The following is a 57,671-nucleotide window of genomic DNA, read 5'->3' on the forward strand; positions in this document are numbered from 1 at the left end:
CGGCCACCTCATCAACGTCGGGACCCACGTGGTCGACGCGATCCTCTGGACGACCGGCCTGACCCCGACCCACGTCACTGCATCCGTCGACTTCCACGACGAGGCACAGATCTTCGACAGACAGTCGTCGATCACCGTCGAGTTCGAGAACGGGGCACTGGCGAACATCTCGGACACCGCGAGGGCCGCACGGGCCCGAGAACACGTCCACATCTGGGACGAGCAGGGAGCGGTCTACCTGGAGGGGCGCGAATGGGACGAACGGACCGGCTACACTATCGACGCCGATGGGACGGAACATCGCCCCTATCAGGGGTACAGCCGCTGGTTGTCAAAGGGGACGGCCTTTCTGGATGCGATCGAAACGGGAGAGGAGCCGCCCTGTACCGTCGAAGATGGGCTGAAGGCCGCGGTGGTTACGATGGCGGCCTACGAGTCCGGGCGGCGGCGAGAGCGAGTCACGATAGCAGATCTCTACCCGTTCCTCGAGGACGTCTTCTGAAATTACCACTGGGTGCCAGACAAGACCCGTTCGCACGATGCTTCCCAATCGGGGACCCGTCGTCGCGATGCCGATTGTGGGCAAGGACCGTATCCGTCATGGTTAAATATATATGACAGTAGCGTGCAACGTTAGGCATGCCAGACCATACCAACTGGCGTAGCGTAGCGAGTACCAGACGAGACTTCATCAAGGCCGGTGCCGTCGGTGGGGCGGCGTTCGTCGCTGGCTGCAGCGGCGACACGGGCGCGACTGGCGACGGAGAGTCTGGAGGGGGTTCGACCGTCCAGTTCACCGTGTTCGATCCGCTGACCAGCGGGGCGAACCCCGCTGATCGGCACCTGAATCCCTGGAACCCGTCCCAGACGGGTGCGTGGCATCCCGGTGCCGCGATCATGGACCGGCCCGTCGTCTACAGTCCGACACGGAACGAAGGATATCCACTGATGGTCGAGGAGTGGGAGATGACCGGTGACACGACGCTGGAGGCGACCTTCAGTGACCAGTGGAGCTGGCACAACGGTGAGCCCTTCACCGCCGAGGATTACGTCATGGAACAGCAGATCGAGATCGAGATCGGGCGAGCCACGGCCGAGGAGGGCGCGCGTGCTCACGATACGATCAAGCGCATCGAGGCGGTCGACGACCAACTCGTCAGGATCGAACTCCACGACCCGCTCTCGGAGACGTTCGCGGTCCAGAACACCATCGGCGCGTACAACGGGAACCTCCCGCGGGGGATCTTCACCTACAGAAACGACGACACGTGGAGTGATTTCCACGAACGGCTCCGCAATACGTCCGGGAGTGAGAAAGAGGCGATCGCCGCCGAGGTCACGTCCTCGACCTACCCGAAGATCACCTCGGAGAACGCCATCGGCCACGGCCCCTTCCAGATCAAGAACGTCGGCGACAACCAGATCGTGATGGAGAAGTACGAGGAACATCCGCACGCGGACAACATCAACTTCGACGAGTTCGTGTTGCAGTTGTTCTCCACCGACAAGCCGACTCAGCCCTACTCCGCTGGCGAGGTCGACGCGGCCCACAAGGGATTCCCCGTCCAGGAGGACGTCCGGTCCCAGTTGCCCGAGGGTCATACCCTCTTTCGGGAGGGGCGTTCGTCCAACAAACTGTTCTCGTTCAACTGCGGCCATCAGGTCGACTACGAGTCTCCGGTCAACGACCGACGGGTCCGCAAAGCAATCTGTCACGTCTTCGACCGCCAGCAGGTCAGTGGCCTCCTGCAGGGCGTCAACCGCCTATTCGAGTGGCCGCCCTGTCGCGTCCCCGGGAAAGTGCTCCGGGAGGGCGAGCACGAGGCGACCCAGTGGGTGCAGGACTTCACCACGTACGGGCAAAACAACACGGAGCGGGCTGCCGAACTGATGCGGCAGGCCGGCTACGAACAAGACAGTTCAGGCGAGTGGATCAAGGGCGGCGAACAACTCGAGATCGGAATGATGAACGCTGCCGAGCGGCCGGACTTCAATATCCTCTCGAAGAACCTCCGGGACTTCGGTATCGCCGTCAACCAGGAGCAGGTCGACTCCGCAACCTTCGACGAGCGGCGAAACACAGGTGACTACGACATGATGCCGGACGGGTCCTCGGCGAACGGGATCACGGCCATGTGGTCGATCGGACTGGTACCAGAGTGGCTCGGGTCGATCCTCCACTTCGACCCCGACGCCGAGATTCCGATGCCCGTCGGCGACCCCGAGGGATCGAGCGGGACCAAGTCGATCAACGTCCGGGAATGGATCCGTCAGTGGCAATCGACGGGCGACAGCCAGTACCACAATGAGCTGATGTGGTGGTGGAACCAGTACGTCCCCGAAATGGAGGCCATGTACCAGCCGGACGCAGGTGCCTACAACGGCGACAACTGGGAGCTCGACGTCCGCTCCGGCATCAAAAACGGTGTCGACGACGCCCTCTACATCGCCCCGAAGATGCCCGACGGGGCGATCCGGTACACCGGAAACTGAGTCGCCGACCAGAGACACGTTCACACTCGCGCTGACCACGGGAACACTTAACACGCAGACGACAGTGTCGACATGTATGGGACTCCTCCAGTCGACGTCGAAAGTGGTCCTCAAGATCGACATTCTCTTTCTCGTCCTCCTGGTGTTCTCTCTGTACAACCTCGATCCCGGGACTGGGTCGTACGTGGCTGCCACGCTGTCGCTGCTCCCGGTCACGCTGACGCTCGCCGGGGTCCTCGCCGTCATCTACACCGGCTGGGAGCCGTTCGAGTAGCGGCCCAGATCGAAGACTATCGCGGCGGTGACTGACCAAGAGATCCTCGCGCCGATCTGTCAATGGGATACATTGATTACGGACCTGCCTCAACAATCGTGTACGCTAATCATGATAGACATAGACTGGCGTATCCGACGGATAGCGCAGACGGTGTTCACAGTGTGGGCTGTGATCACGCTGTCGTTCGTCCTGGTACGGCTGATGCCGGGTAATCCGATGGGGGCGATGCTGAGACAGCTCGAACAGCAGGGGGTCGCGCCCGCGAGAGCAAGACGGCTGGTTGAAGCGCGAATGTCGGTCGACCCGGACAAACCGATACCGGCGGCGTACGTCGACTACATGTCGAACACGCTGCAGGGAGACCTCGGCGTCTCGACGATACACTCCCAGCCGGTCGTCGAGGTCCTCGCACAGGGGTTGCCCTGGACGCTGTTCGTTCTCAGCTGGGCGACGTTCATCAGTTTCTTCCTCGGGGTTTCGATGGGCGCGTTGATGGCTTACTGGGAGGGCGGGAAACTGGACGTCGGACTCACGTCGTTCGCGATCCTGATGGGATCGGTGCCGTTCTACGTGCTGGCGATCCTGTTGATCATCCTGTTTTCCTTCCAGCTCGGATGGTTCCCCACGGGCGGCCGACAGCCGACCGGGGTCCCGCCCGGGATGAACTGGGAGTACATCTCGGGCGTGATCCACCACGCGACCCTTCCGGTGCTTTCCATGCTGGTCGCGTCCGGTATCGCGTCGCTGGGGATGCGCGGGAACAGTATTCGCGTCCTCGGATCTGACTATCTGCGCGTCGCGCGCCTCCGCGGCCTCTCCGACGTTACCATCTCGACGCAGTACGTCGCTCGGAACGCCGTCCTCCCGATGTATACGACCTTCCTGATCGGCATCGGTGAGATGTTCGGGGGGTCGGTCGTCCTCGAACACGTGTTCCAGTATCAGGGACTGGGGCTGTACCTGCTCGATGCGACGTACCAGCGTGACTACCCGCTGATGATGGGCGGATTCATGCTAATCACGCTCGCGATCGTGACGGCACTGCTGCTGGCCGACCTGACGTACGGGTGGGTCGACCCGCGTGCGGGAGGACAGAATGGCGAGAGCTACTGACGCTGCGGTCGTCCGCGGCCGAGATCGAACGGCGTCTCAGCCGGCCGACCACGCCCGGGCGCTTCAGATCACACGAGTGAACACGATGAGAACCGAAATCACGAGCCGACACGGAACGAGGAGTGGAGATCGATGACTGAGAACACCGACGCTCGCGAGGACGACGCCAAAGGGGGCGGAGCGATCGCACGGCCAGACGGCGGCAGCGTCAGTTCCCCGTTCGAGGCCGTCTCGCAGTACGAGGAGACCCGAGCCGATCGACTTCGGAAGGTCTACGACGCGTACGTCCACGCGCCGATCGCCATCGTCTGGCGCGACTGGCGTGCCAGGTTCGGCTTCGCCGTCGTGGTACTCTACCTGCTCGTTGGGATCGCGGGACCGATGGTCGTCGCGCCGACGGAGCCCGCTGAAGGCCCGGCCCTCGCTCAACCCTTCCAGACAATGCAGTACCCGCTGGGGACTGACGACATGGGTCGCGATCTGCTGTCTCAGACGGTCTACTCGACATCGACGATTCTGAAAATGGTACTCTCCGGCGCGGTTTCAGTGGTCGGGATCGGAACGTTCGTCGGAGCCATCGCCGGCTACAAGGGCGGCTGGGTCGACACCGTCCTCAGCTCGATCACCGACGTCTTCATCAACATCCCCGGCTTCCCGCTGGTGATGGTACTCGGGCTGTTGCTCCCCATCGGCGGGAACCCCTACGCCGTCGGCCTCCTCCTGTCGGTCGCCGCCTGGGGCGGTCTCGCCCGGGCGATCCGGTCACAGGTGCTGACGCTCCGGCAGGAGGAGTTCGTCGAGGCGGCCCGCGCGATGGACCTCCCAACGCGGAAGATCGTCTTCGACGAGATCGTTCCCCACCTGCTCCCGTACGTGGTGATCAACCTCACGAACGCCGGCCGGCGGGTCATCTTCGAGGCCGTCGCCCTGTACTACCTGGGCATCCTGCCGTTCGAAACCTCGAGCCTGAACTGGGGAGTCACTCTCAACTACGCGTACAACGCCAACGCGCACCTACGTGAGGCGGCACTGCACTGGTTCCTCGTGCCGATGATCGCAATCGTCGGCATCTCCGTCGGCCTCATCCTGCTCGGGCAGTCCCTCGACCGGGTGTTCAATCCCCGCGTCCGTGCGCGCCACGAGAAGACCGCCGCCGGCGGCGAGGCCGATCCAGAAGCAGACGAACCGGACACCAGCGACGTGATGGGAGGCATCTGATCATGTCCAGTCCACTCGACCAGCACGACCGTGACTCGCACGCTCACGACACCATCCTCGAGATGCGAAACACGTCGGTGACGTTCGACATGGATCACGGCCAGTCCCGTGTCCTCGACGACGTCGATATCGACATCCGGCGCAACGAGATCTTCGGCATCGTCGGCGAGAGCGGGAGCGGTAAATCCATGCTGGCGTCTGCCCTCCTCGACGCCGTCGTCGACCCTGGCGTGCTCTCGGGCGAGATCACGTACCACCCGGAGGATGGGGCGTCACAGAACATCCTCGAGTACGACAAGTCGGAACTCAAACAGTACCGCTGGGAGGAGGTGGCGATGGTCTTCCAGGGCGCGATGAGTTCGTTCAACCCAGTCCGCGAGATCCGAACACACTTCGTCGAGACACTCACGGCGCACGACTACGACGTCGACGAGGGGATGGAACGTGCCAGACAACTGCTCCGGGACCTCTATCTCGACCCGGATCGCGTCCTCGACGCGTATCCTCACGAACTGTCCGGCGGGATGAAACAGCGCGCGCTCATCGCGCTGAGTCTGATCCTCGAACCGGAGGTGCTCGTCATGGACGAGCCGACGGCCGCCCTGGACCTGCTGATGCAGCGCTCGATCATCTCGCTGATCGACCGCCTCAAGGAGCGCTACGACCTGACGATCGTCTTCATCACCCACGATCTCCCGCTGGTGGCCGATCTGGCCGACCGGATCGGCGTCCTGTACGCCTTCGAGTTCGCCGAGATCGGGCCGACCGACGAGATCCTCGAACACGCCTCCCACCCGTACACACGGCTACTGCTGAAGTCGACGCCGAACCTCGAATCGCCGATCGAGGCGATGCGCCCGGTCGAGGGGAGCGCTCCGGACCCCGTGAACGTCCCTTCGGGCTGTTCGTTCCACCCGCGCTGTCCTCTCGCAGACGAGCAGTGCGAGACGACCGACCCAGAGCCGTACACCGTCACGGACGCACATCACGTCGACTGTCACCACTGGGAGGAATCGAGCGACGCCATTCCGATGACGGACGAGTTCGTTGACGGAGACGGCGTCGACGCCGAGGCCGTCGCCGACGACCTCCCCGGACGGCCGGCACAGAGCGCTCCCGAGGAGCCGGTCGTCTCGTTATCGGACGTCGAGGTCCACTTCGAGCGCGAAACCGGCTTCTTCGATTTCTTCGGCGAGCCCGAGACAGTCAACGCGGTAGACGGCATCTCGCTCGATATTTACGAGAACGACGTGGTCGTCTTGGTCGGCGAGTCCGGTTGCGGAAAGACGACGCTGGGCAAGACCGCGGTCGGGCTTCAGCGGCCGACTGGGGGGAGTGTGGAGTACCGCGGCGAAGACATCTGGGACGTGCGAGACGGCGGAGGAAACGGCACCGCAACGTGGAGCGAGATCAGGCGCTCACTCCAGATCGTCCATCAAGACCCCGGGAGCGCGCTGAACTCGCACAAGCGGATTCGAAAGAGCCTGGACGCCCCGCTCAAGCGTTGGCACGACGACTTGGACGGAAACGACCGGAAACAGCGCATCCTGAGCATGCTCGAACACGTGGGGATGAGTCCGCCCGAGGACTACATCGAGCGCTACCCCCACCAGCTGTCGGGCGGAGAACAGCAGCGCGTCGCGCTCATCCGGGCGATGCTGATGAACCCGGAACTGATTCTCGCCGACGAGCCCGTCAGCGCGCTCGACGTGTCGCTCCGCGTCGAGATGATGGACCTGCTCATCGACCTGCAGGACATGTTCGACACGTCCTATCTGTTTATCTCACACGACCTCTCGAACGCCCGCTACATCGCCGAGAAGACCGGCGGGCGAATCGGCGTTCTCTATCTCGGCGAACTGGTCGAGATCGGTCCCCCGGAACAGATCATCCACGACCCCCAGCACCCCTACACGCAAGCGTTGCGGTGGGCGACCCCCGAACTCGACCCGGCGGAGAGTCGGGCTACCGAGGCGCCGATCCGAGACATCGACATCCCCGACCCGACGAATCCCCCGAGCGGCTGTCGGTATCACACGCGCTGTCCCGAAGCCCGGGCGGTCTGTACGCGCGAGAAACCGACGAACTGCAAGGCCACAGAACACGTCGAGACACACGAGGCCGCCTGCTTCCGCGTCCTCGAGGACCACGAGTACTGGGACAGTGAGCCGGTGGCGGATAAGAGCGGTGACGCGCTGGACCGAGGCCACCAACTGCCCGCAGAGGACGACTGAGCACGCCGACACGATCAGCGGTTCGGTGGTGGGTGAATCTTTATTTCGCGTGCGGGCGCAGTCGAGAGCGCAATGGAGACGTTCGAATCCAGCGACGGATACGTGATCGTCCGACTCGACCGAGGAGACATGGCGCTCGAAGGAATCCAGGCCGCCTGCGAGCAGCGGGACGTCGACACGGGCGTCGTCGTCTCCGGGGTCGGGACGTTCAGCACCCTGAATATCCACTACGTCGACCGAACTGACCTCCCCGAAGACCCGTCAGACCGTACCGTCGACTGCACGCTCCAGGGTGCCTGGGAGATAACCGACGTTGGCGGCGTCATCGCCGACGGCGAACCGCACCTTCACGTCACCGGCTTCGACGGCGACCGAACCGTCGGTGGTCACCTCGAAGAAGGCTGTGAGGTGAACGTCCTCAGCGAGTTCACGATCAGGCGACTCGACGATCTGGCGCTGACCAGATCGGCGGACGACCACGGCGTCTCGCGGCTGACGCGTCGGTAGGTGCTCGACGGGCACGTGACGGTCGAAGGTGACTATTCGGTACCCCGGTACTGCCGCCACATAACGAACAGGTAGGCACCGAGTCCAGCGACGATGAGACCGACGCCCCAGATAGGGAGGAGGGCGGTCCAGACCCCCACGAGCCCGGGATTGCTCGGGTCGACGACGAAGACCTGCAACAGCGTCGCGGCGGCGATCAGGCACACGCCACCGACGGCCAGTTTCAGTAACACCGACTCGCGGAGTCGGTCGGTACTCCTCGCCAGCAGACCGGATCGCTCGTCAGAACCGCCGTTGATAGTACTCACAACCGATTGTATCCATTCACTAGCATAAATTGGTTGGGGTGTTTGAACACTCGCACTCACTCCGGCGGGCCATGCCACGCTGCGCCGTCGTCCTGAGGGGCGTAGCCGATACGGACACGGGCGTGTTCGAGGTCGAACCATCGGTTTCGGTTGTCGCTGACGCCGCTGAAGACGCCAAACTCGACGCCGTCGTCACGGAGGCAGCAGTTGATCTGCTGGGCGAAGTCGCGCCGCGATTGCCACGTCGCCTTCATGCGGGCGACCGCGTGTTCGTAGGCCTCGCTCCCGCGTTCGAACGTCCCGTTTTCGACGCCCGCCTCGGCGTCTCCATACGGATGGTCGTACGGCGCGGCGTTGACCGTACAGATGCGTAGCGCGTAGATCTGTCGGGGATGCTCGTACTCCTCGACATAGTAGCGGCCCAGGTCCTCGCCGAAGGCCTTCGTCGCGCCGTAGAACGAATCGGGACGGACCGGGTCTGTATGGTCGAGGACGAGGTCCGACTCGGCCGTGTAAATCTCGGGCGCGAAATCCCGCTCATACTGCCCCATGACGTGGTTTGTGGAGGCGAACACGAACGTGTCGAGTTCGTGCTCGCGGGCGGCCTCGAGGGCGTTGTACACGCCGACGACGTTTGGCTCGAAGACGTCGCTCCAGTCCCCGTCCGTATACGGATAGGCGGCCAGATGAACCATCGCGTCGTGCCCCTCGGCGGCGGATACCAGGGCGTCGTGATCCGTGATATCTCCCACGACCGTCTCGTAGCCGCCGTAGGGATGATCGTCCGGGCGATCTGATCGGTTGAAGTAGGTGAAGTCGTACTCGGCGCTGTCGTGCAGGTGGTCGATCACAGCCGTTCCACACCGGCCGTACGACCCTGTGACTAGAACGTTCACGTTCGACTGAACCGTCGTTTGGATATTAAAACGAGGGGTCCAACAGGCGCGTGCCAGCGGGGACTACTCCACCGAAACCGTCACGTAGCCGCCGAAGTTGAGGATGACGCGCTGTGCCACGTTTCCGAAGATGGCCTTGCCCGTCGGTGAGCGCCCCTGTCCGACCAGGAACACGTGATCGCAGTCGAATCGGCGGGCGGCCGAGAGGATCTCGTCAGCGAGGTCGTCCGTCTCGGTGACTGCGCTCGCGATCTCGTACTCAGCTGAGTCGCTGGCCAAGACGTCGCCGGCGAACTCGTCGACGAAGTTCCGAACGATGTCGTCGCTCTCGAGATCGCCGTAACTGGCCTTCTCGACCCGCTCGACCGACTCGATCACGTCCATATCGGCCTCGAACTCGTCGGGGGTCAGCCAGGAGAACACGACGAGGTCTGCGTCGGCACCAGCAGTGAGCGCGGCCGCTTCGGCGAGCAGTTCACGGTGTGCGTCGGTGTCGTCGATGACGACGAGAGCACGGTCCATGTCGATACAGTCACGCCGACAGACACATAAGTGTACGTCCGACGGGGTGTGTCGGACCGCACTTCGAGGCGCGAGCGGTGGTCAGTCGACGCGATACCGATCGAGCGCGTCCTCGTCGACGTCGATCCCCAGTCCGGGCCCCTGTGGGACGGCGAGGGACCCGCCGGTCGGGTCCAGCGGGTCCTCGAGGATGGCGTCGCGGAGCGGATTCGGACTGCGGTCACACTCCAGCAACATCGGCTCGGGGACGTTCCGGGTGTGTGGGTACTCCGGGACGCTGGCGGCGAAGTGGATCGCCGCAGTCATGCCCACCGCGCTGTTCCAGACGTGCGGCCGGACGGCGACGTTCTCCGTCGTCGCCAGGGCGGCGATCGTCTTCGCTTCCGAGAGGCCGCCACAGCGCGCGAGATTCGGCTGGACGACATCAACGAGTCGGTTATCGACGAGGCGCTTGAACTCGAACCGACCGTAGTGCGCCTCGCCGGCGGCCAGCGGCTGATCAATCCGTCGTTTGATCTCGCGGTAGCCGGACACGTTCTCCGGAGGAACCGGCTCCTCGATCCACGTAATATCGTAGTCGGCGATCTCACGAGCGGACCGGATGGCCTGTCGCGGGCGGTAGTTCCCGTTCATGTCGACCATCAGGTGGGCGTCATCGCCGAGCATCTCGCGGGCAGTACGGACCCGGCGGCGGTCGGACGCCGGATCGCGACCGATCTTGATCTTCGCCGCGGAGAACCCCTCTTCGACCGCCTCGCGCATCGGTTCCTCGATCGGACGATCACGCTCGGTGAAGTACATCGTCGAAGCGTACGGAGTCACCGTTTCCCTGTTTCCTCCGCCAAGGAAGCGGGAGACGGGGCGACCCGCCTCCGTTCCGCGAAGGTCCCAGCAGGCGACGTCGATCCCGCTTACAGCCGCCTGCACGAAGGCGCTCCCGCCGAAGTGGTACTGGTCGGTGTAGGAGTCGATCGCCAGCCCCTCGCTATCGCACGGATCCATCCCGAGCACCCGATCGCGGAATAGCTCGTCGACGGTGGCCTGAACGATCGAACCGGGAGCGAACGCCTCGCCCCAGCCGACGGTTCCGTCGGCCGTGGTGAGGCGAACGAGCGTCGTGGCACGCGAGTGACCGAAACCACGAGCGTCCCCCAGGCCCGATCCTGCGGGTAGTTCGTACTCGAGACCGATCACTTCGATGTCGGTGATTCGCATACTCCGAGGAGGGACTGCCCGCCGAATATAGCTTGTGTCGGCGGAGATTTTATGTCATAAGCGACGAACTTCAGGAGTATGCCGCTGTCAGCTAGCCGTGTCCAGGAGCATCTGCGCGGTGTCGCCGTCGGACTCCTCACGCCGTTCGACGAGGACGGAGAGATCAACCACGACGAACTCGCAGAGAACGTTCGTGACCTGTACGACGAGGGAATCCACACCTTCCTCGCGACGGCCAACATCAGCGAATACCACTCGCTCTCCCACGGAGAGCGGGTCGACTCCGCGGAGACGGCCGTCGAAGCCCTGCCTGACGACGCCTGCGTACTTGCGGGGGTAGGTGGTTCGGGCCGGAGCGCGCGAAAACTGCTGACAGCGTACGACGACGTCGGCGTCGACGCTCACATGGTGATGCCGCTCGATCACACGTACGTCCACGAGATGGCCGCGATCGAGTACTACCGCGACCTCGCCGACACGGCGGTGGCTCCGCTCGTCCCTTATGCCCGCGGCTTCGACCCCTCGGTGACGTTTCTCGCCGCTCTCACCCGGGTCGACGGCGTCGTCGGAATCAAGTACGCCATCGAGGACCCGGTCACGCTCGGCGAGGCCGTGGCGGCGGGGGCCGATGACGTCGTCTGGGTGAACGGTCTGGCCGAGCCCTACGCGGTCTCCCTCTGGGCGGAGGGCGTCGAGGGATTTTCGGCCGGGGTCAGCAACTTCCGACCAGAGATCGGCCTCGAACTGCTGGACGCGCTCCGGGGCGAAGACTGGGAGTACGCCCGCGAATTGCGCGACATCTGTCTACCCTATCAGCGGTTCCGTGACGAGACGGGAAGCGAGAACACCATCCCGGGTGCACTCAGCGTCCCGGCCGTCAAGAAGGGGCTCGAACTCGCCGGTTTCAACGCCGGCGCGGTCCGTCCACCGATTCGTAGCCTCTCTCAGGCCGATGAGCGCCGCGCCGAGGAGCTGTACAATCAGCTCGACGACGACGTCGCCAGAGTTGTTCGTTGAGACGACCAGTGGCGGGCGATCGGTCGGTCAAGCGGTCGCGTCCCGGCCGCTCCGTCGCGTCCACTTACGTCCTGTAGTGGAACTCAGTCCAGGGACCGGGGCGGAACGGGTACTCCTCGACGACGTCCAGATTCACTTCGACGCCCAGACCGGGGTCGTCAGAGACCGACAGCAGGCCGTCGGAGACGTCGGGGCTCCCTTCGATGAGGTCAAAGGCGAGGTCGAACGGATACATTCCCGGATCGGGGACCGCATCGAGCAGCGGGTCGTCCTCGAAGATCGGATACTCGACGAGGGACGCCTCGGGCGCGGCAGCGACGAGTTGTGCGTTCGCCGCCAGACCGATCCAGGTCCCGAAGTTGTGCGGAACGAACTCGACGCCCTCGCGGCCGGCGCAGAACTCGACGGCGGCGCGACAGCCCGTAAAGCCCCCGTGGTGGCGAACGTCGCCCTGGAGGTAGCGGACCGAACCGGTCTCGCCGAGCGCGACCAGCGTCTCCGGCGTCGCCTCGCTCTCGCCGCCGGCCAGCGGGGCACCAGTCTCGGCGAGTTCGACGTAGCCGCTGTGGTCGTCGGGTTCGACGGGTTCCTCGATCCAGTAGACACCCTGTTCGGTCGCGTGCTCGACGAGACCCGCAACCGTGTCGCGGTCGTAGCCGTTCCGAGTCTTCCACCACGTGTGCGCGTCGAGCATGACTTCCATGTCACTGGTGGCGTCGGCGAGCAGTTCGACTGTCCGGCGGTCGTCGGCCGGGCCGATACCGGGGCGGTACTTGTAGCCGAAAAAGCCCATCTCCTCGATGACCTCGGCCTGTCGGACGTATCCCGCCGGCTCCATGTACATCCCGGCGCTGGCATAGAGTGGTAGTTCGGTCGAGGGAGTCGTTCCGTAGCGCTCTGCGAGTAACTCGTAGACCGGGGCACCCTGTCGTTTGCCCCTGATGTCGTGGAGCGCGACGTCGACAGCCGAGATGGCCTCGGCCACGTCGCTCTCGGGAACGGACCCACCCCGGAGTAGGTCGTGGGCGTCGGTCGCAGACTCGATCTGGACACCCTCCAGCGCGTTCGCGACCGGACCGTTCACGACATCGGCGAAGGTTCCCTGTGACTCGTCCTCGAAGAACTCGGTCATGGCCGAACTGCTTGCCCCGGCCGTGGCGACCCCGCGAGTGCCGTCGGGAGTCTCCGCGACGACCAGGACCACGTCGCGCTTGCGCAAGCGGCGCTTCCCGCCGTGGAACCGGCGCTCCTGGGGTGGCTCGATCGGCGACGACAGTGCGTAGCCGGAGATGTCGACGATCTCCATACCGGCGTAACCGGGCGGACCGACTTAAGTGAGGGGGTCAACGCGACCCACTCCGCCCGCACTCTCGCGGGACAGTCGAGCCGCGAGTGGGTCGGCCGCCGCGGCGACGCCAGACTTTTCTCGGTGCCGGTCGCGTCAGGCTGTATGGGAACGGTCACGGTCTGGAACGAGAACGTCCACGAGATGCGCGATCCGGTGGTCGCCGAGAGATACCCCGACGGAATCCACGGCGCGATCGCCGCGGGGCTCGCAGCCGACGGATTCGAAGTGCAGACAGCAACCTTGCAGGACGCCCAACACGGGCTGACCGACGACGTACTGGCCGAGACGGACGTCCTCGTGTGGTGGTCCCACTGCGCGAACGACGAGGTCAGCGACGAGGTGGCAGAGCGCGTGGTCGAGCGCGTTCAGGCCGGAATGGGTTTCGTTCCCCTCCACTCGGGGAAGAACTCGAAGCCGTTCACGCGCCTGATGGGGACCACGTGCGACATCAAGTACCGCCACGGCGGTGAGACGGAGCGGGTCTGGGTCGTCGATCCGGGCCACCCGATTGCCGACGGCCTCCCGGAATCGTTCGAAGTCCCCGAGACGGAGATGTACGGCGAACCGTACGACGTTCCCGAACCCGATCAAACCGTGTTCGTCTCGTGGTTCGAGGGCGGCGAGGTGTTCCGCTCCGGCCTCTGTTACCGTCGGGGCCGAGGGCGGATCTTCGCGTTCCGCCCGGGCCACGAGGCCTATCCCATCTTCTTCCAGGACGAGATCAGGCAGGTCCTGTGCAACGCCGTCGAGTGGGCCGCGCCCACGCAGGGAGCTGAAGCCGTGTACGGAGAGGTCAAGCCACAGACGGACCCCGACGGCGGTTACTGACTGCGGTCGTTCGACGTGCCCGTCACCGATCACGAGTCGGAAGAACTGCCAAGGAACTTCGAACAGTCGCCGTCGAAGGCTCACAGCGTCAGAGAGTGTCCGCGACGGAGAGTTGAAAGCACAGTCCCGGCATCCGCCCGCGTCGCCGGCCCCAAACCGTTATGCGGGTGACGGACGGGATGGTGTATATGTTCGAGCTAGCGGCGGGAACATCGCTGCACCGTGTTCCCGAGTGGGCCATGCTCCAGCGAGACCTGTTCGACGTGATGGCAGACGCGGTCGATCAGTTCGTCGAGGACTACATCGACGAAAATGGGGAGCCGTACTGGCCGCCGGTAGACCACGTCGGTATCGACGGTTTCGACGACGTGATCGAGGGGTTCCACGACTGGCCGCTCGTGTACGCGATGGGCGGCGACGAGCGCCTCCTTGATCACGCTCGGACGTGCTACGAGGGCGCGCTCCGCCGCGGGAGTCGCGTCGAGACGCCCTTCGGTCATTCGATGGTCGTCGACGACTTCGAGCAGTGTCGCGACTGGTTCCACCTTGGTGAGGGGAACCGCTTCACCTACAACATGGGGCTGGCCGCGCCAGACGACGAGCGGTTCCGGGAACGCGCGGTGCGATTCGCCGAACTGTACCTGCCGGGCGGCGGCGTGGACAACTACGACCCGGAACACAACATCATTCGCGGCCCAATGAACGGAAGCATGGGCCCGGAGTACTGCGATTTCTCGGCGTACGAGCACCACCCGTACGGGGCCGACTACCGCTGGAGACTGCACGGCCTACCGTGGAAGGACATCGAGGGCATCGACGACGTGACCGACGCCAGCGACCCCGCGAACGAAGATCGCCTGCTCGAAGCCATGACAGAGCGCTGTTCGAGGGGCGACATCCCGCTGAACATGGGGGCGACGAGCCTCGTGGCTAACGCCTACCTGCACACCGGCGACGAGCGCTACCGCGACTGGGTGGTCAGGTACGTCGAGGGATGGCACGAACGCGCGTCGGAGAACGACGGCCTCGTCCCGGACAACGTGGGGCTGTCGGGCGACGTGGGTGCGTACACCGGCGACTGGTACGGCGGGTACTACGGCTGGTCGTGGGGCGGCTGGCACTACGTCGGGGCCGGCGTCACCGTCGGGTCGGAGAACGCTGCGCTCCTGACCGGCGACCGGGAACACATGGCGTTCCTCCGGTCGCAACTGGACGTGCTGATGGACAATTCGATCTCCGTCAGCGCCGACCCCGTCCACGAAACCCGCTATCTCCCCCACAAGTACGGCGACCCGGGCGACTATCACTACGACCCCGGCACGGTCCTTCGGGAGGCGGACGGCGAAGTCTACTACGAGGACGGCTGGTTCGAGTTTTACCCACTTCGTGACACTCCGTACGTGATCCACCTGTGGTACCTGACGATGGATCCGACCGACCGCGAACGAATTCGGACGCTCAGGAACTGGGAGTCACGAGACTGGAAGCGCCTCGACCCGCGAGCGAAGGCGAAACACGGGAGCGGGCAGGAGTACGCCTGGCTCGCCTACCTCGACGGCGAGTTCGAAGACTATCCCGTGCGCCTCCTGGAAGCCGCCCACGCCCGGGTGCACGACCGCCTTGACGTCATCCGTACGGAGGGGGGACCGCCGGACGATGTCGACGAGGACTACCTTCGGAACCGTAACCCTGCGACCGCGACGGCCCTGCTGCAACTGACGATGGGGGCGCCCCAACCGGTCTACTACGGCGGACTGCTCCATTCCCAGGTTCGCTACTTCGACCCCGACCGGCGGCGGCCGGGTCTCCCCGAGGACGTCAGCGCTCTCGTCGAAGACGTCTCGCCCGCGGGGGTCGACCTGACGCTCGTGAACGGCGGTGCCCGCCACCGCGACGTAATCGTCCAGGCCGGCGCGTACGGTGAACACGAGTTCGCTGCCGTCGAGTCGGCCGACGGCCGCGGGGAACCCAACGCCGGTCGAATCAGTGTCTCGCTCCCGGGCCGAACCCGGCTCTCGCTGACGGCCGCGATGAACAGGCTTGTCAACCAGCCACGCTACGACGTCCCCTGGGAAGGTCGATGACGGCGCGCTGGGCTACGAGAACTTCGTGTTGAGTTCGATGACGTTCGCGGCCCGCTGGACGTGCTCCGAGAGTTCGCCGTGGAGTCGCTCATCCGTGAATCGACTCGACGGTCCGGTCACGCTGACAGCACCCAGCACCGTCTCGCCGTTCTGGACCGGCGCCGCCACACAGCGAAGCCCCCCGATGTTCTCCTCGTCGTCGACGCCGTAGCCGCGCTCTCTGATAGTCACGAGTTCGTCTGACAGCGCCTCGGGGCTCGTGATCGTCGACGGGGTGACGGGAGTGAACTGCTGTTGTCGGATGAGGCTCGCGGTCCGCTCGGGCGGCAGAAACGCGAGGATGGTCTTCCCCAGCGACGTGGAGTACATCGGCTGTTGGGTTCCCACGCGGGAGGCGGTCTCGACCGCCAGGTCTCCGGTGGCCTTGTACAGGTACGAGACGGCACCGTACTCTTCGATCCCGAACTGGGCGATCTCGTTCGTCTCCGCCGCGAGAGCGTCGACTTCGTCACGGATGACGTCGTAGTTACCGACCTGTTCGCGGACGTGGGTCGCCATGTCCAGAATCGTCAGACTCAGCCGATACCCGTCGTCCTTTCGCACCAAGATGTGCCGCTCCTCGAGCGTCCGAAGGTGGCTGTAAATCGTGCTCTTCGAATGCCCCAGTTCGTCGGCCAGTTCGGTGACACCGGTCGGTCCCCGCGCTTTGAGGAACTCGATGATGTCGAACGAGATCTGCACCGATCGGATCCGCCGTCCGGGGCGCTGTTCGGTTTCCTGGCTCATACCGATACGTTGACACCGGGAGGATAAAAGCGTATACGCCGCCAGGGAACGACACGGTGACTGAAAAGCGTCCACAGACGGGAAGCGACCTATTCGCAGTCGCAGCCGTCACTGTCGAGGAAGTCGCCGATCGTGGTCTGGGTGCCACACTCGTCACAGGACACTTTGACGTCGACGTAGACGGAGATGTCACCGGCGGAGAGGTCGTCCTCAGAGAGCATGGAGATCGTCGTCTCCGTGACGGCGTGCAGCCTGTTTCGGAGCTTTTGGACCGTGTTCCGACCCTGTTCGAGTCTGTCGGGCGTGTCTCCGCTGGTGCGCTCGACGTTACGATACTCTGTGAGATAGGTGTGTATCGCTTGGTGAGACACGAAGTCGTCGGTCAGACGATCGATGTCGATACCGTCGCGCTCAAGGCGGCGTTTGGCCTGCGTGCGCGTCCCACTGGTTACCTCCTCGTCAGTGAGCAACTCGCAGAAATGCGCGTCTTCACCGTCGAGCACCTGGATTCCCCGCTCCTCCATCGCCGCCCGGACCACCACTCGGTTGAAGTACTCGGCCAGTTCGCGGAGGCTCGATTGCTCGCTACCGGCCCCCAGCCAGCGCCGTTCCAGGCGCTCGCCCATGCCGTCGAGACCACGCTCCGCGATGACTCGACCGACCTTGCTGCGTCGCTCCGGATCGGCGGGTGCAAGTTCGACGGACGTGTCCTCGGTCATACCTTTGAGTTGGTCACTCTGTCACAAAACGATTCCGTCAAGTGGCTGCCCGCGAGCCGGGGTCACTTGCCACAGCTCTCGACGGCAGCGTCAGGCCCACTGTCTTTGGGTTCATCGACGAACTCGCGCTGTAACCGGCTCAGATTTCGACCTCGTCGACGAGAACCCGGCATTGTTCCTCGGCAGAGCGATAGCTGGTTTCGGTGAGCTGGACGCCGCGAGCCCCCTCGGTGAAGTCCCAGGGGAACGGCTCGTCCGCGACCACGTGCCGGACAAACTGTTCCCACTGCTGTTTGAACGCGTTCTCAAACTCCCGGTTGTTCGGTACGTTGTCCCAGTCGTCCTGATACCGGTGGTCCTTCGGCGTGTCGGGGTCCCACTCAGGCCTGGGCGTGTTCGCGCGGTGCTGGGTCTTGCAGTCCCGGAGTCCAGCGACGGCGCTCCCCTCGGTGCCGTCGACCTGAATTTCGAGCAGATCGTCCCGGTTTACGCGGACCGTCCACGAGGAGTTTATCTGGGCGACGACGTCGTCTTCCAGTTCCATGATCGCGTAGGCGGCGTCGTCCGCGGTCGCGTCGTACGTGTCGCCGCGTTCGTCGACGCGCTCGTCGACGTGGGTCGTCGTGTGACAGCGAACCGCCTCCACCTTCCCGAAGAGGTTCTCGAGGACGTAACTCCAGTGAGAGAACATGTCGTCGACGATGCCGCCGCCGTCCTCGGCGCGATAGTTCCACGACGGTCGCTGAGCGGGCTGGACGTGGCCGGGGAACACCCAGTAGCCGAACTCGATGCGGACCGAGAGGATGTCCCCGAAGAAGTCCTGGTCGACGAGTCGCTGAAGTTTTAGCAGACCCGGAAGCCAGAGTTTGTCCTGGACGATCCCGTGTTTGACGCCGCTCCGTTCGGCCCTCCGAGCGACCGACAGTGCCGTCTCGAAGTCGCCGGCCAGCGGCTTCTCGCAGTAGACGTCTTTCCCCGCGTCGATGGCCTTCGCGAGCGCGTCGGGACGCCGTGGAGTGACCTGGGAGTCGAAATATACCTCGTCGTCGCCGTCGAGACACGTCTCGAGGTCGGGATCGACCGTCCATCGCTCAACGTCGTGGTCCGTGCTCAGCGTGCGAAGCTTTCGTTCGTCCCGGCCGACGAGCAGCGGGTTCGGCATGACGCGTTCGCCGCTCGGGAGTTCGACGCCGCCCTCCTCTCGCAGGGCCAGAATCGAACGGACGAGGTGTTGGTTCGTTCCCATCCGGCCGGTCACGCCGTTCATGATGATACCTAGCTCTTGCATGTAGCTGATCGCTCGTCGGAGAGTCGGATGCGCGAGCAATAAACATTCGGTCTCGAATGGGCGACTCGTCCGAATCGGCCAGTTCGAACCGAGTCAGCGGACCGCCCGTGTTGGTGTTGGGTGCTGGCACCAAAACACGTATGTGGTTCCTGGTCTGACACGACGGTATGGACGTGAGACTTGGGTACGTCGGCATCGATCACCACCACCGGGACCCGTACTTTGCCGTCGCGAGCGAACTCGGGGCGACTGTCTCCGCGGTCTGTGAACCGGGCCGGCGCGTGAACGTGGAGAACGTGGCCGCGATGGAGGACCGGCCCGACGAGGTGACCACGGAAGGGCAAGACGCCGGGGACCTCGTCGCCGGGGCGACGGTGTACGAGGACCCCCACCGACTTGTCGCGGAGGCCGACGTCGACGTCGCCTGGATCACGTACCGCAACGACGAGACGCCAGCGATCGTCGAGAGCGCCGTCGATAACGGCGTCCACGTCATCAGCGAGAAGCCCATCGGGCGGACCGCAGGCGATCTGGAGTCCGTCGCCCGGCGAGCGAACGAGGCGGGCGTCACCGTCTCACCGACGATGTACTACCGGCGAAATCCCATCGCGATGGACCTCCGCGACCGTCTCCGAGACGGGTTCTTCGGTGACGTCTGGACCGTTGAGGGCCGATTTAACGCCAGCCAGCTCTCGTTCCGGGACACGACCCATTACCTCTACGACCGTGAGACCAGTCGCGGGGGCGCGCTCCAGTGGATCGGACCACACTGGGTCGACGTGATCCCGTGGATCCTCGACGACCCGATTCACCGCGTGAACGCCCAGTTCCACGACGCGGCCGACGCACACGCGGACGTCGACGCGGGAGCGGTGCTCCAGTTCGAGACGCGCGGCGGGACGCTCGGCACGTACCACACCGGCTATTACCTGAGTGAGCGGGGCAAAGACACACACCTCGGCATCTACGGGACCGACGCGCAAGCGCTGACCTCGCTCCACCACGATTCCCTCCAGCACGAGCCGACAGTGCCACTGGAACTCACGTCCGAGGACCCCGACTGGGCGGCCGCGCCACAGCGAACTGTCGAATACGAGTTCGCCTACGACCGCTTCCCCGCCTGGGGTGACTTCGTCCAGGACTACTTCGAGGCGTACTTCGAAGGCTTCGAGACCGGCGACGTCCCGGCGACGATTGACGACGCCGTTCAGTTGCTCAGCGTCCTCGACGCGGCATACGAATCGGCGGCTCGTAACGAGTGGGTGACGGTAGCGAACTAGGGCGATCGGTCTGTCGCGGCCACCTCGGCATCGGGGTCACGCCGTTCGAAAGACACGAACTTTATCAACAGTTGTCACGTACGCCCGATATGGACCGCAACACGGAATCGAAGACGCTGCAAACGACCGCGACTTCGATCGAGATTCTCGAACTGCTCGACGAACTTGAAGGGGCACGGGTCACCGAAGTGGCGGAGCACATGGGAATACCCAAGAGCACGATACACGGCCACCTCGCGACGCTCAGGACCAAGCAGTTCGTTTCGAAACGTGGCGATAGCTACTACCTCGGCCCGGAACTCCTCCGGTTAGGGAACCGAGTGCGGACCCGGAAGAAGGGGTACGTCTTCGCGCGCGAATATACCGAACGCCTCGTCGACAGGGTCGGGTTTCGCTCCGTGTTCGCCACCGAGATGGGCGGCAGAGCCGTCTTCATTCACAAGGCGGCGGGCAACAAGATGGAGTGGGCACACGAGCGACTTGGCAACCGCCTGTACCTCCACGACACAGCAGTCGGAAAGGCCATCCTGGCGGAACTGCCGCGACGGCGAGTCGAGCAGATCCTCGACGAGTGGGGACTGCCGCGCGAGACGGACAACACGATCACGGACAGAGACGAACTGTTCGCCGAACTGGAGGCGATCCGTGAACAGGGCTACGCAACCAATCACGAGGAGAACCTCCCAGACCTCCATGGGATCGGCGTGGCCGCGACCGAACAATCCGGCAGCGTCATCGGGGGCTTCAGCATCACGGGGCCGAAACACTCCTTCACCGAGGAGAATCGGGAACGGCAACTCGCGGACGCGGTCATGGAAGTCGTCAGCGAGTACGAGCTGGAGTTATCGCTCGTCTAGCGGTCGGCGAACCGGACCGAGAGACAGTCGATAGTGGGCGAGACGAGGAGGTGCACGACGATTCGATTTGCGTTCGAATATCTCAAATACTATGTGTGGAGCCAATAAATAACAGGTGTACAAGAGTTATTCACAATAGAAACCGACCGTCTCACAGCGCGCTCGTCGGCAGAGCGTTCGCATATTTCGAACTATTAATGTTGTATAATTATCGTTGGCCCGCGTGATTCGCGCGAGTGCCTGGCCGACCATCCTCTCGGTCCATCTGACCTACGATCGCCAGTGCAGTCACAAACCCGCCACGACAGTGTTATACGGTGCAGTACGTGAGAGTCCGTGCGCCAATTTGTGACTCACCACTACCTAGTACCTGTATAAAACTGTAGTATGAGATTAGTTGTAGTGTTAGATCATAATTGTTCTAACTGTGCCTATATATACGATATTCCGTCTTGAGTTTTGACGTTATACACCCATATTTATGGATGTGTTTTCAGATGTCGGTATTTGTTGTCGTCTATCGGGTATCAGTCACCGGTTGACTCGGTTTCACCGCCCTCGATACTGCCCATCTCGGGATTCGGTTCCCCGACCAGTCTCGTCTGGAGTTTCCCGATCATCACGGCGACGACGTATATTGTAACCGCGATAAGGACGATCACACCACCGGCGGTCGCCTCCGCGTAGTAGGAGACGGCGATACCGAGGATGACGGCCAGTTCGGCGAGAACGACGGACACGAGGAGCGACTCGTTGAAACTCCGAGACACTTGTGACGCGCCGGCGACGGGCACGACGAGCATCGCGGCGACGAGGATGACGCCCATGATCTGCATGGCACCGACCACGACCATGGCCGTCAGCATCACCATGATGCGGTTGTACCAACTGACCGAGATGCCGGAGACGGCCGCTGCGGTCTCGTCGAAGGTGACGTACAGCAGTTGGTTGCGCGTGAGCCCGACCACGCCGATGACGATGGCGAAGAGAGCCAGGAGGATGGCGGCGCTATCCTGGGACACCGTCGCGAGATTCCCGAAGAGGAACTGGTTCACTCCGACAGCGAGTCCGCCCGCGTTGATGCTGATCAGCGTGGTCCCGAGCGCGAATCCGGTTGAGAGGACGATCGCCATCGAGACGTCGTTGTAGGCGTCGGTCACCTCCGAGATGAGTTCGATGAACAGGGCCGCGATCATCGCGACCACGACCGCCGTCAGGTACGGAGAAACCCCGAGGTCGAGGACGGCGTTGAGAAACAGCCCCACGGCGACGCCGGCGAACCCGGTGTGAGCGAGCGCATCGCCGATCAGCGCCAGTTGGCGGTGGACGAGAAACGTCCCGATGAGCGGGGCCATCACGCCGATACACAGTCCGACCAGGATCGCTCGGTGCATGAATCCATACTGGAGAAGCTCTAAACCGGTCATCTGGCCGATCCAGTACACGAATCCCGACCAGAGTTGCAGGAACCAGTACAGGGGGGACAGAAGTAGCTCAAGCGGCCCCGCCTGAAGCGGAGCACCGATTCCGCGCGTCATCGGGACTCACCCAAGAGATTCGCCGCGGTGCCGAACGCACGGGCGAGGGCGTCGCTCTCGACGAACTCACCGGTCGGCCCGTCGAAGTAGATCTCGCGGTTGAGACAGACGACGCGTTCCGCGTGTTCGGTGACCGCAGAGAGGTCGTGTTCGATGAGCAAGACGGTGATACCGTCGCGGTTCAGCGAATCCAGGAGGTCGTAGAACGCGCCGACCGATTCGATGTCGACCCCGACGGTCGGCTCGTCGAGTACGAGCAGATCGGCCTCACTGGCGAGTGCACGGGCGATGAACGCCCGCTGGCGCTGGCCGCCGGACAGTTGCGTCACTCGACGGGTTGCGAACGCCGACATGCCGACCGTATCGAGCGCCCGGTCGACGATAGCCCAGTCCTCCCGGGAGAGGCGGCCGTAGCCGACGTGTGGGAAACGACCCATCTTCACGACTTCTCGGACGGTGATCGGCATCTCCTTGGAGGCGCTGGCGTGCTGTGCGACGTAGCCGATCCGCGAGCCGTCGTCGAACTGGTGAGCGGGTTCGCCAAAGAGCGTGGCCACTCCGTCGTCCGGTCGGAGCAAGCCGAGCATCAACCGCATCAGCGTCGATTTCCCCGACCCGTTCGGACCCACGACTGCAACGTACTCACCGGGGTCGATCCGAAGCGAGACGTCCTCGACGACCGGAGTCGACGTGTACCCGAACTCGACGTCGGAGAGTTCGATGACCGGCGCAGTGGTGCTCGCCCCACTCGTTCGTTCGGCGGTCGACGTCTCCTGCGTACTCATTGGAAGTTCATCCACTCGTCGGCCCAGCCGTCCGGTCCGGCCTCCTCGGGCCGCTTGTTGCCCAGTACGACCTCGAACGTGGGCATATTGATGTTGTACGCGATCTCCTCGTATCCCCAGTCGTTCTCGACCCAGTCGTCCCGAACGCCCGCGTACGGTGTAACCGGGAAATAGCCCTCGACCTGAGTCTCGGCGAGCAGCTGTTCGGCTGGCCGCCGCGACTCGAAGACGCCATTGGCGATGTACTGGATGTCGTTGTTCCTGATGACCTCCTTCGCCTCGACGATGTCCGAAGGCTTGACGTCGCCGCTGGCAGCGAGGTTGGTGACGAGGGGGACCATCTGCACGTCGTACTTGACGCCGATGTACTGGAAGGCGTTGTGGGCGGCCAGTTGGACCACGTCCCGCTCGGCCGCATCGAAAATGGCCTGGTAGTCCTGGTCGATCCGTTCGAGCGTGTCGGACTTGTAACTCGCCGCGTTGTCTCGGAGCGTGGCCTCTTCGTCGGGCGCGAGTTTCACGAGTCCCTCGGTGATGTTGTCGACCGACCTCTTCGCACGGTCGGGATCGAGCCAGAAGTGCGGGTCCTTGCCCCGTTGTGCGCCGACACCTTCTTCGTCGGGATCGAGGGTCGCTGCGAGGTCGACGAGTTCGACGCCCTCGCGGACGTTGATCAACTGCGTCTCGACGTTGTCGTCTTTGACCGTCTGAATCGCGCGGTCGGCCCACGGCTGGAACCCCGGACCGACGTGGAGGAACGCATCGGCCTCGATGATGTCTTTGGTGACGGTGGCATTCGGTTCCCACCCGTGGCCGTGGAGACCGGTCGGGACGAGATTCTCCACCTGGATGGGCGTCCCGTCGACGACGTGGCGCGCGAAGTCGTAAAAGCTGAAGAACGACGCCACGACGACTGGGCCGTCGCCTGCCGCACCGTCGCTGCTAGAACCGGTCGCGGCACCGGTGTCGTTGCTTCCGTTACTGCTCGTGCACCCGGCAATTCCAGTAGCGAGAAGGCCTGCACCGGCCGTGATCGCGCGTCTGCGTGATATTCCGGAGTCCGGATGAGACTGGGTCGCATCGTGCATTGAATACTAGTCTGTGTTGTGGCGAACAATATAGGAGTTTCTATCAAAGGTTAAAATTAGACTTGTCTAATCCACGGGTGCGGTGCGGTTCTCAGTGAGTGCTGTCAGTCAGCACCCCTCCACACTGTCGAGAAATTTCGGTCGTTACGGTCACAACGTCGTCGACGCTCGTATTCACCCCCGGTAACGGGCCGCTCTTGGCGCGTCTCAATACCGGCCTCCGTCAGCAGCGTCCCGGTCCCGAACACAAGTAGCCCGTTGCCGATGGACTGGTGCCGCGACAATACGCCGGACGGGCAGAATAAGACAGCCTTATGATTCAGGGCCATAGAGGATCAGATGTCGTCGCCGTCACACCCCCCAACCGCAACGGCGACTGACTCCCAATCCCATTTCCTGTTCCTGACTGAACAGATATCCGACCGGTACGACAAGAAAGTGCGCTGCCAACCGTGTGGCGGCCGTATTCACCAGTGGTGGTGACCGTGGATTGTCGGGAAAAATAGCAGTTCAGTGTATCCGCTGTCCCACCACATCGCGGGCAGATACGAACCTAGTCAGATTGTGTGTTCATACTGGGACAGATGGTGCACAGATAATCCAAAAAACTTTCATAAAGCCCCATATTTTCATACATCGCCATATTTGGGAGTGAAATATACAATATATTCCTGAGTGTTGGAGAGTAAGAAATATATTTTCCCCTTATAGACACAGTTTTTGTTTTTACATATGAATAGGCTGTCGATAGTGTGATAATCCGAATACAAGTTGTTTCGAGGGGGAATACCCCTATAATGTCAGTAGATTGCTTTCATTTGCAATTGATTCGACCCGAGTTCGGAGTCATGCCGCTGTGAATATCCATCAAGCAGGTGCTCACACGTCTCCAACAGACATCCCGACCAGTCCGCAATTTGGAGCGATTGACACCCGAAGCGGTTCGATAGAGGCGGCAGGGAAGAGAGCGAATCGATAACCGAAAAGGAGCGGACGAGTCGGTACGATGCTATCGCGACGAAACCTCGTCTCGTGTTGGGCGGGTGTAACGCTCACCGCGAGACCACGACACACTGTCGTCACACTGGGCTATGGATCAGGGAACCTTGATGAGGTCGTACCCCTCCGATTGCATCTCGAGCAGTTCGATCGCTCCGCTCTCGACTGGTTCGACGCCATCGACGAGGTCCATTTCACGGGACTCGACACACGGGTAGCTCACCTTGCAGGTGACGTCGCCGTCCATGACGGGGGACAGTTCCCCCTGGAGTTCGGGATCGAGGGCGGTATCGAACAGTTCAACGCCCTCTCCGCGCGCGATGAGGCACACGTCCTCAATGGCTTCGTCGTCGTCCATGCGGCGGGCACAGATGAGCGCGTGCGTGAAATTTCTCGATCCGTTGTCTGTGAGACTGATTGCGGCCTTCATGCGGTTGACACGTCAGCCACCGTCGGCAAAAAAATTCTGCTCGCGTATCCGCCGCCGGTCGCTCAGACCGACGTGACGCCCGACGGAGGATAGCCGACGTCGACGGGCGTTTCACGTACGAGTCGGCGATGGGCCAGGTATCACGTCGGGGAGAACACGAGCCTAGCAGTCTTCGATGAGTTCGGACAGTACGTCCGACACCGTCACGAAACCGTGCCAGTATGAATCAGATCGGTCTCCGTCCCCGTCGACGCCGTTCGACCGTAGCAGCTGACTTCGGCTCACTACGCCGTCTCGCCGCCACAGACGTTTTTCCGCAGGCTCTGGAGTTTGATATCGGGCGTGACTTCGAGCGGATCCGTTCGGTTCCGCGGCGTGCTCAGCCAATGTGTTCGTCTGCCGCACTCACGACACACGAACGTCGGCGCGAGTTCCCCGAAGCACAGTTCGTGCTTCAGAGTCTGAATCGAATGCGCACGTCGGAGTGCATTCTCGTCGGGCCGGCGGTCAAACACGTACGTGGAGTAATCGTCAGCGGTCGGATCAGTCGACGTGGACACCTCTGCGACGTAGAGCGGTTCAACATCGTCGACTCGCTCCTCTGAACACTGGGCCTCAGCGGTGAACAGCCCCTCACAGTATACCGCCGTCTCTTGGCAGGTGACCGACGGCGGGTCGTCGCCAGATGTGAAGGCCGAGGCTGTGGATGCCGGTAACGCGTAGACGATCGCTCTGAGTCCATCGAACTGCAGGTCTGCGCAGCGCGTGACCGAGATCCCGCTGTCGTCGGCCTTGTCCTTGAGCGAGTTCGCGTTGATACACTCCTTGACGAACCCTATCGCACGCCCCTGCTGGATGAAGTACGTCTTCGACTGGGTGTCGAGTATGGTCACACTCATCGGAGGATCACCCGCGGGAACGCGTCGGATAGCAGGGCGGATTTTCGCGTTTTCATCGTCTTCTTGCCAGTTGTTTTTGGCCAGCCTAAAAACTATTGCTTTCACTCCCGACAGGTAACGAACAGTCGAGGGGACGTGCAGTTCACCTGCGACCGGAAGGCGTACAGGACCCTCTGAAGCCCCAGTGCGGAGAGTCGAGATGAAGCAGTTGAAATTTTAAGCTGCAAGCCCCAAATGACGGCAAGCAAATGTGGGAACTCGAAATCGAGAACGTCGGTGGAATCCGAGACGGGTCGCCGACGCTCGAAGCCGGGGTCAACGCCGTTCAGGCCTCGAACTGGCAAGGAAAGACGTCACTCGTGACGGCGGTTCGGACCGTGCTGGGCGGTGCGCTACCCGATTCGGTCGTGACCGAGGGTGCCAGCGAGGGGTCGGTCCGGCTGACGACGACGGACGGAACGTACAACGTATCGCTGTCCCGCCAGGCGGGGACGGTCGTTCGGGACGGAACGCCGTATCTCACCGACGAACAGGACCGCCTCTGCGCGGAGCTGTTCGCCTTCCTCGACGGGGACAACAGGATCAGAACGGCCGTTCGAAACGGTGCTGACCTCACGCCACATCTGATCGAGCCACTCGAAGTGGAAGACATCGCGGGCCAGATCGAGTCGCTCCGAACACAGCGTCGCGACGTCGAGGCAGAACTCGACGACGCTCGGGAGGCGAAATCGGCGTTGCCGGACCTCACCGAGCAGCTCAACGACCTCGAATCGGCGCTCGCGACCAAACGCGACGAACTCGAATCGATTACGGGGGCAGACGACGAGAACGGCGATCGCGATGCGCTTCAAGCTGAACTCCGCGAAGCACGCCAGCAGCGCGAACGCGCCCGGCAACGTCGTTCCCGACTCGAACAGAAGATCGAGTCCGTCGAGACACAGATCGAGGAGGCCGAAGCCGAACTCGACGAGCTGGAGGTCCCGTCGGCCCCGGAGCTGTCGAACCGTCTCGAAACGAAGCGAGATCGGCTCACCGAGGTCGAAGCAAATATCGAGACGCTAGAGTCGCTGTACAACGTAAACAAGCGGATCATCGAACAGGACCAGGTCGACCTGGTGACGGAGGTGACCAGACAGGTCGACACCGATCAGTTGGCCTGCTGGGTGTGCGGGAGCGAGACGACACGATCGGAGATCGAAGACCAGCTTCCGGCGCTGGGAGCGGCCGTCACCGAGTGGCGCGAGCGCCGATCGGAACTCGAAGACGAGGTCGACGAGCTCCGATCACGCCAGCAGTCCATCGAGCGGAAAGAGCGCCGCAAGCGCTCGCTCGAACAGGACCTCGACGACCTCCGAATGACTCTCGAGGAGTCTCGCGAGGACGCCGCGGCCACCCGAGAGCGGATCGAGGAACTCGACGACGAGGTCGATCGACTGGCCGAGCAGGTAGAGGAAACTGACGACCGCCGGAGCACGCTCGAAGGGGAAATCGCTCGCACGGAGGCCCGTCTCGAAGACAAGCGCGAGGAGAAGGGACGGCTGGCGGAGCAGGCAGCGGTCGTCGAGGAACTCGAACAGCGGCGAGACGACCTCGCGGAGGAGATCGAATCGCTTCGTTCGCGGCGCGAACGCGTCGTCGACACGGCGCGGGAGGCGTTCGAAGCGGCCCTGGAAGACGTCGTCGAGCAGTTCGACCCCAGTTTCGACGGCGCACACCTCCAGAAACACGTCGATGCGGACACCGGCGAGACCGAGCGCCTGGAGTTGATCATCGCCCGCGACGGGCGCGAGACGACGGTCGACGCCCTCTCTGAGGGGGAAGTGGAGCTCGTCGGCCTGATCGCCGCGCTGGCTGGCCACGAGGCGTTCGACGTGGCAGAGCGTGTTCCCTGTCTGCTACTGGACGACGTGGGTGGACTCGCCGCAGAGCACCTGCAGATGCTGGCGGCCTACCTCGAAGGACGTGCGACGTACGTCGTGACGACGGCGTATCCGGAAGCGGGCACGTTCGACGGACACACGCTCTCGCCAGCGGAGTGGGACGTGGTCTCCGATGGCGCCGCATCGACGGCTCAGTCGTGACTGTCGGGGACAACCCCGCGGTCGGCGACGGTCGCTGAGCACTACTGGACGACAGGCTGGCCCTGTGCGAACGTCGCGGCGCGGTCGCCGGCGACACGCCCGGTGACGAGCCCATGCGAGAGCCCGCCTGCCGACGTGCGGTGGTGAACGTTTCCGACATCGATCCCGGCGGCGTACAGTCCCGGTATCGGCCGGGTCTCGATATCGCGGGATTCCGTCGGTTGGTACTCCTGTCCGTACGTGGCGGTCGATGCGCTTCGCCGCTGAACGCGCATATCGGTGTCAACGTCGATTCCCCCCATCGTGTACGTGATCCCCGGCTGAATCTCGACGGCGTAAAACGGCGGCGTGTCGAGTTGGCACTTGTGGTCCGTTCGCGGAGGGACGAGCTGTTCGGCCCGCTCGTCGCGAATCGCCGCGTTGTACTCCCGAATCGTCTCGACTGCGGTTTCCCCGTTGACTCCCCACTCGCCGAGGGCCGTTCCGAGCGCTTCGAGCGACTGGCACTCGGCCACCTTGCCGCCGGCCGCCTCCGCGTTTCGGATGTCGGCCATGGCGTCCGCGGAGAGCCCGACGGCATCGGGGTCACACAGGTCCGAGTCGACGACGTAGTAGGCTCGTCCGTCGGTCTCTGCGACGATGTCCTGTATCAGCACGGCCTCGAGTTCCGACTCCGCTTCGTCGGTGAACCGGAGTCCGTCCCTGTTCAACACGACAGCGACCGTCCCGTAGTACTGTGAGACGTCGCTGAGTTCGTCCCGCGAGAACTCCGCCGGCGGTGCCGGGAGGCTGTGGCCGTAGAACTTGCTCAGACCCTTCGTCGTCTTTGCGCCGATCGCCGTCGCCGCTTCGAAGCCGTCTCCGGTACTCCAGGGGTTCGCTCGGAGACAGAGGTTCTCGGTGTTCGGGGTGATGTATCGCTCGACTAGCTCCTCGTTGCCCTGAAATCCACCGGTCGCGAGCACGACGCTCTCGCAGTCGATATCCAACGCCTCGTCCTCGGGAGTGTGCGCGAGCACGCCGGTGATACGGACCCCGTCGAACCGAATCTCACTCATCGGCGTCTCGAGCAACGCTCGCCCGCCCTCGCGCTCGAAGTGTTCAGTGAGCCGCTCGGTCAGCCGTGGTGGATCGACCTGCCGGCCCGATCCCGGCAGGTCGAGGTCGGGCTCCGTGAGTTCGACACCGAGCCCTTCGAGCCACTCGTACCCGTCGTCGATCGACTCGAAGATCAGTCGCTGGAGGGCGGGGTCGCCGTTCGGGACGTGGTCTCTGAACTCCGCGTAGCTATCGTAGGTCCAGATGGCACCCGTCGAGAGGTACATCGAGCCCCCGAAACGCGAGCCTTTCTCGAGTAGCGTGACATCGACGCCGCGCTCCTGTGCGGTTAGCGCCGCCGTGAGACCTGCCATACCGCCACCGACGACTGTCACGTCGGTGCGAACATCGCGATCTGACATACGTGTTGACCGGCGGACACGACACGAATAAAACTTATGTAAACCCACATATCATTGTGCAGATGGCTCGACGAATAATCACACGCTGTTGTGCGTTCGAATCACCGCTCGACCGAATCCACGTGTCTCTGGACGACCCCAGTCACAAGAACACGTGGACGGGCAGTGCCGGGAGTGGCGTCACTCCGCTCTGGGATAGCGAAATCGCACCCGTCGAAGGCCGAAACGACACGAACGGCGAACGGGAGGCAAGCTGACTCGCAGAAATCCATCCATTTATCCTACTCACCCGCCCTATACTCAGGAAATGCCAGACGCGTGTTGCAAGGTGGGACGCCTCATATCTGTCTACGATCTCACGTCGCCTGCGCAATACAGCGGGAGCCTCGACGATTACCTCGTCGCGAAATGGAAGGGAAAGGGCCACCACTCGGCTGTCGGCTACCGGAAACTCACGGAGTGGTTCAACAAGCACTGTCTCCAGTCGGTGTACCGCCGTCACGGTCGATCCGACACGAAGGCCCGCCTCGACGCCGAGTACGAGGCGCTCCGTGGCGAAGACGTCAAGCCCCACGAACGCCAGGAAGTGCTCGCCGACCTGGAGAGCGACGGCATCGACGGGGAGCGACTCGCCGACGATTTCGTCTCGAAGAGCACGCTCTCGCGACACATCCGCCAGTGTCTCGAAGAGTCGAAGGGCACGCAGACGGCCGATACGGACTCGTCGTGGGAACTGGACCAGTTCGAGTACGCCGGCCAGCAGTACCACGACCGGCTGGCGGAGGCGCTCTCGTCGCTCGACTCCAAAGACAGGATCACGGGCGCTACTGCGGCGGACCTGTCGGTTCGAGTCACCCTCGCCTGTCCGGAGTGTCCGACACGCGTCACGCTCGAAACGGCCATCGACCAGGGATACGTCTGTGCTGACCACCTCGGGACGCCCCGCGACGGCGAGGAGTGACCGAAACACCCCATCCAGTATCTGGGACGGACAAGGGCGTCCCAGAACGAGCGGCGGATCAGCGTCCGGCCGTCAATCTGGGACGGAGGATGGGTGTCCCAGGAATCGATTCTCGGTGCCCGCCATCGACGTCTGTCGCCGTCACGGTGCTGGCGTCCGCCGCCAGGACAGCCCGCGCAGGTCAGCCGCCGGAGCCAGTGGACGCTGAATCGGTTCGTCGGGAATTCCAGCGCCGTTGTACACGCTCGGCGCGACGTCGTTCGGAGCGTCGGGGTAGAACAGCGACGCCAGCGCGTGGACGTGCTCCCGCCCGACGCCGAGTTCGAACTGGCCGCCGCCGTAAAGGTCGATGTCGTTGTCTCGACAGTACTCGATCGTCTCGAACAACGACCTGAGCGAGCCGAATCGGGACGGCTTGACGTTCACCTGTGACGGTTCGAACGGGAGCGAGGCGACGCTCTCGACGCTGTCTATCGGTTTGTCCCAGGCGACGCGATCTTCGACCCCGTCGAACGCTGACCGCGTCGCCGGCGTCACCACCGGATCTTCGAGGATCGCGTCCGCGAAGCCACTCGCGACGGTCCGGTAGAGTTCCGGGTCCGGGTCGACGCCGAGCTGGTCGTGGTGGCTCTTGAAATCGACGACCCGAGTCCGGTCGAAGGACGCGATCTCGGCGATCGTGTCCGGATCCCACTCGGCGGTCGCGTTGAGCTTGAGCTCTACCCCCGGAACACGGTCGATGAGCCGCTCGATGTACGCCGGCGTCTGCTCGTCGTTGCTCGGCGAGACGACGAAGCGGACCGGGTCGTACGACCGGCCGAGGAGGTCAGCGAGCGTGGTGTCTCGCTGTCGCAGGGCCAGGTCTAGCGCCGCGCTCTCGAGGGCCCACCGGCGGAAGTTCCGCTTGGCCGGTAACCGACGATGACCCCGCCGGTCGACGGCCAGTTCCTGGTTCGGTTCGAACAGCATCGCATCCTCCAGCCCGGCGGAGAACTCGTCGATGGTGTCGGTGCCAGTCAGGCCATCGAGAAGAGCGGCCGGATACTCGTGAAACGCGGTCTCGTAGATGACGTCTTCCCCGCGCCCGGTCTCGCCCTCGCCGTGAAGGTGGACGGTCGAGGTCGTCCGGGTGAATCGGTCGCTGACTCGCAGCTCCCGGGTCGTCACTTCGGCTGTCGATACGGTGACTGCTAGCGCTGACACTGGCTCGTATAGCGTCACGGTGCGGTGACTCGACACCGCCGGACAAGAGTGTTTCTCTCAGCGCATCGTTCCGAAACGTATAATCGTCCAGTGTTTGACATTCGACCACTCCGGTGATTCGAATGCGCTGCAAGCGTCAGTCTCATCGAGCGTCGTGGCATCGTCGATCCGCCGGGCATCACCGGCGATACAGCGGTTGTCGGCTTGGCGCTAGAGCCGCTCCGCGGTCGTGCGAACTGGAACCTGCTCGCGTCCGACGGGAGGACACGTCGTGACCGACACCGAGCGATACGCGATCTGGTTCGTCACGCTCGCACACATGGTGGTCCACATGTACGAACTCGCGATTCCGGTGCTCGTGACGGTCTGGATTGCCGAGTTCTCTGTCAACAGGGCGGTCATCGGGACCATCGTCACCATCGGCTACGGCCTCTACGGGGTCGGTGCGCTCCCCGGCGGGATTCTCGCCGACCGCTACGATTCTCAGCAGTTCATCGTGGCGTGCCTCGTCGGCATGGGGCTGTCCTTCTTCCTGCTCAGCTTCTCGGGGAACGTGGTCGTGCTGACGGTCGCACTCGGGCTCTGGGGGCTCGCCGGGAGCGTCTATCACCCCACCGGCCTCGCGCTGTTGAGCAGGGGGTTCACCCAGCGCGGGAAAGCCTTCGGATACCACGGGATGGGCGCTAACGCCGGGACCGTCACCGGTCCGCTCGTGACCGCGTTGCTCCTGTTCGTCTTCGACTGGACCCTCGTGGCCGCGCTCCTGGCCCTGCCGGCGATGGCCGTAGCGCTGTTCGGCCTGCGTATCGACATCGACGAGGAAGTGTCGGTACCTGAGTCCCGGGCCGACGAGCAAACCGGGCGCCGGGACCGTGACGGATTCCTCGACGGCGTACTCGCGGACTCCCGGTACCTCTTCGCGTCCGGGTTCGCCGTCGTGCTGGCAGTGGTCATCTTCAACGGCCTGTTCTACCGCGGCCTGCTCACCTTCCTCCCGGGGATCCTGGGCGACCTCGTCTCCGCACAGGCGAGTCCGGGCTCGCTGTTGCGGCCAGATTCCCCCGCACTCGCCAGAGTCGATGTGGGTAACTACCTGTTTTCAGGGATCCTCGTCCTGGGGATGGGGGGCCAGTACCTCGGTGGCCGACTCACCGACTACATCCCGCCCGAGCGGGGGCTGACCGTGACTCTGGGACTGCTTGCGGTTTCGTCACTGCTCTCGGGGCCCGCCATGGCGATGGGACTGACGCCGATGCTCGCGGTCGCCACCGTCACCGGATTCCTCCTGTTCACGCTCCAGCCGTTCGCCCAGGTCACCATCGCCGACCACTCTGCGCCCGATCTCCGCGGCCTCTCGTTCGGCTACACCTACTTCGTCGTCTTCGGCGTCGGCTCTTTCGCCGCGGGGATGATCGGGTACGTGTTGACGTACTCGACCGTGAGGGGCGCCTTCCTCGTCCTCGCCGGCATCGCAGCCCTGGGAGGGGTGACGAGCTACGTGCTGCTAGAGCGGCGTGGCTCGGTGACAGCCGAATCTGACGGCGTCAGTTCCGACTGAAATCGGCCGCCCGTCGCGGTGGCGAGCGCCCGAGAGCGAGCAAGATTTGCTCACTCACCACGCTTTAGTGTTCTCACGGTGGTCTCGACGGATGCGACCGCGCAGTGGTTCGTCCCACTGCGACAGCGAAGCAACACAGCATACCAATGAGCAAGTCAGAGAGCCGTGATCGAGACCGACGGACAGAGTCGACAGTATCCAACGCCGGTGCACTCTACCGAGACGCACTGGACTCCCACCCCTATCGAACCGCGTTCATCGACGGCGAAACGGGCGAAGAAGTCACGTATCGAGAGTTCGACGAGCGTGTCGCGTCGGCGGGCAACGCGCTGTCTGCCCTCGGCGTCGAGCGCGGTGACCGAGTGGCACTGTGCTTCCCGAACGAACTCGAACACCTCTACACGCTGTTCGGTGCGATGCAAATCGGTGCAGTGCCGTTGCCGATCAACGTCGAACTCCCCGAATCGAAGCTCACCTACCTGCTCGGCGACAGCGACGCGGAGGTGCTGGTGGCGAGTAACACGGCTGATATCCGTGCTCTGTCGCTGGCCCTGAGCGACGCAGTCGACGGCGTGGACACCTGCGCGATCGTGCGCGAAGACACCGATGTGGATTCGCCGGTCGACGCCGCTATCGTGCCGTTCGCGACACGCATGGACGAGGCCGCTGCCGACCTCGTTCCGGTCGACGTCGACGGCGACGATCCAGCGCTCCAGCCCTACACCAGCGGGACGACCGGTCACCCGAAGGGCGTCGTCATCTCCCACCGAGGTGTGGACTGGAATAGCGACGCCGTCCAGAAAGTACACTATCTCGAGCGCGAGGACCGCGGTCTGGTGGCGGCACCGCTGTACCACAAGAACGCGATGGCGGGTGCGATCAAGCCGCTGTTGCAGGTCGGCGGCAGCGTCGTCGTGATGCGAGAGTTCGAGTCGGCGGACGTGTTCGGCGCTATCGAGGCATACGAGGTGACGTACCTTCGTGGCGTTCCGGCCATGTTCAAAGCGCTCGCCCGCGACGAGGAAGCCGCCCGGGAACACGACCTCTCGAGTGTCGAGTGGGCGGTCGCCGGCAGCGGGAATCTCCCGGACTCGCTGGCCGACACGTTCCAGTCCCTGTTCGGCGCGCCGATCGGCGAAGGCTACGGTCTCACCGAGGCCGGCGTGGTGGCGCTCTCGCCGCGCTGGGGACCGCGAAAGAGCGAAAGCGCCGGACTCTCCCTGCCCGGGTGCGAGACTCGGGTCGTCGATCCAGAGACCGACGAGGAACTGCCGCCCGGCCAGGCCGGCGAACTCCTGATCGCCAATCCGCAGCTCGCGCGCTATCACAACCGCCCGGAGGCGAACGAGGAGACGTTCGTCGAACGCGGGGGGACGCGGTTCATGCGGACCGGCGACTACGTCCGGAAAGACGAACACGGCTACCACTACGTCCTCGGTCGACTCGACGACATGTTACTGGTCGGCGGGAACAACGTGTATCCGATAGACGTCGAGAACGTCCTCCTCGAACACGATGCCGTCGAGGACGCGGCAGTCGTCGGGGTCGACCACGAGATGAAAGGGGAAGCACCGGTCGCCTTCGTGGTCGCGCCGGACGCGACCGAGGAGACTATCAAGGGATTCGCCCTCGACAACGGTCCGAACTACGCACATCCCCGGCGGGTGTTCTGCAAGGACCGCCTCCCGCTCGCCGGAACCGCAAAAGTCGACAAAGCCGCCCTCAGAGCGGAAGCCAGAGAGCGAATCGACCTGCCGCTCTGAGTGCGACTCGCTGGGACTGTTGTGACCCTCAGAAGGAGGTGGTCGAGTGCCGTTACCGGCCGGCCGACCCGGCACCAGCCAGAGGACTCGTCACCGTCGCCGACTCGAGCGAGATCCTGCTGCCGACGCCGATGGACGTGAACACGTCGGGGAGCCGTTCGTTCAGGATTCCCGCCGCCTCGCTCCCGGTACAGTGTGCGCCTGCGATGAGGTCCACCGTCCCGTCGAGCCAGTCGGCGACGTCGTGGATTTCCTCGGGAGTCGACGCGACGAGGTGGGTGCCACCGATGATGTACCGTACCGTCCCATCACACACCGCTTCCGCGTGCTCGACCGTGTTCCGTAATCCGGCGTGACAGCATCCGAGGACGAGCGCGAGACCGTCGCCGGTCTCGACGACTATCGACTGGTCGTCCGGGATTTGATCCTCGCGGATGCCGTCTTCGTCGTGAACCCGGCCGATCACGGCGTCGGGGTGCTCTCGCGGAATTTCTCCCAGCGCGTAGATGCCGTCGGCGACTTCCACCGGCTCGCGGTGCTCGACGATATCGGCTTTCGCCGCGATAGTCGATCTGTCGTACGGAATCCCCAGCGGCTCGCCCTCGAACGCGCCCTCCCGGGCGAGTTCCCTGTGGGTCCACACTTCAGGGTGGAGATAGACGTTCGGGTGGTCCATCTCCTCGAGGAAGTCGAGCAGTCCGGTGGTGTGATCGTAGTGCGTGTGGCTCACGACGATGTCGTCCAGTTGGTCGACCGGGACGTCAAGCAGCGACGCGTTGTGGAGGGCGGCCGACTGTCCGGTGTCGAGGAGCACGTCGTCGACGACGGCAGCGAACCCCCACTCCCCGCGGAGGCCACGGGGCAACGGTTCGACCACCGTGTTGTCCGAGAGCACCGTTATCTCGACCATCGACTCAGGCACCCCCGACGACGAACGGACTGGTCTTCGCAGCCGACACGGCGGCCCGTTCCCGACGCGTGGCCCGCCTCTGTACGACTGTACATCGGTCGCGTTTCTCGGGACTGGACACGCTTGTCTCGGGTGTCGGTGGCGATACGAACTGCTTCACGGACGAACGACGCGGCAGACGGACGAGACGCCCGGGCCGCTGCTCGAATCGGGACATCGATTCGACATGTTGACAGCCGACCGACTTATACCTTCTACCGTCAGCCCGACAGCACTCACGACGAAAAATCGGCCAGATACTGTCGATAGGGAAACAAAAATAAGCCCCCTCTCCATACGTTGTCGACAGTCGAGCGGCACCGCGACGAGACAGAGCGACCAGGTCGCGTCGGTAGCACTCGTCGTGGACGGAGTTCGAACGCATGTCACACATCGAGACGAACGAACTTGGATTCCGGTACCGTGGCGACCGACAGTGGACATTCACAGACATCTCCATCGATATCGAGGTCGGGTCGTGCGTGCTGTTACTGGGCCCCTCGGGGTCCGGGAAGAGTACGCTCGCACGGTGTTTCAACGGCCTCGTCCCGCACGCCGTGCCGGGCGAATTGACGGGGGAGATAACGGTCTGTGACTTCGATGTCGCCGACGCGGACCAGGTCACTCTCGCGAGGCGGGTGGGCCTCGTGTTTCAGAATCCCGAGTCACAGTTCGTCACCTCGACCGTCGAAACCGAGGTCGCGTTCGGTCTCGAGAACCTCCGTCTCCCGCCGGACGAAATCGGGGACCGAATCGCGGCGGCACTCGAAGCGGTTTCCCTCTCCGGGTTCGAGGACCGCCGGATCGACACGCTCTCTGGTGGGGAGAAACAGCGGCTGGCGGTCGCGTGCCAACTCGCGATGGAACCGGAGATGCTCGTCCTCGACGAACCGACGGCGAATCTAGATCCCCAGGGAACCGAGACCGTCTACGAACTCGTTCGAGAGCTCGCTGGGGACGACGACCGCACGCTCATCGTGATCGAACATCAGTGTGAGTCGCTAGTGGACGTGTTCGACCGTGTGGTGGTCCTCGAAACGGACGGGGGGATCCTACACGACGGCACACCCACAGAGGTACTGTCGAAGCACGCGCGCCTGCTCCGAGAGGAGGGGGTCTGGATTCCCGAAGTGACGCGGCTCGGACTCGCGCTCCGGGAAGACGGTCACTGGCCGGTGTCGGAACCGCTGCCGCTGACGGCCGAACAGGCGGCCGACACCGTCCGTGCGGTGTCTGCAAGCGGTGGCGAACGCTCACGACACCAGCCCGACAGCCAGACGGACTGCGGCGAGTTCGAACGGATGAGCGTGACAGCCGACGCGTGCGGGCAATCGACGGGGCCGCCCGCGCTAGAGATACGCGGGCTGACGGCGGGCTACGATAGCAACGAACGGAACGCACCGGTGCTGTCCGACGTGGATCTCACCGTCCCGAAGGGGACCTTCCTCGCGCTCGTCGGAGCGAATGGGGCGGGGAAGTCGACACTCGCGAAACACTGCGTGGGCGTCCACTCCCCACCTCCCGGGACGGTGTTCGTCGACGGGCGAGACGTAACGGAACTCCCCGCCAGCGAGATCAGTCGCCACGTCGGATACGTGTTCCAGAACCCGGAATCACAGTTCGTCACCGATACCGTCCGGGCCGAACTCGCCTACGGGCTCCGACAGCTCGATATCGACACTGACGACATCGACCGCCGCGTCGAGCGGACGCTCGAACGCTTTGACCTGAGCGAACACGCCGACGCGAACCCGTACACGCTCAGCCACGGTGAAAAACGTCGACTCAGCGTGGCGACGATGCTCGTCGTCGGCCAGGAGACGCTCATCGTCGACGAGCCCACGTACGGACAGGACCGGGCAAACACTGACGCCTTGCTGGAGACGCTTTCCCAGCTCCACGACGACGGACGAACCGTCGTCGTGCTCACCCACGACATGCGAATCGTCGCCGAATACGCGGACGCCGTCGCCGTGCTAGTCGATGGAGCGATCCAGTTCCACGGGACACCGGCGGCGCTGTTCGAGGATCCCGAGACGCTCTCGTCGGCACATCTCGCACGGCCACCGCTGGCAGCGCTCTCGGAACGGATTCCGAGCTGGTCTGGACTCGCGACGCTCGACCGGTGCTATCGCTGGTGTATCGACCGCGCTGCCCCAAGCGCATCGTGTGGCGGCCATAGCTCGTCCAGTGCTGTCGATGGGGGGACGGACTGTGAGTAGTACCGCGCTCGAACTGAGCGGCGGTGAGGGGACAGGATTCCTCTCGCGACTGAATCCCGTGAGCAAACTCCTGGCGATAACGCCGGCGATGGGGTTGCTGATGCTCGTCACCGACCCGTACACGCCACTCGCCTTCGTGGGACTATCGGTCGTCGTCACGGTCGTCCTCAGCGGTCACTCTCCGGTCCACTATCTCACGCTGACGATGCCGCTGGTCGGTCTCGCGGCCAGTTTCGTCCTCGTGTATCCGTTCGTCGTCGGTGGTCCCGAAGTCGCATCGTCGCCGGTCGTCGCGGTGGTCGGCCCGGTCTCGGTACGACAGGCAGGGTTGCGAATCGGGGCGGCGACCGGGCTTCGGATACTGGCACTGGCCACACTGTCCATGCTGTTTGTCCTGACGACCGACACCGAGTCGTTCCTCCGAGCGCTCGTCCAGAACCTCGGTCTCCCGTACCGGATCGGCTACAGTGCGATGGCCGCGTTCCGGTTCGCGCCCATGATCCGGGCTGACCTACGGACCGTTCGTGGGGCACACAGGATCCGTGGTGTGCCGGAGGGGAACGGAATTCGGGGACGTCTCCGGCGAGTCAGTCGGTACGCGATTCCCCTATTCGTGAACGCGATTCGACGGGCCGAACGGACCGCACTGGCCATGGACGCCCGTGCATTTGGCGCGTTCGACAGTCGGACTCACTACCGGAAAGAATCGATTTGTCCGGCAGACATCGGATTCGTCGCCGCGTTCTGGGCGCTCTCGGGAGCGATCGTCTGGCTGATCTGGGAGATGGACCTGCTCGGTGCGTTGTCGCTCCTCAGATGATTTTAGGTAGGCCTAAAGCTTAAGCGAACGGGCCGACAAGCGGCGATTGATGGCCTCGATATCGCCGCGGTGGAGTAGCCTGGCGAACTGGGAAACGAGAGACCTGCTGGTCGTCGCCGCGCTGGGAATCGTCCCCGGGCTAGCGCTGCTACCCGTAGTGTTTGCGGGGTTCACGATTCGAGCCGCACTGGGTCCCCTCGCGACCGTCCTCAATTCGGGACTGTTCTACCTCCCGGGGCTCGTCGCGCTGTACGTCGTCCGAAAGCCCGGAGCGTCGGTCCTGAACGGAATCTTCGTCGGTCTGGTGTGGGTTCCGTTGACGCCGTTCGGACTCGCGGTCACCATTCCCACAATCGTCGCCCGTATCGGCTCGGAGATTCCGTTCGTCCTCTCCCGGTACGGTCGCTACGATCTGCCGGTCATGCTCGCGAGCGGCGCGTCCGCGGGCCTCCTCGCACTTGTGATTATCTACGTCCCGTCCAGTTTCCACACGCTGGCGCTCCCGATGCAGGTCGGTCTCGTCGTCGGTCACGGTCTCAGCGGCGCGGTTTTGAGCGGGTTTCTGGGAAAATTGCTGGCCGACAGGCTCGCACGAACAGGTGTGCTGTCGACCTATCCGATCGCTACCGACGTGGCGCAGAACACCTGATCCGCGCGCGGAGGAGGTGATAGCAGTCATACCGCTGAGTAACAGTGAGAGGGCCCAGACAGATCGGCAACAGTATACACAAACAGGATAGTCATTTTACGATTGGATATTGCCTTAATGACTCCTAAATGAGAGTTTTTGACTGTATCTATCCAAGAAGTGGAATTATATTTGAGAGGTAGACAGATGGGGAGCACTTTGCCCCCACCAGTCAAAGAAGATCTCCGTCTCCGTGAAGACACAGTCAGAGACGCTGCGGATCGATCTGTCGGCTGATCAGTACGAGACTCCCGATCACCAGGAGTGCGGCGATCGGTAGCAGGTACTGAAAGGTCGTCAGAAGCACGCCGGACGCCTGGATGCCGAGGACGATCAACACGACGGGACCACAGCAGGCCGTTCCCGAAAGCACTGCGGGAATGCTCGCCAGGAAACCGGTCGAGGACTGGCCAAGACCACACGCGGTCGGTTGCGTCCACGCGAGGTAGGTCAGTCCTAGGTTCAGCCCGACTAACGCGGCGATGCCGAGGCCCAGAACGGTATTGAGTGAGAACAGGTAGGTCACAGGTCCGAGCTGGACACGTGCCACCGGCGTGAACGAGAACGGGCCGAGTGCGGGGCGAAACAGTTGCGAAAGTGGTTCGTCGACGACCGAGACGGCGTAGCCACCGAGTCCCGGCGCGAGGTGGCCCAGCGCCCAGAGATAGACGAGCAAGTACCCGACCGTCACCGTGAGCGTGACGAGGCGGGCGTCGCGTCGACGAACGGTCAGCGCCGTCGCTGTGCGCGTTTTCGACGCGGCCGCCTTCGACCGTCGAGCGAGAGACAGGTCACCCATAGACGTTCGTGTCCGGGTAGTAGCCCGCCCACGCGAACCACATGGCGTCGAACGTGCGGATCCTCGCCAGCGGAAGCGCGTCGGGCGCGTGAGTCGCGCCGTCGGGTCCGACGACCGCGTCGCCGTCCGGTTCGTAGGCGTGCTGTGCCGGGTTCAGATAGACGTAGCCAGTCTCGAGACGGGGATCGGAGACGGCGAGGACCGAGTCGTCACCGAGTGTCCCGGTCATCAATCGCTGGGTCGCCAGCGCGTCTTTCAGAAAGGCGACCGCTCCGTCGGCGGTCCGCGCTCCCATGACGACGGTCTTTCGCGGGAAGCGGTCGCTCTCGTACAGCGGCGCGAACAGCAGCGAGTCGCTGTCGTAGTAGCCCCGGCGCGGGTTGTAGGACCCGTACGGATCGCGCTGGTAGTTCCGCGCGTGGCCCGTATCCGGCGAGAGGACCCGGGTCGCCGGCCGGTGTTCACGCCACCGCTTCCAGGTCGTCCAGACGAGCCTGAACTCCCTGAGCGAGCGGATCTGGGGCTCTTCGTTCCACGGCCCCGGGATCGCGGTCGCGAGCATCTGAGGCCACCAGGTCTCGGTCGCACGGTCGTACATCACGAGATTGGCGTTGAGCAGGCGGCCCGAGACGCCGAACGTCGTCCCGCCGCGCTCGAACCCCTGGACGGTTCCCGTCAGCGGACAGTAGGTCACCGCGACGTTCGTCCCGGCGAGTTCGTCGTTGACGATTTCGTGATGGGCTAGAATCTTCTGTGGATACGCCTTCGCCGTCCCATCACGGACCACGCCGAACACGGGATCACCGGGATCGAGGTAGTCGACGGCCCCGGCGTCGACGAACGCCGGTTCGTCGATGGACGGAATCCCGTCCTTGGGCGGCCCGCCAGAGCGGGCCTGCTCGCGGAGGCGGGTCGGGCTCATCGGGAGGGGGAGACGCTCCTCGGCCGTCGGAAGTTCCTGCGCGCCTGCTGTCTCGCCGCTCGATTCGGCAGTCCCAGACCCGGCGGTCGCCGACGGTGTCGTCGAGCCCCCCGCCGTCTCATCACTGACGCAACCGCCGAGCGACGAAAGCGCGGCAGCGGCGAGAACTTGCCGCCGTGTGAGACGCGCCATCGGTGGTACTAATCGATCGATGTCATTAACAGTTGAGCGACTGTGCAGGAGTGAGACACATTCACGAAGAGGTGCCCGGTCGAAGCGTCACCGGTCTCAGTAGCCATTCTGACCCGTACAGGAAAGAGCGGGGTTGCTCGTCAGGTAGCACGAACGAAGGGAACAACGGCGCTCAGGAAGACTTGCCAGCTACCGCATCAGCAAGCTCTTTGGCCGACTCAGTTTCAGAGGGGTGCAACAGAATTGCGTCACGGAGACCGCAGTCGCTGGGCTGTTTCGCTCCTTGTCAGTCTGCCTCGGACGGCTGCAGCTGCGGCGAATCTGTCAGTAACGCACGGCAGAGTTCGCTTTTCCGATGTGACTTCTGTAAATGTCTGTACACTCCTCGGGCATTACCCGCAAACACACAGAGTGGGCACTCTACGACGGTCGCATCGCCGTCACCTGTAGCGTGAGGTTTCCCGCACGTCTGGGCCGGGATTTCCCCCTCGTTGGCATCCATGGCTCGTGGTTTGAGTGTAGAATTATTCCGGGGAAATTTGTTGACTCTAGAGAGCTAGAATCTGCCCGTCGCGAACTCAGTGACCCCGTATACTGTGGCCACGTCCCCGCCACACCGGCACAGTCCTCGTCGACCACCGCTCGCGAAGCGGAGACAGAGAAGGTCAGAGTGTATGGACTGCTATCGCACCGACTACGATTTAAATGTCTCCATCCGACCAAATATGGATTTATATTTCGTTATTTTAGAGTTATAAATAGATTAATTGCTCCCTTATTTCCATTAGTGATTTCAAATGTTTGGCTTGGGCGTGTAGGATGGAGAAATGACAGAATGAGGCGGACATCCAGACCAGTCTCGCCCGGTTCGAGAATCCTTTTGTTGGAACGAGAAGACCCGTTGATGGGACTGGCCAATCGTCTTCGGTCCGAAGCACCCAGCACGATAGATCCTCTCAGCCAGCGCTTGTAACGAGCGCGAGGTCGCTGACTTTCCGAGGGACGCGAAGTAGAGCCGTTGCAGTCATCCCCGCACCACCCAGCAAGTCAGTTCGCACGGTCGTTCGGTGTCAGTTGTGGGAACGTTCTTGCATGTATGCGTCGAGCGTCTCGGCGAGAGTCCGGGCGAACACCTCGTCGTTGATCGCGGCATCCGACTCGATCAGTTCGATCGACTCGTCGAGATGGGAGCGGAGCGCATCGAACAGCGCCTCGTCGGCCTCGGGGTCGTCGAACTCCGCACCGTCTTCGTCGAGCATCGAGACGCCGCCGAGCGGGAGCGCGAGAGCCGTCGGGCCGGTCGCGTCGTTGAGTTTCTCCGCGATGATGCGCCCGAGTTCGGCGTTCTCCTCGGGCGTCGTTCGCATCAGTGTCACCTGTGGATTGTGGACGTGGAACGTTCGCTCCTCGAACTCCTCCGGGACGGAGTCACGCGGACCGAAGTTGACCATGTCGAGCGCGCCGGGAGCGACGACCTGCGGGATGCCCCGCTCGGCCGCGGCGTCGAGTCGGTCGGGGCCGGCCGACAGCACGCCACCGACGAGTTCGTCGGCCCACTCGGTGGTCGTCACGTCGAGGACACCGTCTATGACACCCTCCCGAATGAGATTCTCCATCGCTCGGCCGCCGGTTCCGGTAGCGTGGAAGACGATAGTCTCGTATCCACGGTCTTCGAGCACCTCGCGGGCGACCTGGACGCACGGCGTGGTGACGCCGAACATCGTCATCCCGATCGTCGGCTTCTCGGAGAGTTCCACGCCGGGGTCGTTGGCGACCATGCCGACCATCGCGAGCGCGGCGTTCGCGATGACCGTCCGCGACAGTTGGTTCAGCCCCTCGATGTCGGCGACGGAGTACAGCATCGCGATGTCTGTGGCCCCGACGTAGGGTTCGGTGTCGCCAGAAGCCATCGTCGAGACCATGAGTTTCGGGACGCCAACGGGCAGCGCGCGCATCGCGCTCGTGGCGATTGAGGTGTTCCCCGATCCACCGAGACCGAGGATTCCGTCGAGCGCGCCCGCCTCGTGGAGTTTGGTCGCGATCGCCGCCGCCCCGTCGCCCATGACCTCCATCGCCACACCGCGGTCCCCGTCGTCCCGGAGCGCGGCGAGCGACGACCCGCCGGCCGCCGCCACCTCGTCGGCGGCGGTATCCGGTTCGATCTCCGGGTCGCCCATCACGCCGACGTCGATCAGGTGCACCTCGACGCCCTGGGCTTCGAGGACATCGCGCGCGAAGCCGATCTCCTCGCCCTTCGTATCGAGCGTGCCGACGATGACGACGCTCATCGCGGCCACCCCACTCGCGTCAGTCGGTTCATGAGACGGTCATGTCCTTGAACTCGCGCGCCTGTTTTTCGATCGCGTCTTCGGTGGCGAGGCGCTCGATGCTGGACGCACCGAAGAAGCCGACGACGCCGTCGGTGTTGTCGAGGACGTACTGGGCGTCCTCCGGCCACGCGATGGGACCGCCGTGGCAGATCACAAGCACGTCGTCGTCGACGCTCTTTGCGGCGTCGTGGTGGGCCTGGACCCGCTCGGCCGCCTCGTCGAGGCTCAGCGCTGTCTCAGCGCCGATGTCACCCGACGTTGTCAGGCCCATGTGCGACACGATGACATCTGCACCGGCCTCGGTCATCTCGCGGGCCTGTGCCTCGTTGAAGACGTACGGGCAGGTGAGCATCCCCTGGTCGCTGGCCTCCCGAATCATCTCGACCTCCGTGTCGTAGCCCATCCCGGTCTCTTCGAGGTTCTTTCGGAAGGAACTGTCCTCGTCGATCAGTCCGACGGTGGGGAAATTCTGGACGCCCGAGAAGCCGCGGCGTCGGAGATCTTCGATGAAGACGTCCATCTCGCGGAACGGATCAGTGCCGTTGACCCCTGCCAGTACCGGCGTGTCCTCGACGACCGGCAGGACCTCCTGACCCATCTCCAGAACGATTTCGTTCGCGTCGCCGTACGAGAGCAGGCCCGCCAGCGATCCGCGCCCGTTCATCCGGTACCGTCCCGAGTTGTAGATGATGAGGAGATCGACCCCGCCGCGTTCGGCGAACTTCGCCGAGATGCCCGTCCCGGCACCCGCTCCGATGATCGGTTCGTCGTCCTGTACAGTCGATTCTAGCCGCTCTAGCGACTCCGGTCGTGCGAACTCCATAGTGCACATTTGTAATCGATAGAATCCCTAATCAATATTGGGGTTCAGCAACGGCGAACCACCGGTTCCGCTCGTTCTCCTAGCGTCGGCTGCCACTCGGAGATAGACTGGATCACCGATTCGACCAGTATCTTTAATATAGCTTGCCGTTCGATACCACACGGTATGGTAGCAGACAAGCGGTTCGTCCAACCAGACGACGTCGAGACGATTCAACTGGACTGGGGAACGCTGAAGTGGCTGAACGCACCCGAAGTCACCGGTGCTGAGGAGTTCAGTGCCGGCGTCGTGGTCCTCGAACCGGGCAAGGGTCACGAGCGACACACCCATCCCGAGAGCGAGGAGATTCTCTACTTCCTCAGCGGAGAGGGTGAACAGACCGTCGCCGACGAAGAGCGGTCGGTCAGCGCGGGTGAGATGGTCTACATCCCGAGCGGCGTCGAACACAGCACGATCAACACGTCGTGGGAACCGCTTCGGTTCATCGCCGTGTACGGCCCGCCCGGACCGGAGGCCGAGATCCGAGACCTTGCCGAGGCGACGATCTTCCCCCCGGGAGAGGTCCCGGACGCGTAGACCAGAAGCGAGTCAGCGTTTTTTCGAAGCGAAGTCCCGACCCGCTAGCCTGACGCGTCGACTGTGACTGCTCCTTGCGACGATGGCTGACCGCTACTCGACGGCGTACACCGTCGCGTCGGTCCCACTGAAGTAGAGCACGTCGTCGACGAGCGCCGGGCTCGAACCGACGCCTCGGCTTCCGACCTCCAGGAACCACGCTTCGTCACCGTCGGTCGAGAGCGCGTGAACGCCCACGTCTTCGCCGTCGGTCTGCCGGTGGCTCCCGACGTAGAGGCGCTCGTCCGTGACGACCGGACTGCTCCCGATCTCCAGGGCCGGCGTCTCGAAGGTCCACTCCTCGGTTCCGGTCGTCCGGTCGAATCGGAAGACCTTGGCGTGGTTCGTCGTGGGATCGTCGAGCGTGTTGTACGGCGTGTGGCCGACGTAGACGCTCTCCTCGTCGACGGCCACGGACCCCGAGATGTACCGGCCGGCCGTGTCCGCGAGCCACTCCTGCTCGCCCGTCGCCCCGTCGACGGCGTGGACGTTTCCGTTCCAGTCGGTGATGAAGACGGTCCCGTACGCGAACGCCGGGCTCGACCAGATCATGTCTCGGGTGTCGTAGGTCCACTCGACGTCGCCCGACGCGGGCGTCAGTGCGTACAGCGTCCCGTCGGACGCGCCGATATACATCAGTTCGCCGGTGACGGCCGGGCTGCTCACGACCTCCGTGCCGACCTCGTAGCGCCAGTTCGTCTCCCCCGACGCGGCGTCGAGCGAGTAGATCCAGCCGTTCTCCGGCACGTCGGTCTCCTCGGCGTACCACGCACAGGCCAGATTGTGACAGCCGACACCGACGAAGACCGACCCGTCCCACACGGTCGGACTGCCACGGATCAGCCCGTCGAACGCCCGAGACCACTGCTCCGTGCCGTCAGCCGCGTCGACGGCGTACAGGTGCCTGTCGTACGATCCGACGTACACCGTCCCGTCGCTGTAGGCCGGCGTCGCCTCGATCCGGTGTCGCGCCGGGAACGTCCACTCCTCGGCCCCGGTCTCGGCGTCGATCGCGTACAGCGAATTGTCCGTACTACCGACGTAGACGGTCCCGTTCGCGACGACTGGGCTTCCCCAGAACGGCCCGTCGGCGTCGTAGGTCCACTTGATCGACGGACTCGACCCGATCGACGACGCGCCGCCCGTGTAGCCGGTGTTGTATCGGCCCCCACGGAACGACGGCCAGGACGTGATCGGTTCGGAGACAGGATGTGCGGTCCGCGAGGCCCCGGGACTCTGACAGCCCGCGGCGGCTGTGACTGCGGCGGCCGAGATCGACGCGAGAAACTGCCGACGGGATCTGTTCGCCATCTACCCGACGTATCGGCGCCGGGAAAATAATGCTATCGGCTACCGTGTCCCGGCGTCAGACGACGAGGTATTCGTCGAGGTCTTCGTTCTCGAGTTGCTCGACAGACCCCTCGTAGACGATGTCTCCCTGGTCGAGGACGTAGCCCCGGTCCGCGATACGGAGCGCCTCGCGGACGTTCTGCTCGATGAGGAGGACCGTCAGTCCCTGGTCGGCGATCTCGCTTACCGAGTTCCCCACCGTCTCGACGATCTGTGGGGCCAGTCCCTCGGTCGGTTCGTCGAGCAACAACAGTTGCAGGTCCGGCAATCGGAGCGTCCGTGCGATCGAGAGCATCTGCTGTTCGCCGCCGGAGAGCGTGCCGGCCTCCTGCTCTCGTCGCTCCTCCAGTCGCGGGAACAGGTCGTAGAGTTCCCCGAGCGTCATCGTGCTGTCGTCACCGCCCAGCCCCCCGCGGCGGATCCGGTTCCACCAACCGCGGGTGATCTTGGACATCTCGAGGTTCTCCTCGACTGTCAGTTCGCTGAACAGCCGGCGTCCTTCGGGGACGACACCGATGCCGCCCATCGCGACGTCGTCGGCCGGCCAATCGGTGATGTCCGTGCCGTCGAAACGGATCGTGCCGGACCGGACCTCCGGCGGTTCGGTGCCCGCGATGCTTCGGACGGTGGTCGTCTTGCCGGCGCCGTTCCGTCCGAGCAGCGTGACGACCTCGCCCTCTTCGATGGAGAGCGAGACGCCTCGGAGAATGTGACTCGGTCCGTAATAGGAGTGGACGTCGTCTAGCTGGAGGAGACTCACGCCCCGTCACCTCCGCCGAGGTAGGCCTCTCGAACGGCCGGGTGCTCTCTGATCTCTTCCGGCGTTCCGCGCGCGATCAACTGTCCCTGATGGAGCGTGAAGATGCGGTCGGAGACGTCGAAGACGATGTCCATGTCGTGTTCGACGAGGAAGATCGTCATCCCCCACTCCGTCAGGAGGTCGCCGATGAGGTCCACCGTCATCTCGGTCTCCGCCGGCGACATCCCGGCCGTCGGCTCGTCCATGAACAGCAGGTCGGGGTCGGTCGCGAGACCGATAGCGACTTCGAGGCGACGCTTGTCACCGTAGGGAAGCGACCGGGCGTCCATGTCGGCCTTCGAGTCGAGGTCGATGGTCTCCAGGATCTCGTTCGTCTGCTCCTGGACGGCGTCGAACGAGTCCCGGCGGCGGAGGAAGTTGACCCTGAACGAGCCGTGTTCCGCCGCGAAGGAGGCGACCTGGATGTTTTCGCGGACCGTGAGTTCTGGCAGGATCGATGCGGTCTGGAAGGACCGCCCGACGCCGAGTTGGGCGATCTCGAAGGGCTTCATCCCGACGAGGTCGGTCCCGGCGTAGGTGACGTCGCCCCGCGTCGGCGACAACTGTCCCGTGATCGTGTTGATGAGCGTCGACTTGCCAGCCCCGTTCGGGCCGATCAGCGAGACAAGCTCACCCTCCTCGACGGCGATATCGACGTCGTCGAGCGCGGTGAGGCCGCCGAACTCCTTCGTCAGCCCGCGCGTTTCGAGCAGCGCCATCACCGGTCACCCCCGTTCGGAACGAGGTTCGCGATCCGTCGTTTCGTTTTCGCTGCCAGTGCCTTCGGGTCGCGGAGGGCAGCGGTAAAGTCCGTGATCATCCCCCAGATACCGTCGGGGTAAGCCCACACGACCGCGGTGAACGAAAGCGCCAGCAGGAGCAGCCAGTAGTTCCCGAGCGTGGGGAACCCGTTGACGATGCCCTTGAAGTAGAAGAAGACGAACGTCCCGATCACGGGACCGGCGAGGGTCCCCAGCCCGCCGAGGACGGTCATCACGACGATGTCACCGCTGACCGACCAGTAGAGGCGCTCGACGCCGGCGAACTGCGTATTGACGGCCATCAGCCCCCCGGCGAGTCCGACGATCGCCGCCGAGAGCATGAACGCGGCGAACTTGTACCGCCAGACGTCGATCCCCACGAACGCGGTACGCGTCTCGTTCTCCCGGATCGCCTTGAAGATCAGCCCGTAGGGCGACTTTCGGATCCGCGTGATGAGCGCGACCACGGCGACGAAGAAGACGCCGATGAAGATGTAGAGGTTATTCACCAGGAGCGTGCCCACGAGACCGCTGTACTCGTGCTCTAGCTCGATGATGCCGAGCAGTGGCACCCGCGGGACGTCGAGGCCGTTGATCCCCTTGGTGATCTCGACTAAGGGCTCCCGAGCGAGGAAGTAGAGGAACTGGGCGATGGCGAGCGCGACGATGGAGAAGTACACCGTGTGGAGGCGCAGGAGTATCAACGCCGCGACCACGCCGAGGACGATTGCGGCCAGCGTCCCGACGAGCACGACGAGGAGTGGTTCGTTGTACACGTGAATCGCAAACAGCGCCGCGGCGTAACTCGCCGTCCCGAAGAACATGGCGTGGCCGAACGAGAGGAGTCCGGTCTGGCCGAGGAGGAGGTTGAAGCCGAGAGCGAAGATCGACCAGATGAGTATCGTCATCGCGAGTCCGTGATACCCCTGGAACACGTCCGAGATCACCGGTGCGCGGCCGAACGTGTACGAGAACAGGAGCACGAACAAGACCGACGACAGGAAGACGAAGCGCTCGGTGTGTTTGATCTGATTCCACGTCTCCCAGCTGAGTACCGACGAGTCGCCGTCGAAGCTGTTGCGAATCGTGTCCATGCTCATTGTCCGATCTCCGTCGACGGATAGATCCCGTTCGGTCTGAGCGTCAGGACCACGATGGCCAGCAGGTAGATGCTGGCCCGGGTCATGCTCGGCACGAGTTCCGTGGCCGTCGCGAAGAAGAGCCCGGCGAGGAGCGCGCCGATCACGGTTCCTCTGAGGCTGCCGACGCCACCCATGATGACGATGACCAGCGACGGGATGATGATCTCCATACCGATTCCCGAGGTGACGTTGAACAGCGACCCGCCGAGAACGCCCGCGAGCCCCGCGTACGCGGAGCCGACCGCGAATATCAGCAAGAACGGGCGGCCGACTCGAATCCCGAGCATCTGGGCCATCTCAGAGTCCTCGGTCCCCGCGCGAACCGCGAGGCCGTAGTCGGTGTACTTGAAGAACGCGAAGATGGCCAGGATGAGAAAGAGCGTGAGCGCGACGACGAGCACCCGGATCGTCGATGCCGCACTCATTCCGGGCGGCGTGCCGATCGCGGGAAGCGATATCGCCCCCGTGAGCCACTCGGGCCGGGGGTAGATCGTCCCCGTCCGACCGAAGATGATGGCGACGAACTCCTGTGCCGCGATCAGGATACCGAACGTCACCAGCAACTGGTCGAGGAGGTCGCGCTCGTAGAACGGCTTCGCGACGAACCGCTCCATGACGATACCGAGACCGAAGATGACGATCGGAGTCAGTATCAGCGCCGGGACGAACCCCCAGCCGAGTCCGACCTGGCCCATCTCGCCCAAGAGCCCGCCGTACTGTTCGCTCGACGCGATGAGAAGCCCGATGTACGCACCCCCCAGGTACAGCACGCCGTGGGCCATGTTCACGTATTTGAGCGAGCCGAACACGATCGAGAGACCGACCGCGACCAGCAGGTACAGGGACGCGACGCTCAAGGCGATGAACAGGAAGCCGACGATGCCGTCGATACTCATCTCTGCCACCTCGGTACAGGTGTGATTATCCGTCTCATGGGTGTACGATTAGTACTGATTCCATCTGGTATGTTAATCTTGCGTTTCGGTGAACCCTGAAGCGGGAACTCGCGGCGGAGTGACCCCACCGTTCTCGCACGAGCCGCCACGGTTGCAGTTCGACCGGACCTCGTCTCCGACTCTCCACTCACGGCCTGTCGACCGGAGGCTGTCGATGGAGGTTCGTCGGACGCGTCCGTCGCTACTCGTCTCCGTACGAATTCTCGCCCATCGCGCAGTTGGACGCCGGGAACTCGCTGCACTCGTAGACGAGCGGATCGGTCGTCTCGACGATCTCCGTCCGGATCCCGAGTTCCTCTGCACGGTCGTCCCCGACGCCGCGCACGAGGTACCACGGGCGTTCGACCTGGTGGTCACAGGTCCGGTACGCCGAGTCGCCCCACGCGAGACTCCACTCGAACTCTTCGAGCGTTCGGACCACCGTCGGCGGGTGGAACGTGCCAGCCTCCTCGACGGCGGCCGCGTAGACCATCATCGACTCGTAGGTGTGCATCGAACTCTGGTTGGGTGTCTCGTCGTACTCCTGCTTGTAGGATTCGACGAACACCCGGCTGGGTTCGTTGTCCGCGTTGGGGTTCCACGGCTCCATCCCGAGGACGCCCTCAGCGTCCGCGCCGAGGGGATCGAGCGTGAACGCACTGACGTGTGGGATGATGACGTCGACATCGTCTGTCAGCCCCGCGTCACGCAACTGTGCGAGCCCGCTGGCCGCGAAGTTCCCGAAACTGGAGAAGTACAGCGTGTCGGCGCCGGAGTCTTCGAGCGCCTGAATCTGGGAACTGTGGTCGGTCTCACCCTCTGCGATGGCGGCACCGCCGGCGTCCTCCCAGGGCCCCTGTTCGGTGAGGTACTTACGGGCGGCGTCGCGGTTCGACTGCCCGTAAGAGTAGTCCATGTAGATGTGGAACAGCGATCGGTCCTCGCCGAGAACGGCGGGCGCGGCCTCACCCATCGCCATCCCGATTATCTCCGCGTGGAACGTCGGGTGGAAGTAGTATCGTGAGCAATTCTCACCCGAGATTCCAGCAGATGTGGAGTTGCCGCCCATAAACGGCACTTTCTCGCGCTGGGCGACGTTCTGCATCGCCATCGTCACCGTGCTGGACATCCCACCGGTCCAGAACTGGATGTTGTCCCGCTGGATCATCCGGTCGATGTTGTCTTGCGCGGTGTCGGCGCTCCCCGCCGTGTCGGCTTTCGACGGTTCGACCTGATGACCCATGATACCGTCACCGCTCAGCCGGTCCCAGTAGTCCACCAGCCCACCCCCGTTGTTGAGGTGCGTGACCGCCAGGTCGAAGCCCTTCTCCTGATCCTGTCCGTCGGGGCCGAGCGCACCCGAGGTCGGTCCGTTGAATCCGATGGAGACGGTATCGCCCTCGGGTGGGAAGTTCCCGATGGAAGCGTACTCAGTTCCTCCGTCACCGCCATCACCACTGCTGTCTCCGTTACCCGTGCTTCCACCGCCACCGTCCCCGCTCCCGCCACCACCGGAGCAGCCGGCGAGACCGGCAGCGATGCCGGCGGTCCCGATTGCTTTCAGATAGCTTCGCCTGGTCCCGTCCACCGCTTCTGCATCTCTGGTCATGTTTGGAACGTCCATACGAGATTCGTATAACAAGCTATTTAAAACTTCTGCTATATTAATAGTGTTGGATCGATCGCGAGCGCCACTACGGGCTGACCAGAACAGTTACCATGAGAGTTATCCACAAACAATCATTTTATTCAACCGCACAATTCTCCGACCGACCGTTCAGCCGATGGGGGCAACACGAATCGAAAGCGTCCCCCAAATATTCACATTATGCGAACGCCAGGCCGCACTGGCCGTCCAGCTGTCCCCAGATCACTCGCCTCTCTGTCCGTAGCGGCTCGAACGGTGGCAACCGGGGCGTCCGTTCGCATAATACGTTGAAAGATGATGGACGTTCGGTCACAGAAACTCGGACAGGCAAATAACACACGTACATCCGTTATTCTATCGGTGATCATCGAACCACTACGACTGGAGTGTGGATTCGAGCGCGCCCACGGCGTCCAGCAACTGATCTCCCAGTTCCTGGTCGATGCGCGTCCGGTCGACCCGGTACTTCGGGCCGCCAACGCTCAGCCCACCGAGAACAGTTCCGTCGTCGCGGTGAACGGTCGCTCCGACGGCGACGAGTCCGGGTGCGAACTCCTCGTCGACGACGCCGTAACCGCGGTCCGCGGCCGCTTCGAGCGTCTCGAACAGTCGCTCTCGGTCCGTGATCGTGGCTTCCGACTCCCGTGGTAACCCCCACTTGTCGAGGATTCGCTCGACCCGATCCGGGTCGAGTTCCGAGAGGATCGCCTTTCCAGCGGCCGTGTTGTGGAGGTAGTACTCAGAGCGGTAGTCGGCCTCGTCTTCCTCGGTCGCCGCGTTGCCCGACGTTCCGTGGAATAACAGCAGCCGGCCGTGTTCGAAAATGGTGAAGTTGGCTTCTTCGCCGGTCGTCTCGGCCAGTTCTTCGAGAACTGTCCTGACGCGTTCCCGGCTGGGATAGCGAGATCTGACCGTTTCGCCCAGCAAGGCCACCCGAAAGCTCACGTGATACGTGCCGTCGGACTTCACCAGATATCGACAGTCACAGAGCGTGTTGAGGTGGCTGAGGATCGAACTCTTCGGGCTCTCGATCATTCCATCGAGCTGGGCCAGCGTCAGTCCGTCGTGTTCCAGAATCAGGGTGAGAATCTCCAGGGAGGTTCGAGTCGTCTTGAGCGTCCGACCGTCGGAATGCTCGATCATACCTCTACCATCCTGTGGCGACGCCATAACGATTTCCATTATGCGAATACGCCCTGCAAACAGGCGCTTTGTTCGCATTATGTGAATATCGATCGCAAGTACTGTCAGTAATCGATCCTCGACAACAGCCGCGCCGACTGTCCATACAGTCGAAATGATATAATTTTTGACTTGTTTTCCAACCGCAGTTCTTTCGCGACTGGCCGCTGACTGAATCCATCGCCAGGAGCCCCATCGAGTTCCGCCGTAACTGAGACAGTTGTGGGTGGAGCTCAGCAATCACAACACCGCTGACGGCGATAAAGGTGGAGCTCAGCAATCACAACACCGCTGACGGCGCTAAATGCTGTACGGGCACCTATACGAAGGTTTTTACCGAACGTCTGCGTGATTTGCTAACAGAAACATGGGCATCCCACGAGATGGACAGTCGATGGATTCACTGGACGAAGCGCAGTGTCTGGCACTCCTGTCGAGTTTCCAGCGACTCACCGGCGTCGGCGTGTGGTCCCACGACGTCCCGAGCGAGGAGACCTGGTGGAGCCGGCAAGCCAAGGAGATCCACGGCGTCGACCCGGACCAGGCGCTCTCGTTCGACGACCTCGTCGATCGCTACACCGAAGCGGATGCAGAGACAGTACGACAGCGATTTGCGGCGGCAACATCGGAAACGAAGCCGTTCACCATCGACGTGGCTCTCACCGGAGAGGGAACGACCGAGCGGTCGATACGGATGCGCTGTGAGCCGCGACGCTCGGCTGACGGGAGGCAGCGGTTGTACGGTACCGTCCAGGATATCACCGACGTGAAGCGGCGCGAGCAACGGATCGAGGTGCTTCGGAAGACGAGCCAGGAGCTCCGGTCCGTCAGTTCTCGACAGGACGTCGCGGAAATCATCGCCGACGCCGCGAAGAACATCCTCGGACTGGTCAACACGACGGTTCGGCTGGTCGACACCGACGACGAACTCCTGCGAACGGTCGTCGCGACCGAGGAGTGCCTGGAACGGGCCGGTGACCGCCCCGACTATTCAGTGGACGAGGAGACCCCTGCCGCGCGAACGTTCCGAACCGGCGAGCCCGAACTCCACGCAGATCACGAACTCACCGAAGACGATCACAACCGGGGCGACCTCCAGTCTGGCCTGTACGTCCCGATCGGCGAACACGGCGTCCTCAGCGCCGGCGACGTCGTCGTCGACGCGTTCGCGGAACACGACCTCGAAGCCGCCGGGCTGCTGGGCCAGCTCGGTGCGGAGGCCATCACGCGCATCGGCTGGGTGAAGCGGTCGAGGGCGGTCTGAAGTCGTTCGAATCGAGGAGCGACGATGGACCAAATGAGTAATATGGCGGTAGTGCCCAGGTTTCGGATAGACAGATGATGTCACTCCCCGCTGCGGAGCGTCGCATGTACCAGCACCGCCCGCCGTCAGTGACCGACACCGCTCACCGACGATGTCGCTGATCGGAGCGTTCACCGGGGCCGTCGGTCCGATCCTCGCCATCTCGGCGGTCGGCTATCTGCTGACGCGGACGACCGATATCGACGTCGCCTCGCTGAACACGGTCGGCCTCTACGTGCTCGTTCCGGCGCTCGCGTTTCACAGTATCGCGACGACGCAACTGGGCGGGACAGCCGTGCTCAAGCTCGGTGTCGGCGTCGTCGCCTACGCGCTCGTGATGGTCGGCATCGCCTGGGTCGTCGGACAGGCGACCGGGGAATCGGGACCACTGCTCGGGGCGCTCATGCTCGCCGCGGCGATTCCCAACTCCGGGTTTATCGGCATCCCGCTCTCGGAGTTCGCGTTCGGCCCCGTCGGTCGGACCACAGCCGTCCTCTATCTCACGATCCAGAACCTGATCGTCTACACGCTCGGCGTGTACATCGCCTCACAGGGGACAGACCGGAGCGCGCGGCGCTCTGTCGCAGAGATCTTCAGGCTCCCGCTAGTGTACGCCGTCGTCGCGGCGGTGCTCGTCCGAGCCGGCGGCCTCGTGCCGTCGGCGGACACCGCTCTCATGGACACGCTCCAGCTCGTCGGCGACTCGTCGATACCCATAATGCTCCTCATCCTGGGGGTTCAACTGGCAGACACCGACGTCTCTGCCGTCTCGCGGACGATCACGCCGTCGGTGTTGAAACTCGGTGTCGCGCCGTTCGTCGGCGTCGCTATCGCGCTCGCACTCGGCTTCGACGATCCGACAGTCGCTCGCGTGTTCGTCCTGGAGTGTGCGACGCCCGCGGCCGTCATCCCGCTGGCGCTGACTATCGAGTACGCCGACGGGAGCGTGATCGACGGTATCACTGCGCCGGAGTACCTGAGTACCACGATCTACGTGACCACGCTCGCGGGCGTCGTCGTCCTGACCGTACTGGTCGCCCTCCTCCAATCGGGGACGATCATCTGAGTGCCGGCCGCAGGGAGTTCAGTCGTCCGACCTCCCGATCCGAGACGCGGTCTGGACAGGCAAGGATAATTCTGGACAATAGATTTATTACGTTTCGTTCGGTCTCGACAAACGAGATATGAGTGTTCAGCGACAGTACGAACGCGAGTTCGTCCGCACGTTCTTCACGTCGCCGACCGCGGTGGACGGCGAAGACGACTCGGCGAAGATGCTCCGAAGCGCGAGTCGACTCCGGGGGCTACAGGCACCAGACGTCTGGGTCCCGGACAACGAGGACGCGACGGCACCGAACATGCGCGCCGAAGGCGTGAGCAATATCATCGAGGTCGTCTCAGAGCAGGGAAGCGACTTCCCCGGCGAGATCCACCCCCGCGTCGTCTGGCACAGGGAGTCACCGACTACGCGCTACCAGGGGTTCCAGCAGATGCTGGAGGTCGCCGACCCGGACAACGGGGCCGTCGAGCACATCGACGGGTTCGTCATCCCCGAGGTGGGTGACATCGACGACTGGAAGAAGGCCGACGAGTTCCTCACCATCATCGAACACGAGCACGGACTGCCCGAGGGAGGCCTGTCGATGTCCGTGATCGTCGAGAGCGGGGAGGCCGAACTGGCGATGGGCGATCTCCGCGAAGAGATGGGCAAGCCGTCGAACAACCTCGAACGGCTGTTCCTCCTCGTGGACGGCGAGGTGGACTACACGAAGGACATGCGAGCGATGACGCCGACCGGCGAACTGCCGCCGTGGCCCGAACTGCGCCACAACACCTCGCGCGGTGCGAGCGCCGCCGGTCTCATCGCCGTCGACGGCCCGTACGACGACATCCGCGACGACGAGGGATACCGCGAGCGGATGACCGAGAACCGGGCGAAGGGGATGACCGGCATCTGGTCGCTGACCCCTGGGCAAGTCGTCGAGGCGAACACGGCCCCGCTCCCGCCGGAGTCCGGGCGCTGGCTTCTCGCAGTCGGCGACGGCGAGGTGGAACTCGACCCGGTGGACGGCCGGCACGTCTACGACGGCGACGGCCTCTCCCTCGAGGAAACCGGCGATGGCCAGTACGTCCTCGAAGCCGGCGGCGACCGACTCGAACTTTCCGAGGACGAACTGCGCGAGGAACTGCTGGACCGGACCGCCTACGTCCCCAGCATGAACGACATCGTCGACTCGATGGAAGAGTTCGAGGCGGCCAAGGCGGCCGGCAAGGGCGCGATCGCGATGACCCAGTCCGCCACGCTGGTCGTGAACGGTGTCACCGTCGAAATCAGCAAGGACCGGATGTGGGACGAAGCCACGTATCAGGCCGCCCAGACGCCGATCACGCTGTTCCAGGACGTCTACGAACACCGACCGGACCAGCACGAGGCCC

General features: G+C 63.5%; 50 protein-coding genes (2 of these 50 cut by a window edge). 23 read left to right on the forward strand and 27 right to left on the reverse strand.

Annotation, left to right across the window (positions count from 1 at the left end; all coding sequences use genetic code 11):
- The 7 genes from ACOZ4I_RS17650 to ACOZ4I_RS17680 all read left to right on the forward strand — a co-directional run.
- Positions 1-502 carry the 3' portion of a Gfo/Idh/MocA family protein gene (locus ACOZ4I_RS17650; RefSeq protein ID WP_424005167.1) on the forward strand. The gene continues 542 nt to the left of window position 1, outside the view, so 502 of the gene's 1,044 nt are visible here — the last part of the coding sequence; its start codon lies beyond the left edge, outside the window; the stop codon is at positions 500-502.
- 137 nt (positions 503-639) lie between these two features.
- Entirely contained in the window at positions 640-2,493 is a 1,854-nt protein-coding gene (locus tag ACOZ4I_RS17655; protein WP_424005169.1) for an ABC transporter substrate-binding protein, read from the forward strand.
- A 76-nt stretch (positions 2,494-2,569) separates the two neighbouring features.
- A complete protein-coding gene (locus tag ACOZ4I_RS17660; RefSeq protein ID WP_424005171.1) occupies positions 2,570-2,767 on the forward strand; it encodes a hypothetical protein in 198 nt (65 codons plus the stop codon).
- Between the two features lie 111 nt (positions 2,768-2,878).
- On the forward strand, positions 2,879-3,883 hold the full coding sequence (locus ACOZ4I_RS17665) for an ABC transporter permease (RefSeq protein WP_424005172.1): 1,005 nt from the start codon (positions 2,879-2,881) through the stop codon (positions 3,881-3,883).
- Positions 3,884-4,015: 132 nt separating this feature from the next.
- A complete protein-coding gene (locus ACOZ4I_RS17670) occupies positions 4,016-5,101 on the forward strand; it encodes an ABC transporter permease (RefSeq protein WP_424005174.1) in 1,086 nt (361 codons plus the stop codon).
- Positions 5,102-5,103: 2 nt separating this feature from the next.
- Positions 5,104-7,335 carry an ABC transporter ATP-binding protein gene (locus tag ACOZ4I_RS17675; RefSeq protein ID WP_424005176.1) on the forward strand — a complete coding sequence of 744 codons (2,232 nt, stop codon included), beginning with the start codon at positions 5,104-5,106 and terminating at the stop codon, positions 7,333-7,335.
- A gap of 72 nt (positions 7,336-7,407) precedes the next feature.
- Positions 7,408-7,842 carry a PPC domain-containing DNA-binding protein gene (locus ACOZ4I_RS17680; protein WP_424005178.1) on the forward strand — a complete coding sequence of 145 codons (435 nt, stop codon included), beginning with the start codon at positions 7,408-7,410 and terminating at the stop codon, positions 7,840-7,842.
- Between the two features lie 32 nt (positions 7,843-7,874).
- Here ACOZ4I_RS17680 and ACOZ4I_RS17685 read toward each other — a convergent pair whose 3' ends face one another.
- From ACOZ4I_RS17685 to ACOZ4I_RS17700, 4 genes are all read right to left on the reverse strand, one after another.
- Positions 7,875-8,150, reverse strand: coding sequence for a hypothetical protein (locus ACOZ4I_RS17685; protein WP_424005180.1), 276 nt, complete (start codon positions 8,148-8,150; stop codon positions 7,875-7,877).
- A gap of 56 nt (positions 8,151-8,206) precedes the next feature.
- Positions 8,207-9,046: an NAD-dependent epimerase/dehydratase family protein gene (locus tag ACOZ4I_RS17690; RefSeq protein ID WP_424005181.1), complete on the reverse strand. Its 840-nt coding sequence runs from the start codon at positions 9,044-9,046 to the stop codon at positions 8,207-8,209.
- Positions 9,047-9,109: 63 nt separating this feature from the next.
- Positions 9,110-9,568: a universal stress protein gene (locus ACOZ4I_RS17695; protein WP_424005183.1), complete on the reverse strand. Its 459-nt coding sequence runs from the start codon at positions 9,566-9,568 to the stop codon at positions 9,110-9,112.
- An 81-nt stretch (positions 9,569-9,649) separates the two neighbouring features.
- Positions 9,650-10,783: a mandelate racemase/muconate lactonizing enzyme family protein gene (locus ACOZ4I_RS17700; RefSeq protein ID WP_424005185.1), complete on the reverse strand. Its 1,134-nt coding sequence runs from the start codon at positions 10,781-10,783 to the stop codon at positions 9,650-9,652.
- Positions 10,784-10,861: 78 nt separating this feature from the next.
- Between ACOZ4I_RS17700 and ACOZ4I_RS17705 the strand changes: the two genes are divergently transcribed.
- Positions 10,862-11,800 carry a dihydrodipicolinate synthase family protein gene (locus tag ACOZ4I_RS17705; RefSeq protein WP_424005186.1) on the forward strand — a complete coding sequence of 313 codons (939 nt, stop codon included), beginning with the start codon at positions 10,862-10,864 and terminating at the stop codon, positions 11,798-11,800.
- A gap of 64 nt (positions 11,801-11,864) precedes the next feature.
- On the opposite strand, the gene ACOZ4I_RS17710 is transcribed toward ACOZ4I_RS17705, so the two are convergent.
- Entirely contained in the window at positions 11,865-13,106 is a 1,242-nt protein-coding gene (locus tag ACOZ4I_RS17710; RefSeq protein WP_424005188.1) for a mandelate racemase/muconate lactonizing enzyme family protein, read from the reverse strand.
- Between the two features lie 144 nt (positions 13,107-13,250).
- On the opposite strand from ACOZ4I_RS17710, the gene ACOZ4I_RS17715 reads away from it, so the two are divergent.
- Together ACOZ4I_RS17715 and ACOZ4I_RS17720 are read left to right on the forward strand one after the other, a co-directional pair.
- Positions 13,251-13,976 (forward strand): ThuA domain-containing protein, encoded by a 726-nt coding sequence (locus ACOZ4I_RS17715; protein WP_424005190.1) that lies wholly within the window; start codon positions 13,251-13,253, stop codon positions 13,974-13,976.
- A gap of 188 nt (positions 13,977-14,164) precedes the next feature.
- Positions 14,165-16,060: a hypothetical protein gene (locus ACOZ4I_RS17720; RefSeq protein WP_424005191.1), complete on the forward strand. Its 1,896-nt coding sequence runs from the start codon at positions 14,165-14,167 to the stop codon at positions 16,058-16,060.
- Positions 16,061-16,072: 12 nt separating this feature from the next.
- On the opposite strand, the gene ACOZ4I_RS17725 is transcribed toward ACOZ4I_RS17720, so the two are convergent.
- From ACOZ4I_RS17725 to ACOZ4I_RS17735, 3 genes are all read right to left on the reverse strand, one after another.
- Positions 16,073-16,846 (reverse strand): IclR family transcriptional regulator, encoded by a 774-nt coding sequence (locus tag ACOZ4I_RS17725; protein ID WP_424005193.1) that lies wholly within the window; start codon positions 16,844-16,846, stop codon positions 16,073-16,075.
- Between the two features lie 89 nt (positions 16,847-16,935).
- Entirely contained in the window at positions 16,936-17,565 is a 630-nt protein-coding gene (gene rdfA, locus ACOZ4I_RS17730) for a rod-determining factor RdfA (protein ID WP_424005195.1), read from the reverse strand.
- Positions 17,566-17,704: 139 nt separating this feature from the next.
- Positions 17,705-18,853, reverse strand: a complete 1,149-nt coding sequence (locus ACOZ4I_RS17735; protein WP_424005197.1) for a Gfo/Idh/MocA family protein — start codon at positions 18,851-18,853, stop codon at positions 17,705-17,707.
- A 167-nt stretch (positions 18,854-19,020) separates the two neighbouring features.
- On the opposite strand from ACOZ4I_RS17735, the gene ACOZ4I_RS17740 reads away from it, so the two are divergent.
- Together ACOZ4I_RS17740 and ACOZ4I_RS17745 are read left to right on the forward strand one after the other, a co-directional pair.
- Positions 19,021-20,133 carry a Gfo/Idh/MocA family protein gene (locus ACOZ4I_RS17740; RefSeq protein ID WP_424005199.1) on the forward strand — a complete coding sequence of 371 codons (1,113 nt, stop codon included), beginning with the start codon at positions 19,021-19,023 and terminating at the stop codon, positions 20,131-20,133.
- An 89-nt stretch (positions 20,134-20,222) separates the two neighbouring features.
- Positions 20,223-20,990, forward strand: coding sequence for an IclR family transcriptional regulator (locus ACOZ4I_RS17745; protein ID WP_424005201.1), 768 nt, complete (start codon positions 20,223-20,225; stop codon positions 20,988-20,990).
- A 527-nt stretch (positions 20,991-21,517) separates the two neighbouring features.
- Here the strand turns inward: ACOZ4I_RS17745 and ACOZ4I_RS17750 are convergent.
- From ACOZ4I_RS17750 to ACOZ4I_RS17770, 5 genes are all read right to left on the reverse strand, one after another.
- Entirely contained in the window at positions 21,518-22,528 is a 1,011-nt protein-coding gene (locus ACOZ4I_RS17750) for a metal ABC transporter permease (RefSeq protein WP_424005203.1), read from the reverse strand.
- Positions 22,525-23,313 carry a metal ABC transporter ATP-binding protein gene (locus ACOZ4I_RS17755; RefSeq protein WP_424005205.1) on the reverse strand — a complete coding sequence of 263 codons (789 nt, stop codon included), beginning with the start codon at positions 23,311-23,313 and terminating at the stop codon, positions 22,525-22,527. The genes ACOZ4I_RS17750 and ACOZ4I_RS17755 overlap by 4 nt, the downstream gene beginning before the upstream one ends.
- The gene (locus ACOZ4I_RS17760; RefSeq protein ID WP_424005207.1) at positions 23,310-24,401 is read right to left on the reverse strand and encodes a metal ABC transporter substrate-binding protein; all 1,092 of its coding nucleotides are present in this window, start codon (positions 24,399-24,401) and stop codon (positions 23,310-23,312) included. Before ACOZ4I_RS17760 ends, ACOZ4I_RS17755 begins: the two co-directional genes overlap by 4 nt.
- Positions 24,402-25,497: 1,096 nt before the next feature.
- A complete protein-coding gene (locus ACOZ4I_RS17765) occupies positions 25,498-25,830 on the reverse strand; it encodes a hypothetical protein (protein ID WP_424005209.1) in 333 nt (110 codons plus the stop codon).
- Between the two features lie 284 nt (positions 25,831-26,114).
- Positions 26,115-26,723, reverse strand: a complete 609-nt coding sequence (locus tag ACOZ4I_RS17770; RefSeq protein WP_424005211.1) for a hypothetical protein — start codon at positions 26,721-26,723, stop codon at positions 26,115-26,117.
- Positions 26,724-26,977: 254 nt separating this feature from the next.
- Here ACOZ4I_RS17770 and ACOZ4I_RS17775 point away from each other — a divergent pair, with 254 nt between their 5' ends.
- Complete coding sequence (locus ACOZ4I_RS17775; protein WP_424005213.1) at positions 26,978-28,810, forward strand: archaea-specific SMC-related protein; 1,833 nt, start codon at positions 26,978-26,980, stop codon at positions 28,808-28,810.
- Positions 28,811-28,851: 41 nt separating this feature from the next.
- On the opposite strand, the gene ACOZ4I_RS17780 is transcribed toward ACOZ4I_RS17775, so the two are convergent.
- Positions 28,852-30,270, reverse strand: a complete 1,419-nt coding sequence (locus tag ACOZ4I_RS17780; RefSeq protein ID WP_424005215.1) for an FAD-dependent oxidoreductase — start codon at positions 30,268-30,270, stop codon at positions 28,852-28,854.
- Between the two features lie 328 nt (positions 30,271-30,598).
- On the opposite strand from ACOZ4I_RS17780, the gene rdfA (ACOZ4I_RS17785) reads away from it, so the two are divergent.
- On the forward strand, positions 30,599-31,231 hold the full coding sequence (rdfA, locus tag ACOZ4I_RS17785) for a rod-determining factor RdfA (protein WP_424005217.1): 633 nt from the start codon (positions 30,599-30,601) through the stop codon (positions 31,229-31,231).
- 141 nt (positions 31,232-31,372) lie between these two features.
- Here the strand turns inward: rdfA (ACOZ4I_RS17785) and ACOZ4I_RS17790 are convergent, their stop codons facing one another.
- Entirely contained in the window at positions 31,373-32,398 is a 1,026-nt protein-coding gene (locus ACOZ4I_RS17790) for a hypothetical protein (RefSeq protein ID WP_424005218.1), read from the reverse strand.
- A 307-nt stretch (positions 32,399-32,705) separates the two neighbouring features.
- On the opposite strand from ACOZ4I_RS17790, the gene ACOZ4I_RS17795 reads away from it, so the two are divergent.
- The gene (locus ACOZ4I_RS17795; protein WP_424005219.1) at positions 32,706-33,992 is read left to right on the forward strand and encodes an MFS transporter; all 1,287 of its coding nucleotides are present in this window, start codon (positions 32,706-32,708) and stop codon (positions 33,990-33,992) included.
- 146 nt (positions 33,993-34,138) lie between these two features.
- Positions 34,139-35,755 (forward strand): class I adenylate-forming enzyme family protein, encoded by a 1,617-nt coding sequence (locus tag ACOZ4I_RS17800; RefSeq protein ID WP_424005221.1) that lies wholly within the window; start codon positions 34,139-34,141, stop codon positions 35,753-35,755.
- Between the two features lie 52 nt (positions 35,756-35,807).
- Here the strand turns inward: ACOZ4I_RS17800 and ACOZ4I_RS17805 are convergent, their stop codons facing one another.
- Positions 35,808-36,665 carry an MBL fold metallo-hydrolase gene (locus ACOZ4I_RS17805; RefSeq protein WP_424005222.1) on the reverse strand — a complete coding sequence of 286 codons (858 nt, stop codon included), beginning with the start codon at positions 36,663-36,665 and terminating at the stop codon, positions 35,808-35,810.
- Between the two features lie 422 nt (positions 36,666-37,087).
- Between ACOZ4I_RS17805 and ACOZ4I_RS17810 the strand changes: the two genes are divergently transcribed.
- Genes ACOZ4I_RS17810 through ACOZ4I_RS17820 form a run of 3 tightly spaced genes read left to right on the forward strand, consistent with a single transcriptional unit; the run spans position 37,088 to position 40,395 of the window.
- On the forward strand, positions 37,088-38,926 hold the full coding sequence (locus tag ACOZ4I_RS17810; RefSeq protein ID WP_424005224.1) for an ABC transporter ATP-binding protein: 1,839 nt from the start codon (positions 37,088-37,090) through the stop codon (positions 38,924-38,926).
- On the forward strand, positions 38,919-39,746 hold the full coding sequence (locus tag ACOZ4I_RS17815) for an energy-coupling factor transporter transmembrane component T family protein (RefSeq protein ID WP_424005225.1): 828 nt from the start codon (positions 38,919-38,921) through the stop codon (positions 39,744-39,746). Before ACOZ4I_RS17810 ends, ACOZ4I_RS17815 begins: the two co-directional genes overlap by 8 nt.
- 49 nt (positions 39,747-39,795) lie before the next feature.
- Positions 39,796-40,395: an ECF transporter S component gene (locus tag ACOZ4I_RS17820; RefSeq protein ID WP_424005227.1), complete on the forward strand. Its 600-nt coding sequence runs from the start codon at positions 39,796-39,798 to the stop codon at positions 40,393-40,395.
- 244 nt (positions 40,396-40,639) lie between these two features.
- On the opposite strand, the gene ACOZ4I_RS17825 is transcribed toward ACOZ4I_RS17820, so the two are convergent.
- The 4 genes from ACOZ4I_RS17825 to ACOZ4I_RS17840 all read right to left on the reverse strand — a co-directional run bounded on the left by ACOZ4I_RS17825 (position 40,640) and on the right by ACOZ4I_RS17840 (position 45,500).
- The gene (locus ACOZ4I_RS17825; RefSeq protein ID WP_424005228.1) at positions 40,640-41,233 is read right to left on the reverse strand and encodes a hypothetical protein; all 594 of its coding nucleotides are present in this window, start codon (positions 41,231-41,233) and stop codon (positions 40,640-40,642) included.
- Positions 41,226-42,347, reverse strand: coding sequence for a DUF3179 domain-containing protein (locus tag ACOZ4I_RS17830; protein WP_424005230.1), 1,122 nt, complete (start codon positions 42,345-42,347; stop codon positions 41,226-41,228). Before ACOZ4I_RS17830 ends, ACOZ4I_RS17825 begins: the two co-directional genes overlap by 8 nt.
- Before the next feature lie 1,070 nt (positions 42,348-43,417).
- Positions 43,418-44,635 (reverse strand): Tm-1-like ATP-binding domain-containing protein, encoded by a 1,218-nt coding sequence (locus tag ACOZ4I_RS17835; RefSeq protein WP_424005231.1) that lies wholly within the window; start codon positions 44,633-44,635, stop codon positions 43,418-43,420.
- A 28-nt stretch (positions 44,636-44,663) separates the two neighbouring features.
- A complete protein-coding gene (locus ACOZ4I_RS17840) occupies positions 44,664-45,500 on the reverse strand; it encodes a phosphoenolpyruvate hydrolase family protein (protein ID WP_424005233.1) in 837 nt (278 codons plus the stop codon).
- 165 nt (positions 45,501-45,665) lie between these two features.
- Here ACOZ4I_RS17840 and ACOZ4I_RS17845 point away from each other — a divergent pair, with 165 nt between their 5' ends.
- Positions 45,666-46,076, forward strand: coding sequence for a cupin domain-containing protein (locus ACOZ4I_RS17845; RefSeq protein WP_424005234.1), 411 nt, complete (start codon positions 45,666-45,668; stop codon positions 46,074-46,076).
- Positions 46,077-46,169: 93 nt separating this feature from the next.
- Here ACOZ4I_RS17845 and ACOZ4I_RS17850 read toward each other — a convergent pair whose 3' ends face one another.
- The 7 genes from ACOZ4I_RS17850 to ACOZ4I_RS17880 all read right to left on the reverse strand — a co-directional run bounded on the left by ACOZ4I_RS17850 (position 46,170) and on the right by ACOZ4I_RS17880 (position 53,893).
- On the reverse strand, positions 46,170-47,426 hold the full coding sequence (locus ACOZ4I_RS17850; protein ID WP_424005235.1) for a PQQ-binding-like beta-propeller repeat protein: 1,257 nt from the start codon (positions 47,424-47,426) through the stop codon (positions 46,170-46,172).
- Positions 47,427-47,481: 55 nt separating this feature from the next.
- A complete protein-coding gene (locus ACOZ4I_RS17855; protein WP_424005237.1) occupies positions 47,482-48,225 on the reverse strand; it encodes an ABC transporter ATP-binding protein in 744 nt (247 codons plus the stop codon).
- Positions 48,222-48,983, reverse strand: a complete 762-nt coding sequence (locus ACOZ4I_RS17860) for an ABC transporter ATP-binding protein (RefSeq protein ID WP_424005239.1) — start codon at positions 48,981-48,983, stop codon at positions 48,222-48,224. The genes ACOZ4I_RS17855 and ACOZ4I_RS17860 overlap by 4 nt, the downstream gene beginning before the upstream one ends.
- Positions 48,983-50,125: a branched-chain amino acid ABC transporter permease gene (locus ACOZ4I_RS17865; protein WP_424005240.1), complete on the reverse strand. Its 1,143-nt coding sequence runs from the start codon at positions 50,123-50,125 to the stop codon at positions 48,983-48,985. The genes ACOZ4I_RS17860 and ACOZ4I_RS17865 overlap by 1 nt, the downstream gene beginning before the upstream one ends.
- A complete protein-coding gene (locus ACOZ4I_RS17870; RefSeq protein ID WP_424005241.1) occupies positions 50,122-51,063 on the reverse strand; it encodes a branched-chain amino acid ABC transporter permease in 942 nt (313 codons plus the stop codon). Before ACOZ4I_RS17870 ends, ACOZ4I_RS17865 begins: the two co-directional genes overlap by 4 nt.
- A 241-nt stretch (positions 51,064-51,304) precedes the next feature.
- The gene (locus tag ACOZ4I_RS17875) at positions 51,305-52,726 is read right to left on the reverse strand and encodes a substrate-binding protein (protein WP_424005243.1); all 1,422 of its coding nucleotides are present in this window, start codon (positions 52,724-52,726) and stop codon (positions 51,305-51,307) included.
- Positions 52,727-53,125: 399 nt separating this feature from the next.
- Positions 53,126-53,893 (reverse strand): IclR family transcriptional regulator, encoded by a 768-nt coding sequence (locus ACOZ4I_RS17880; RefSeq protein WP_424005245.1) that lies wholly within the window; start codon positions 53,891-53,893, stop codon positions 53,126-53,128.
- 433 nt (positions 53,894-54,326) lie between these two features.
- Here ACOZ4I_RS17880 and ACOZ4I_RS17885 point away from each other — a divergent pair, with 433 nt between their 5' ends.
- From ACOZ4I_RS17885 to aceB, 3 genes are all read left to right on the forward strand, one after another.
- The gene (locus tag ACOZ4I_RS17885) at positions 54,327-55,196 is read left to right on the forward strand and encodes a GAF domain-containing protein (protein ID WP_424005246.1); all 870 of its coding nucleotides are present in this window, start codon (positions 54,327-54,329) and stop codon (positions 55,194-55,196) included.
- 151 nt (positions 55,197-55,347) lie between these two features.
- On the forward strand, positions 55,348-56,301 hold the full coding sequence (locus tag ACOZ4I_RS17890; protein ID WP_424005248.1) for an AEC family transporter: 954 nt from the start codon (positions 55,348-55,350) through the stop codon (positions 56,299-56,301).
- A 118-nt stretch (positions 56,302-56,419) separates the two neighbouring features.
- Positions 56,420-57,671: the 5' portion of a malate synthase AceB gene (gene aceB / locus ACOZ4I_RS17895; protein WP_424005250.1), read on the forward strand. 56 nt of this gene lie beyond the right edge of the window; only the first 1,252 of its 1,308 coding nucleotides appear in the window; it begins with the start codon at positions 56,420-56,422; its stop codon lies beyond the right edge, outside the window.

The organism is Haloarcula salina (assembly GCF_049603855.1).
Classification (GTDB): domain Archaea; phylum Halobacteriota; class Halobacteria; order Halobacteriales; family Haloarculaceae; genus Haloarcula; species Haloarcula salina_A.

Coding starts and splice junctions, on each gene's coding strand:
- ACOZ4I_RS17655 (WP_424005169.1), top strand. CDS start 640: ATGCCAGACCATACCAACTGGCGTAGCGTAGCGAGTACCAGACGAGAC.
- ACOZ4I_RS17660 (WP_424005171.1), top strand. CDS start 2,570: ATGGGACTCCTCCAGTCGACGTCGAAAGTGGTCCTCAAGATCGACATT.
- ACOZ4I_RS17665 (WP_424005172.1), top strand. CDS start 2,879: ATGATAGACATAGACTGGCGTATCCGACGGATAGCGCAGACGGTGTTC.
- ACOZ4I_RS17670 (WP_424005174.1), top strand. CDS start 4,016: ATGACTGAGAACACCGACGCTCGCGAGGACGACGCCAAAGGGGGCGGA.
- ACOZ4I_RS17675 (WP_424005176.1), top strand. CDS start 5,104: ATGTCCAGTCCACTCGACCAGCACGACCGTGACTCGCACGCTCACGAC.
- ACOZ4I_RS17680 (WP_424005178.1), top strand. CDS start 7,408: ATGGAGACGTTCGAATCCAGCGACGGATACGTGATCGTCCGACTCGAC.
- ACOZ4I_RS17695 (WP_424005183.1), bottom strand. CDS start 9,568: ATGGACCGTGCTCTCGTCGTCATCGACGACACCGACGCACACCGTGAA.
- ACOZ4I_RS17700 (WP_424005185.1), bottom strand. CDS start 10,783: ATGCGAATCACCGACATCGAAGTGATCGGTCTCGAGTACGAACTACCC.
- ACOZ4I_RS17705 (WP_424005186.1), top strand. CDS start 10,862: ATGCCGCTGTCAGCTAGCCGTGTCCAGGAGCATCTGCGCGGTGTCGCC.
- ACOZ4I_RS17710 (WP_424005188.1), bottom strand. CDS start 13,106: ATGGAGATCGTCGACATCTCCGGCTACGCACTGTCGTCGCCGATCGAG.
- ACOZ4I_RS17715 (WP_424005190.1), top strand. CDS start 13,251: ATGGGAACGGTCACGGTCTGGAACGAGAACGTCCACGAGATGCGCGAT.
- ACOZ4I_RS17720 (WP_424005191.1), top strand. CDS start 14,165: ATGTTCGAGCTAGCGGCGGGAACATCGCTGCACCGTGTTCCCGAGTGG.
- ACOZ4I_RS17725 (WP_424005193.1), bottom strand. CDS start 16,846: ATGAGCCAGGAAACCGAACAGCGCCCCGGACGGCGGATCCGATCGGTG.
- rdfA (WP_424005195.1), bottom strand. CDS start 17,565: ATGACCGAGGACACGTCCGTCGAACTTGCACCCGCCGATCCGGAGCGA.
- ACOZ4I_RS17735 (WP_424005197.1), bottom strand. CDS start 18,853: ATGCAAGAGCTAGGTATCATCATGAACGGCGTGACCGGCCGGATGGGA.
- ACOZ4I_RS17740 (WP_424005199.1), top strand. CDS start 19,021: ATGGACGTGAGACTTGGGTACGTCGGCATCGATCACCACCACCGGGAC.
- ACOZ4I_RS17745 (WP_424005201.1), top strand. CDS start 20,223: ATGGACCGCAACACGGAATCGAAGACGCTGCAAACGACCGCGACTTCG.
- ACOZ4I_RS17750 (WP_424005203.1), bottom strand. CDS start 22,528: ATGACGCGCGGAATCGGTGCTCCGCTTCAGGCGGGGCCGCTTGAGCTA.
- ACOZ4I_RS17755 (WP_424005205.1), bottom strand. CDS start 23,313: ATGAGTACGCAGGAGACGTCGACCGCCGAACGAACGAGTGGGGCGAGC.
- ACOZ4I_RS17760 (WP_424005207.1), bottom strand. CDS start 24,401: ATGCACGATGCGACCCAGTCTCATCCGGACTCCGGAATATCACGCAGA.
- ACOZ4I_RS17765 (WP_424005209.1), bottom strand. CDS start 25,830: ATGAAGGCCGCAATCAGTCTCACAGACAACGGATCGAGAAATTTCACG.
- ACOZ4I_RS17775 (WP_424005213.1), top strand. CDS start 26,978: ATGTGGGAACTCGAAATCGAGAACGTCGGTGGAATCCGAGACGGGTCG.
- ACOZ4I_RS17780 (WP_424005215.1), bottom strand. CDS start 30,270: ATGTCAGATCGCGATGTTCGCACCGACGTGACAGTCGTCGGTGGCGGT.
- ACOZ4I_RS17800 (WP_424005221.1), top strand. CDS start 34,139: ATGAGCAAGTCAGAGAGCCGTGATCGAGACCGACGGACAGAGTCGACA.
- ACOZ4I_RS17805 (WP_424005222.1), bottom strand. CDS start 36,665: ATGGTCGAGATAACGGTGCTCTCGGACAACACGGTGGTCGAACCGTTG.
- ACOZ4I_RS17810 (WP_424005224.1), top strand. CDS start 37,088: ATGTCACACATCGAGACGAACGAACTTGGATTCCGGTACCGTGGCGAC.
- ACOZ4I_RS17820 (WP_424005227.1), top strand. CDS start 39,796: ATGGCCTCGATATCGCCGCGGTGGAGTAGCCTGGCGAACTGGGAAACG.
- ACOZ4I_RS17825 (WP_424005228.1), bottom strand. CDS start 41,233: ATGGGTGACCTGTCTCTCGCTCGACGGTCGAAGGCGGCCGCGTCGAAA.
- ACOZ4I_RS17830 (WP_424005230.1), bottom strand. CDS start 42,347: ATGGCGCGTCTCACACGGCGGCAAGTTCTCGCCGCTGCCGCGCTTTCG.
- ACOZ4I_RS17835 (WP_424005231.1), bottom strand. CDS start 44,635: ATGAGCGTCGTCATCGTCGGCACGCTCGATACGAAGGGCGAGGAGATC.
- ACOZ4I_RS17840 (WP_424005233.1), bottom strand. CDS start 45,500: ATGGAGTTCGCACGACCGGAGTCGCTAGAGCGGCTAGAATCGACTGTA.
- ACOZ4I_RS17845 (WP_424005234.1), top strand. CDS start 45,666: ATGGTAGCAGACAAGCGGTTCGTCCAACCAGACGACGTCGAGACGATT.
- ACOZ4I_RS17850 (WP_424005235.1), bottom strand. CDS start 47,426: ATGGCGAACAGATCCCGTCGGCAGTTTCTCGCGTCGATCTCGGCCGCC.
- ACOZ4I_RS17860 (WP_424005239.1), bottom strand. CDS start 48,983: ATGGCGCTGCTCGAAACGCGCGGGCTGACGAAGGAGTTCGGCGGCCTC.
- ACOZ4I_RS17865 (WP_424005240.1), bottom strand. CDS start 50,125: ATGAGCATGGACACGATTCGCAACAGCTTCGACGGCGACTCGTCGGTA.
- ACOZ4I_RS17870 (WP_424005241.1), bottom strand. CDS start 51,063: ATGAGTATCGACGGCATCGTCGGCTTCCTGTTCATCGCCTTGAGCGTC.
- ACOZ4I_RS17875 (WP_424005243.1), bottom strand. CDS start 52,726: ATGGACGTTCCAAACATGACCAGAGATGCAGAAGCGGTGGACGGGACC.
- ACOZ4I_RS17880 (WP_424005245.1), bottom strand. CDS start 53,893: ATGATCGAGCATTCCGACGGTCGGACGCTCAAGACGACTCGAACCTCC.
- ACOZ4I_RS17885 (WP_424005246.1), top strand. CDS start 54,327: ATGGATTCACTGGACGAAGCGCAGTGTCTGGCACTCCTGTCGAGTTTC.
- ACOZ4I_RS17890 (WP_424005248.1), top strand. CDS start 55,348: ATGTCGCTGATCGGAGCGTTCACCGGGGCCGTCGGTCCGATCCTCGCC.